Consider the following 57,671-nt stretch of genomic DNA (forward strand, 5'->3'; position numbering starts at 1 on the left):
TCGTCGGGGACTCGCCGTCGAACGCGACCGTGCAGACCATCATGGGCGGCGCCGCGCTGCAGGCCGTGGTCCCCGAGGACGCCGAGGGCACCGGCTCCTTCCGGTACTCCGTGTCCGACGGCCGCGGGGGGACCGCGGAGGCCTCGGTGTCGCTGCGCGTCTCGCCGTGGGGGGAGAACGCCCCGCCGGAGCAGACGGGCGACCCCGTGGTCCGGGTGGAGCAGGGCGGGACGGCGTCGATCAAGGTGCTGCCGTACTTCAAGGACCCGGACGGCGACGACCTGTACCTCGCGTCGGCGGCCGCGACGGTCGCGGGCGACGACGTGCGCTCGCGCCCCGACGGCACGGTCGAGCTGCGCGACGGCGGCGGCTCGACGGGCCGCAAGATCGTCGGGGTCACCGTGGCGGACGGTCAGGGCGGCGTGTTCGAGGGCAAGCTGCTGGTCGACGTGGTGCCCGGTCCGCAGCCGCCGGTCGCGGTGAGCGACCACGTGGTGGTGCCGGCGGGGCAGCCGGTGACGGTGGAGCCGCTGCGCAACGACACCGACCCGAACGGGGACGAGCTGCGCCTGGCGTCGGTCTCGGAGTCGGCCCCGGCGCAGATCACGCCGAACTACGACGCGGGCACGTTCACGTTCCTCTCGATGGAGCCGCGCTCCTACGACCTGACGTACCAGGTGACCGACGGCCCGAACGCGACCACGGGCCTCGTCCGGGTCGACGTCCTGCCGCCCTCCGCGGCCGAGGGCGCCCCGATCGTCGTCACCGACACGGCCCTGCTGCCCACCGGCGGCTCGACCCTGGTCGACGTGCTCGCCAACGACACCGACCCGGCGGGCGGCGTCCTGGTGGTCCAGTCGGTCTCGGTCCCGGCGGACGCGGGCGTCTCCGTGGCCGTCCTGGGGCACCAGATGCTCCGCGTCACGGAGCTGCGGCGGCTCGACGGCCCCGTCAGCATCGCCTACACGGTGTCGAACGGCACGGAGTCGGCCGTGGGCGAGGTGCGGGTGGTGCCGGTGCCGGCGCCGACGCGGCTGCAGCCGCCGAACGCGGTCGCGGACGAGGTGACCGTGCATGCGGGGGACGTGGTGACGGTCCCGGTGCTGAAGAACGACACGCACCCGGACGGGTTGGAGCTGTTCCTGCAGCCCGAGCTGGAGCAGGACGTGGACCCGGCGCTGGGGGAGGCGTTCGTGTCGGAGGACACGCTGCGGTTCAAGGCGGGCTCGGAGGCGGGCACGGCGTACGCGATCTACCGGGTGCGGGACGTCAACGGGCAGGAGGACTCGGCCCAGGTCACGATCCGGATCCGTGACGGCGAGGACAACGCCCCGCCGCAGCCGCGCGAGATCGAGGCCCGGGTGCTGTCCGGTTCCAGCGTGCGCATCGCGGTGCCGCTGGACGGCATCGACCCCGACGGCGACTCCGTCCAGGTGACGGGGGTGGCGGCGCCGCCCGCGAAGGGCTCGGCGAGCGTCGTCGAGGGCTTCCTCGAGTACGCGGCCTCCAAGAACGCGACGGGCCTCGACACCTTCACGTACACGGTCCTGGACGCCCGCGGGGCGACGGCGACCGGGACCGTGCGGGTGGGGATCGCGCGGCCGGGCGAGAGCAACCAGTCGCCGGTCGCGGTGGACGACGAGGTGACGGTGCGCCCGGGGCGCACGGTCTCGGTCGCGGCGCTGGCCAACGACACCGACCCCGACGGGGACCAGGTCGGGCTGGTCCCGGGCGGGATCGAGGACACCCACGACCTGGACGCCGAGGTCGTGGCCGACCGCATCGTGCTGACCTCGCCCGACCAGGACGGCTCGTACACGTTCTACTACCAGATCCAGGACACCTACGGCGCCCGCGCGACCGGCGCGGTCACCGTGAACGTCTCGGCCAACGCGCCCCTGCTGCCCCCGGTCGCGCGCGACGACACCGTGCCCGTGGAGGACATCCTGGGCAAGACCGAGGTCACCGTCCCCGTCCTGGACAACGACGAGGACCCCGACGGCGCCGCGAGCGAGCTCACCGTCACCACCGACGCGAGCACCGCGAGCGTCACCCCCGACGGCGAGCTCACCGTCACCCTCACCGAGGGTCGCCAGGTCATCACCTACACGGCGACCGACATCGACGGCCTGACCGCCAAGGCCTTCGTCAAGGTCCCCGGCCTCACCGACCAGAAGCCCACGCTGCGGCCGGGCACGCAGCTCGAGGTGCTGGCGGGGGAGTCGCTCCCGATCGACCTCACCGAGCACGTGCTCGTCGTGGAGGGCCGCTCCCCGCGCCTGACCACCGAGGACAAGGTCAAGGTCACCGAGGGGGACCGGCAGGTCCCGTCCGTGACCGAGATCGTCTACACGCCCGACGCGGACTACACCGGCCCGGCGTCGGTGTCGTTCGAGGTGACGGACGGGTCGGGCCCGGACGACCCGGAGGGCCGGACGAACGTCCTGACGATCCCCGTCCAGGTGCTCCCGCCGGAGAATTTGCCGCCCGAGCTGTCGACCCCGACGCTCGACGTCGCGGCGGGCGAGGAGGCCTCGATCGACCTCGCGCGCTTCGCGACCGACCCCGACGGCGACCCCCTGACCTTCAAGGCCACCGGCCAGGCGCAGGGCGTGACCGTGTCCGTCGAGGGCACCACGCTGCGCGCCCAGGCGACCCCGGACGTGCCCAAGGGCTCGGTCGTGCAGGTCCCGATCACCGTCACCGACGGCGAGCACCCCCCGGTCGAGGGCACCGCGACCCTGACCGTCGTGGCCTCCACCCGGCCCTTGGCCCGCGCCAACCCCGACACCGTCGACGACGCCCACCAGGGCAAGGTCACCACCGTGCCCGTCCTCGCCAACGACTCCAACCCGTTCCCCGACCGGCCGCTGACCCTCGTCGACGCCGTGGTGGAGACGGGGCAGGGCACCGCCTCCGTCTCGGGCGACCAGGTCTCGGTCACCCCGCGCGACGACTTCGTCGGGGTCATGGTCGTCCGGTACCGGATCCAGGACGCGACGAAGGACCCCGACCGCGAGGTCGAGGGCCGCGTCCAGCTCAAGGTCCTGGGCAAGCCCGAGGCGCCCGCGACCCCGCAGGTCGTCGAGGTCCGCTCCAAGACGGTCGTGCTCACCTGGGACCCGCCGAACAACAACGGCGCCGACATCACCGGCTACACCGTGCGCTCCCAGAACGGCTACACCAAGGAGTGCGGCACCACCACCTGCACCCTCGACGGGCTGACCAACAACGTCGAGTACACCTTCACCGTCTACGCGACCAACGCCGTCGGCGACGGCCCCGCCTCCCCGGCCTCCGCCGTCGCCCGACCCGACGAGAAGCCCGACCCGCCCGCCGCACCCCGCCTCGAGTTCGGCGACAAGTCCCTCACCGTCACCTGGACCAACAAGACCTACACCGACCGCTCGCCGATCCAGGCCGTCAACCTCGAGATCTCGCCCGCGCCGCCGGGCGGCGCCGTGCAGAAGACGGCCCTGACCGGGACGTCGGTGACGTGGGACGGCCTGCAGAACGGCGTCGCGTACAAGGTGCGCGCCCAGGCCGTGAACCTCGCCCCTGACCCCTCGGACTGGGGCGACTACTCGGCCGCCGAGACGCCGGCGGGCAAGCCGGCGGCTCCCGCCAAGCCGGCGGTGCGGCGCACGTCGATCGGCGACACGTCGCAGATGCAGGTCTCCTGGGGCGCCCCGGACGGCAACGGCGCCCCGATCACGCGGTACACGATCGAGGCGCTGCGGGGCGGGAGCGTCGTGCAGACCTCGACCGCCGCCGGCGGCGCGACGTCCGCGACGGTCGGCGTCCCGGCGGACACGACGGGCTACGCGTTCCGGGTGCGCGCGCACAACAAGGCGACGGACAAGCTCGGCGACGCCGAGTTCTCGCCGGCGTCGGACCCGGTGCGCGCGTTCGCGAAGCCGGGCGCGGTGTCGAACCTCAGCGCCGACGCGAACGGCACGGACGGCCAGATCCAGCTGTCGTTCGGCGCCGCGTCGGGCAACGGCGTGCGGGCCGACGAGATCTCCTACCAGTACGACGCCGGCGGCGGCTGGCAGACGCTCGGCGCGAACAAGGTCGTCGACGGGCTGTCGAACGGCAAGCCGTACCGGATCGCGGTGCGCGCCGTCGCGGGGGTCGACGGCGCGCGCGAGCCTGGCGCTGCGGCGACGGCGAACGAGGAGTCGCCCTACGGGCCCATCCCGGCGCCGGTCGTCTCGATGAACGGCGGCGACCGCTCGATCACGTACAGCTGGTCGACCGCGGGCAACGGGCGCGGGTACTCCGTGCAGGTGCGCGGCGCGGTCCAGTCCACCCAGAAGGAAGGCTCCGGGAGCCTCTCGGTCGGCTACTCCGAGACGCGCGAGATCTGCGTCCGGGTCACCCCGACGGAGGGCGCCCCGAAGGAGACGTGCAGGTCGGCGACGTCCGACAAGAAGCCCGAGCCCGTCCTCACGGTGAGCAAGGGGAGCAACCACAAGCTCCCCGACGGGAAGTGGCCGGGCGAGTGCGGGCACTCGTCGTGCGCCGAGCTCTACCTCACCATCAAGGACGGCCCGGCCAACACCTCGTTCCGGGTGACGTGCTATGGCGGCGGTTCGCAGATCGGGTCCGGCAACTACAGCCGCGACGCCCAGGGCCGCGCCCTGCAGACGGACGGGAACGGGAACTACTCCGGCGGCCAGCAGTGCGTCTACGGCCAGCCGGGCGGCTCGGCGCGGATCGAGACGACCATCGGGAGCACGAACACCATGACGTGGTACTAGCGCGGCCCGCGCCCCACCTCGGACAGCACAGCGAACGGAAGCGACGAATGACCACCATGACCCCCGAGCAGGCCACCTGGTTCGCTCAGACCTTCGACCGCCTCGTCGGCAACGTGGGCCAGGCCGTCCTGGGCAAGGCGCACGTCGTGCGCCTGACCCTGACGTGCATGCTCTCCGAGGGGCACATCCTCCTCGAGGACGCGCCCGGCACCGGCAAGACCTCGCTCGCGCGCGCGCTCGCCGCGAGCGTCCAGGGCACGAACAACCGCATCCAGTTCACCCCGGACCTCCTGCCGTCCGACGTCACGGGCGTGACGATCTACGACCAGAAGACGGGGAAGTTCGAGTTCCACCCGGGTCCGATCTTCGCGTCCATCGTCCTCGCGGACGAGATCAACCGCGCCTCGCCCAAGACGCAGTCCGCGCTCCTCGAGGTCATGGAGGAGGGCCGGGTCACGGTCGACGGCGTCGGTCACGAGGTCGGCCGCCCGTTCATGGTCATCGCGACGCAGAACCCCATCGAGCAGGCCGGGACGTACCGCCTGCCCGAGGCGCAGCTCGACCGCTTCCTCATGAAGGCGTCGATCGGCTACCCGGACCACGCCTCGACGGTCGAGATCCTCTCGGGCGCGTCCGTCCGCGACCGGAGCAAGACGCTCCAGCCGCTCATCACGACGCAGGCCGTCACGGAGATGGCCGAGCTCGGCGCGCGCGTGCACGTCGACGGCGCGGTGCTCGAGTACGTCTCCCGGCTCGCCGAGGAGACGCGCAACGCGCCCGAGGTGCGCGTCGGCGTCTCCGTCCGTGGTGCGCTCGCCCTCGTGCGCTGCGCGAAGGTGTGGGCCGCCGCGCACGGGCGCAACTACGTCCTGCCGGACGACGTCAAGGAGCTGGCGCAGCCGGCGTGGGCGCACCGCCTCGTGCTCGACCCCGAGGCGGAGTTCGCGGGCGCGACGAACGAGGCCGTGCTCGGCCGCCTGCTCGCCGACGTCGCGGCGCCGCAGGAGCGCCGCAGCGCCTGACGCGACCGGCGTCCCGCACGCCGGCCGCACGCCGTCCCGCCGCCGGCAGACCGACGGCCCGCACCGACCGAGAGCTCATGCCATGAACGCCACCTCCGGCCCGACGAGCGGGCGCCCCAGCGCCCGCTCCGGCCGCACCGCCAGCGGCGGCCGCCCGGGCGCACCCCGCGCGGGGTCCGCCCTCGCCGGGCTGCTCCGCCCCCTGGCCGCACCCCTCGCGCGGGTCACCGCGCCGGTCGGGCGCGCGCTCGCGCCCGCCGCGCGGACGGTCCGGCCCGTGACGTCCGCCGTCAGCCCGTTCGGCTGGGCTGCGCTCGTCGTCACGGTCGCGGCCTGGTGGGCCGGGCTCGCGCTGTCGTGGCTCGAGCTGCTCGTCGTGGCGGTCCTGCTCACGGTCGCGCTGCTCGCGGCCGTCGCGTTCGTGCTCGGGCGCTTCCGGTACGCCGTCGTGCTCGACCTCGCGCAGCAGCGCGTGACGGTGGGGGACCGTGCGGTGGGCCGGCTCGACGTCCGCAACGACTCCGCCCGTCCGCTGCTCCCGTCGGTCATGGAGCTGCCCGTGGGGCAGGGCATGGCGACGTTCCCCGTGCCGCGCCTGCGCCCGCAGGGGAGCCACGAGGAGATCTTCACCGTGCCGACCCACCGGCGGTCGGTCATCTCCGTCGGCCCGGTGCGCTCCGTGCGGGCCGACCCGCTCGGGCTCCTGCGGCGCGAGGTCGTGTGGACCGAGCCCGAGGAGCTCTTCGTCCACCCGCGCGTCAAGAACCTGTCCGGCTCGTCGACCGGGTTCCTCAAGGACCTCGAGGGCCGCGTGACCACCGACATCTCGAACTCCGACGTGTCGTTCCACGCGCTGCGCGACTACGTGCCCGGCGACGACCGGCGCCACATCCACTGGAAGACGACGGCCCGCACGGGCCAGCTCATGGTGCGCCAGTTCGAGGAGACGCGGCGCTCGCACCTCGCGGTGCTGCTCTCGACGCGGGCCGAGGACTACGCGCACGACGACGAGTTCGAGCTCGCCGTGAGCGCGTGCGGGTCGCTCGGGCTCCAGGCGATCAAGGAGGACCGCGGCGTCACGGTCCTCGTCAACGACGGCAACCTGCGCGGCGACCACCGCACGCGCCTCCTCGACGACCTCGCGCGCGTGGAGACGCAGTCGCAGCGCACGTCGCTCGTCGACGTCGCGCGCGTCGCGGGCCTGACGATCACCGACGCGTCGGTGGTGGCGTTCATCGTCGGGAGCCGGGTCACCCCGACGGAGCTCCGTGCGGCGTCGGCGCGCCTGCCGCAGGACGTGCGCGTCATGGCGATCCAGTGCGTGCCCGGCGCGTCCCTCAGCCGGCACGCGATCGCGGAGCTCGTCGTCCTCACCATCGGCGAGCTCGGCGAGCTCCCCCTCGCCCTGCGGAGGCTGAACGACTGATGAGCGCTCCCAGCACCACGACGCGCGGCTCGCGCCGCGCCACGCCGGTCGGCACGCCGGCGCCCTCGTCCGGCACGTCGCAGCGGAACACGACCCGGCTGCGGGGCGCCGACACCCCGCGGGCCCTCACGGCGCTCGGCGCCGTCGACGCGCTCGCGCTCGTCCTCGTCCTCGGCGCCACGGTCGTCGGGTTCGGCCCCGTCTGGGGCTCCTCGGGCTACCTGCTCCCCGCCGCGGGGGGCGCCGTCGTCGGCCTCGCGGTCGCGTGGCTCGGGGCCTGGCGGCGCTGGGCGGCCTACACCGTGCTCCCGGTCGCGGTCCTCGCCTACCTCCTCCTGGGCGGTCTGCTCGCCCTGCCCGCCGACGCGATCGGCGGCGCGCTCCCGTCGCTCGCGACGATCGCCGACCTCGCGCGCGGGGCGGTGACGGGCTGGAAGGAGTTCGTCACGACCGTCCCGCCGCTGCACTCGTTCCCGCACCTCGCCGTCGTCCCGTACCTCCTCATGCTCGTCACGGGGCTCCTCGCGGGCACGATCGCGTGGCGCGCGCGCCGTGCCGCGTGGGCGCTCGTGCCGGTGGCCGTCGCGTTCGTGGCGGTCATCCTGCTCGGGACGGTCATCGCGGCGTACCCGGTGGCGCAAGGCCTCGTGCTCGGCGGCGTCGGCCTGCTCTGGGCGGGGTGGCGCGTCACCGCCGCGCGGCTCGGCGCGCACCAGATCACGACGGAGGCGAGCCGCGCCGCGACGCGGCGCCTGTGGTGGCACCGCGTGCGCACGGGCGCGGCGATGCTCGTCGTCGGGGGCGTCGCGGCGGCGTTCGCGGCCCCCGCGCTCCTGCCCGACGACCCGCGCACCGTCCTGCGCGAGACGGTCGTCCCGCCGCTCGACCTGCACCAGTACGTCAGCCCGCTCACGGCGTTCCGCAAGTACGCGAAGGACATGCGCGAGGACGAGCTGTTCACCGTGCGGGGCCTGCCCCCGGGCGCGAAGGTCCGCCTCGCCGCGCTCGACACCTACAACGGCGTCGTCTACGACGTCTCGAGCGGGCTGCCCGGCTCGGGCGTCTACACGCGCGCGGGCCAGGAGATCGCGACGGTCGCGCCCGGCACGCCGACGCGCCTCGACGTCCAGGTCGGCGACTACACCGGGGTGTGGGTGCCCGACGTCGGCCGGCTCGCGGGCATCACCTACACCGGCGAGCGGGCGCGCGAGCTCGCCGACACGACGTACTACAACGGCACGACCGGCACGGCGCTGTCGACCGCCGGGCTGCGCCCGGGCGACACCTACACGCTCGACGCGCTCGTCACGGCCGAGCCCACCGAGGACGACCTCCGCGCGGGGGCGATCGACCAGTCGGTGCAGGTCCCCACACCGCCGAAGGGCGTGCTGCCCGCGTCGCTCGCGGGCAAGGCCGCGCAGTTCATGGGCGAGGAGACCGAGCCCGTCGACCAGCTCTACGCGCTGCGTGACGGCCTCGTCGCGAGCGGCATCTTCTCGAGCGGGCTGGACACGCAGCCGCCGTCGCGGCCGGGCCACTCGGCGGAGCGCATCGACACGCTGCTCGCCGACGAGGAGATGGTGGGCGACGACGAGCAGTTCGCCGTCGCGCTCGCGCTCATGGCCAACCAGGCCGGCATCCCGGCTCGCGTCGTGATGGGCTTCTACCCCGACCTGGACAAGAACCCGCTCGAGCCGGGCGAGCCGTACACGGCGACCGGGACCGACGTGCACGCGTGGGCCGAGGTGCCGTTCGTCGGCCACGGCTGGGTGCCGATCACGGCGATCCCGGACGAGGACAACAAGATCCAGCCGGAGCCGAAGAGCCTCCAGGTGCCCAAGCCCCCGATCCTCGAGGACCCGGAGCCGCCGGAGGAGCCCGCCGAGGCCGAGGCCGGGAAGATCGACGACGAGGAGAAGGAGAAGGCCGACAGCGACGGGTTCGACTGGGGGCAGGCCGTCCTCATCGGCGTCGCCGTGGTCGTGCCGCTCGCGCTGCTCGCGCTCCCGGTCGTGCTCGTGCTCGCCTACAAGGCGCGACGCCGGGCCCGGCGCCGCACCGCGGAACGGCCCGTCGACCGCGTGAGCGGCGGCTGGCGCGAGGTGCTCGACACCGCGACCGACCTCGGGACGCCTGTCCCCGCCGGCTCGACCCGCCGCGAGGGCGCGGGGGTGCTCGCGCAGGCGTACGGCGCGACGGCGACGATCCCGCTCGCGCACCGCGCGGACGCGACCGTCTTCGGCACCGGGGAGCCGACGGAGCAGGAGATCGAGGCGTTCTGGGCGGACGTCGACTCCGTCGTCGGAGGGCTACGCTCCTCCGTGAACCGTCGCGCCCGGGTGCGTGCCGCGCTCTCGCTGCGGTCCGTGCGCGCGGGCGGCGGTTCCGCGGGCCTGCGCCGGTGGCTGCCCGGCCGCCGCGCCGGCGCGCGGGGTGGCGCGGTGCCCCCGGCGGCAGGGTCGTCGTCGGGGCCGTCGAGACGACAGGGAGACGAGTCATGAGCGACGTGACGTGCCCCGCCTGCGGGTCCGCGCAGTCCCCGGGGGCCGCGTTCTGCGCGGTGTGCGGTCAGCCGTTCCCGCGGACGGGCCGGCCCGTCGCCGCGCCGTCGGCGGGGCCGGTCGGCGGCGTCCAGGCCGTCGCGGGCCGCGGTGGGCCGGACCTGCCGTACGCCGCCGTGGCGCACTCGGCGCCGGACACGACGACCGAGCCCGAGGTCTACGCGGCGACGCAGAAGGCCTTCGTCCCGGTCTCGGCCGGGGCGTCGCCGTCGTCCCTCGCCGCCGCGCCCTTCGCCGGGACCGGCCGCCGCTTCCTCGCGTACCTCGTGGACGCGGCGGTGCCGGCCGTCGTCGCTCTCGTCGTCCTCGTGGCGGGTCTCGCGGTCGTGGGCGCGCCGCTCGGCAGCGTGCAGACGGTGACCCAGGAGGAGGCCGCCGCGCTGCTCGGCAAGATCCTCGTGGTCTACGTCGTGGCCGCGGTGCTCGCGCTCGCGTGGTGGGTCGGCGTCTGGTTCTGGGAGGGGTCGACGGGCAAGACGCTCGGCAACCTCGCGACCGGCATCCGCACGGTGGACGCGGGCACGCGCGGGCCGGTCGGGTTCGGGCGCGCGGCGCTGCGCTGGATCATCGTGGGCGTCGTGCCGCTGGGCGGGATCCTCGTCGTGCTGCTCAGCCCGCGCTTCGACTCCACCGGCCGGTCGCAGGGCTGGCACGACAAGGCGGGCCGGTCGCTCGTGCTCGACGTGCGCGGCGTCGCCCCCACGTCCTCGGGGTACGACGGCGTCGCCTCGCTCGTGGCGGGCGGCCCCGCCGGGGCGTACGGCGCCCCGGCCGCCCCCGGCGCGTACTCCGCCGCCCCGGGCGGCCACCCGGCGTCGTACCCGGCGCCCGACGTCGGGCGCCCGCCCGCGCCGTCGGCCGCGACCCCCGCCGCGTCGTTCGCGCCGCCGCCGTCTCCCGCCTCGTCGGCCCGCCCGGGCGAGGCGTCCGGGGCGGTGCCGGCCGCGCCCGTGCCGGACCCCTGGGCCTTCCCGTCCACGCCCGCGCCCACCGAGGGCGGTCTCATCACGGGCGTCCCCGGCGTCGGGAGCGGAGCGTCCGCCCCGCCGCCCGCCGCGCCCCCGCCGGCCGCGGTGCCCGCGCCCGCGCCCGTGCCGACACCCGCCCCTGCGGCTGCTGCGCGGTCCGCCGCCCCGCCGGCAGGCCCCGAGGCCGCCGAGCCCGAGTGGGACAGCACCCGGATGTCCGCGCGCGACGTGCGCGCGATGGAGCCCGCGCCCGACGTGGCCGTCGTCATCGAGCTCGAGTCGGGGGAGCGGCGCACCGTCGACCGCCCGACCCTCGTGGGCCGCAACCCCCAGGCGCCCGACGACGGACCCTGGACCCTCGTCGCCCTCGACGACCCGACGCGCTCCGTCTCCAAGACGCACGCCGAGCTGCGCGTCGACCCGAGCGGCCTGTGGCTCACCGACCGCGGCTCGACGAACGGCACCGTCGTGTCGGTGCCCGGAGCCCCGCCCCGCGTCGCCGAGCCGGGGACGCGCGTGCGCGTCCCCGTCGGCGCGACCATCCACGTGGGCGACCGTCGCCTCGTCGTCCACCCGGGAGTCTCGTGACCACCGACCAGCCCGCCGAGGTGCACCTGGCCTGGGGCGCGGCGTCGCACCGCGGCGCCCGCCGCCTCCTCAACGAGGACCGCTTCCTCGCCGCGCGCTCCGTCTTCTTCGTCGCCGACGGCATGGGCGGGCACGAGGCGGGCGAGGTCGCGAGCGCGACGGCCGTCGAGGCCCTGCGCCCGCTCTCCGACCTCGAGGTGGTCACGCCCGAGGAGGTGCGGACCCGGATCGCGGTCGCGCAGGAGAACGTGCAGGCGATCGTCACCGAGCCGGGCCGCGGCGCCGGCACGACCGTCACGGGCGTCGTCGTCTCCGAGCAGGACGGCAACCCGTACTGGCTCGTCGTGAACGTCGGCGACTCGCGCACCTACCACCTGGCGGGGGGCCGCCTGGAGCAGGTGAGCGTCGACCACTCCGAGGTGCAGGAGATGGTCGACGCCGGTCTCCTCACCCCGACCGAGGCGCTCACGCACCCGCGGCGCCACGTCGTCACGCGTGCGCTCGGCTCGCGCAACGCTCCGCAGGCCGACTTCTGGTACCTGCCCATCGAGCGGCACGACCGCGTGCTCGTCTGCTCCGACGGCCTCACCGGCGAGCTGTCCGACGAGCGGATCGCGGAGGTCCTGCTCGCCACGCCGGACCCGCAGGCCGCGGCCGAGCGGCTGGTCCACGAGGCCATCGCCGCCGGTGGCCGGGATAACATCACAGTCGTCGTCGTCGACGCGACGGGCGTGTCCGACGACACGAGCGGCGGGAGCACGACGCCGCGGGACCAGGTGGCGGCGCCGGGTCCGGTCGTCGACGAGGACACGCTGCCCAGGGATGTTCGTCTGCAGATCGGGGGTCTGACGTGACGCTGCGCTACGTCACCGGAACGGCACGCACCGTGGTGCGCGGCGGCGCGGTCGTCGTGCTGCCCGCACCGGTGGAGCCCTCGCTCGTCGAGCAGGTGTGGGACCAGCTCGGCACGGACGCGGGCGTCGTCGAGGTCCTCCAGGTCCTCACGGGTGCGTTCGGCTCGAGCCTGCGCACCGTGCCGCCGTTCGTCGTCGCGGTCGTCACCGGCCGCCGCGTCCACGTGGCCGCGCGCGGCCGCCTCTCCGTCACGCTCGAGCTCGACGGCGGCGAGCGCGTCCAGGTCGAGGGCGAGGGCGTCACCACCTGGTCGGAGCGGGTGCTGGACGACGTCGTCGAGCTGCTCGTCCAGGCGGACGCGGGCGCGGTGCCCGTCGAGCCCGCACCGCCCGGCGGACCGCTCCTCGGGGACGCGCTCTCCGTGCCGCTGGAGTCGGGCGTGGTGCTCGCCTCCGCGGTCGCGTGGCCGCTCGTCGAGCGCCCCGAGCAGCCCGTCGCGTCGGGCGGCGAGGACCTCGGCTCCGACCCCGGGCCGGACGACGACCGGCTCGCCGCCTCGGAGGCGAGCGTCCCCGAGGACGGAGCGTCGCAGCCCGGTCCGGGTGCGCGCCACGCCGCCGCGGAGACCGCGACGCTCGCCGAGGCGCCCGCGGTGCCGTCGGCGACGACGGTCCTCGGCGGTCTCGGGGCGACGCTCCGGCTCCCGGAGGAGACGATCGCGCCGCAGCCCGACGCCGTCGAGCCGTCGCCCGTCGTGGAGCCGGTCGCGCCGGTCTCCGAGGCGCCCCCGGAGGAGGACGACGACTACGCCCACCTGTGGGGCTCCACCATCCTGCGGACGGTCGAGGACGCCGCGGTCCGGTCCGCGGAGGACGAGGAGACGGACGAGGCCGACGAGCCCGCGCCGTCGGCCACGGTGCCGCCCGTCCCGGCCGTCCCCGCCCCGCCGGCGGACGAGGCGCCCGTGCCCGCCCCGCCGCCCGCGCCGGACGGCCTCATCGCGGGCGTCCCGCGCGAGTGGACGGGCGCCACGCCCGCCGCCGCGCACCGGGCGGCGACCGTCACGCCCGACGACGAGCCCGCGCCCGTCGCCGGGCTCGACCACGACGGCCACACCGTGCTCTCGTCGGCGATCGCCGACCTGCGCGCGGCGGCCCAGGAGCCCGCGGTCGAGGATGCGCCCGTGCCGCCCCCGGTCCCGTCCTTCAGCCCGCCGCCCGCACCGGGGCAGCAGCAGATCCTCGCGCGCACGTGCCCCGAGGGGCACGCGAACCCGCCGTCGCGCGACACGTGCGCCGTGTGCGACGCGCCGCTCGACGGCGACGCCGAGCTCGCCGTGCGCCCGCCGCTGGGCCGGGTCGTGGTCTCCACGGGTCAGACGCTCGAGCTCGACCGGCCCGTCGTCGTGGGCCGTCGCCCGCGCTCGCCGCGCACGCAGGCCGCGGAGCTCCCGCGCCTCGTCACGGTGCCGAGCCCGCAGCAGGACATCTCGCGCTCGCACCTGGAGATCACGCTCGAGGGCTGGCACGTGCTCGTCAGCGACATGGCGACGACGAACGGGACCACGCTCCTGCGGGGCGGCCAGCCGCCGCGGCGCCTGCACCCCTCCGAGCCGGTCCTCGTCGTCGACGGCGACGTCGCCGACCTGGGCGACGGCGTGACCCTGCGGTTCGAGGGGATCCGGTGAGCAGCAAGCGCGCACCGTCCCCACCGCCGGAGATCCGCGGTTTCGAGTACGTCTCGCTCATCGGCTCGGGCGGGTTCTCGGACGTCTTCCTGTACCAGCAGCAGCGCCCGCGCCGCCGCGTCGCGGTGAAGGTGCTGCTGCACGAGTGGTCGAGCCACTCGCAGCGCGCGGCGTTCGACGCCGAGGCCGACCTCATGGCGACGCTCTCGACGCACCCGTCGATCGTCACGATGTACGAGGCGGACATCGCGGACGACGGCCGCCCGTACCTCGCGATGGAGTACTGCTCGCGGCCCAACCTCGGCGCGCGCTACCGCACCGAGCGGCTCCCCGTCGCGGAGGCGCTGCGCACGGCCGTCCAGATCGCCGGTGCCGTCGAGACGGCGCACCGCGCCGGGATCCTGCACCGCGACATCAAGCCCGCGAACATCCTCGTCACCGAGTACGGGCACCCCGCGCTCACGGACTTCGGCATCTCGTCCACGGTCGACGACGCGGCACGCGCCGAGGGCATGTCGATCCCGTGGTCCCCGCCGGAGTCGTTCGCGGAGCCCCCGCGCAGCGGCATCGCGACGGACGTCTGGGCGCTCGCCGCGACGACGTACACGCTGCTCGCCGGGCGCACGCCGTTCGAGGTGCCCGGCGGGTCGAACTCGAGCGCGAACCTCATCTCGCGCATCGAGGGCTCGCCCCTGCCGCCCACGGGCCGCACCGACGTCCCGGCCTCGCTCGAGCGCGTGCTCGCGACGGCGATGGCGAAGAACCCGGCGTCGCGCTACCCGACGGTCCTCGCGTTCGCGCGCGCCCTCCAGCAGGTCCAGAACGAGCTGTCGTACGCGGTGACGCCGATCGACCTGCTCGACGACTCGGGCCACGTCCAGGAGGAGGAGCCGGACGACGACGCCGGGACGCGCCTGCGCCAGGTCGTCTCGATCGACCCGTCCGGGACCGGGACGTCCGCGGGGCCCGTGGCGCCCGGCCGCCCGACGCAGCCGACGACCCCGCTGCACACCGCCCCGCCCGGTGCGTGGCCGGGACAGACCGTCGCCCCGGGCACCGCGCCCGGGCAGGCGGCGCCGTACCGCCCCCAGGTGCCGTACGCGCCCGCCGCGTGGGACCAGGGGCCGGCCGCGGGCACGTCCGGCACGGTGCCGACGACCGCCGTCGGGCAGGGCGGCGCGCCCGTCGCGGAGCTCACGGACCCCTCGCGGCTGTACCCCGGCCCGCGGCGTCCCGGTGGCTGGGGGACCCCGCCCGTCGAGGACACCGTGCACCGGACCGCCGGGCCGGACCAGGCGCCCGACGACGCGTCCCCGCAGGAGCAGCGCTCCGGCCGCGGCGCGCTCTGGGCGACGGTCGCGGGCGTCGTCGGCGTCGCGGTCGCCGTCGGGGGCTTCTTCCTCCTGCGGCCCGACGCGACGCCGGACGACACGGAGACCACCGCGGGCGGCGAGAGCTCGGCCGCGCCCGACGACGACTTCGTCCCGTCCGACAACCTCGGCGACCTCGTGCCCCCGGTGAACGACCTCGTCGGCACCTACGACCCGGCGCGCGAGGTCGCGACGTTCACGTGGGCCTACGACTCGGACAAGGCGCTCGAGGACGACTCCTTCTGGTGGCGCAAGATCGACCCGATCGAGGAGACGCCGTTCAAGGAGAACTTCGACAAGACGTCGGTCGAGCTCCGGGCCAAGCCCGGCGAGCAGGTCTGCGTCGAGGTCATCGTCGACCGGGACGGCAAGGTCTCGGCCTCGCCGCAGAAGGCGTGCGTCACGGGGGAGGCGGCATGAGCGAGCTGGCGGTCGAGTTCTGCGGCGAGTGGTTCCGCCCGTCCACCGACGGCGACCCGTTCGACATCGGGCGCGACGGGGACCTCGCGATCGAGGACAACCCGTACCTGCACCGGCGCTTCCTGCGCATCGCGCACGAGGGCGGCATCTGGTGGCTCGCCAACGTGGGGTCGCTCATCTCCGCGACGGTGTGCGACTCCGGCGGCGGCGTCCAGTCGTGGCTCTCCCCGGGCAACCGCCTGCCGATCGTCTTCCCGACGACGTCGATCGTGTTCACCGCGGGGCCGACGACGTACGAGATCACCGCGCAGCTGCGCGGCGCGCCCTACCAGGAGATCCGCTCGGAGGACCCGGAGGCGGGCGGCGCGACGACGATCGGCATGATCACGTTCACGACGAGCCAGAAGCAGCTCATCGTGGCGCTCGCCGAGCCGATGCTGCGGCGCGACGGCACGGGCCTGTCGGAGATCCCGTCGTCCGCCGCGGCGGCGGCCCGGCTCGGCTGGGCGACGACGCGCTTCAACCGCAAGCTCGACAACGTGTGCGACAAGCTCGACCGGATCGGCGTCAAGGGCCTGCGCGGCGGGCCCGGCGCGCTCGCGACGAACCGTCGGGCGCGCCTCGTCGAGTACGCCGTGGCGTCGCGCCTCGTGACGGCGGCCGACCTGCCCCTGCTCGACCTGACCGACGACGGCTGAGCCGACCCGCTCCTGCGAGCGCGCGCCGCGCGTTCCGGTCGGTCGCGCCCGTCGACCGCTCGCCGTCCGCCGCTGACCACCCGGACCCGAACGAGGAACTCCCGTGCGAATCAAGCTCACGCTGCACCGCCCCGACGCCAGCACGACGAACGTCGCCGTCACGGCCGACGCGACGGCGTCGGTGCGCGACGTCGCCGAGGCGCTGTTCGCGGGCGACCCGACGCGCGCGGGCACCGCCGTGCCGGACCGGCTCACGCTGCAGGTCGGTACGTCGCCGTCGGGCAGCGGCCAGGGCCGCGTGCTGTCGCCGACGAGCGACCTCGTCGAGGCGGGCCTGCGGTCCGGCTCGACCGTCTCGATCGTGCGGGTGTCCGAGCAGTTCGACTCGCCGGGCCAGGACCGCGGGGCCGCCGTCGCCGTGCTGCGCGTGCTCGAGGGCCCGGACGCGGGGCGCGAGTTCTCGCTGCCCGTCGGCACGAGCTACCTCGGGCGCGACCGCAACATGGACATCCGCCTGAGCGACCCGCAGGTGTCGAAGCGGCACGCGCGCATCACGGTCGGCGAGACGATCGAGATCACGGACACGAACTCCGCGAACGGCCTGGTCATGGGCGGCCAGCGGATGCTGCGCTCGACGCTCACGTCCGCGGACACCGTGACGATCGGCTCGACCGTGGTCTCGGTCGTCGCGCTGCACCGCACGACGAGCCTCGCGCCGACGAGCCCGGTCGTGGAGTTCAACCGGTCCCCGCGCGTCGTGGCCCGCTTCGGCGAGCGCAAGCTGCGCGCGCCCAAGCCGCCGCAGCCGCCCGAGCCGCAGCGGTTCCCCTACCTCGCGATGGTCGCGCCGCTCCTCATGGGCGTGATCCTCTACTCCGTCACGCGCAACGTCCTGTCGATCGTCTTCATCGGGCTCAGCCCGATCCTCATGCTCGGCAACTACCTCGACCAGAAGGTGCAGGCGCGGCGCAAGCTCAAGGCGCAGCGCGAGCAGTTCGAGGCCGCCGTCGTCGCGATGCGCGACACGATCGACCGCACGCACGCGGTCGAGCGCGCGGTGCGGCTCTCCGAGGCGCCCTCGGTGGCCGACACGGTCGACGCGGTGCGGCGCCTCGGCGGCCTGCTGTGGACGCACCGCCCGGAGCACGACGCGTTCCTCTCCGTCCGGATCGGTCTGGGCTCCGCGCCCGCGCGCACGCAGCTCGAGCAGCCGAACGAGAACAACACGCTGCCGGAGTACTGGAACGAGCTCGAGAAGCTGCACGCGCAGTGCGCCACGATCTCCGGCGTCCCGGTCGTCGCGCGGCTGCGGACCGACGGCGCGCTCGGGGTCGCGGGGGCGGGCGCCGCGGTCGACGCCGTCGCGCGCGGCGTGCTGGTCCAGCTCGCGGGCCTGCACTCGCCGTCGGAGCTCGTGCTCGCGGCCGTGACGTCGCAGCGCTCGCGCGCGGACTGGGAGTGGCTCGAGTGGCTCCCGCACACCGGGTCGGCCCACAGCCCGCTGGGCGGCGAGCACCTCGCCGACAACCCGGGGGCCGCGCAGTCGCTCCTGTCCCGGCTCGAGGACCTCGTCGAGCTGCGCGGCGCCGACCTCGGCACGCACGCCGAGCTGCGCGGGCCGATCGACCCCGAGGAGGGGGAGGACACCCCCAAGCCGGTCCTGCCGACCGTCGTGGTGCTCGTCGAGGACGACGCCCCGGTCGACCGCTCGCGTCTCACGCGCCTCGTCGAGCGCGGCGCGGACGCGGGCGTGCACGTCGTGTGGGTCGCGCCGTCCGTCGAGCAGCTCCCGGCCGCGTGCCGCACGTTCGTGCTCGTGGACACCGTCGACACCGCCGACACCCCGGGCGGCTCCGCCGGCGCGACGAGCGGCGAGGTCCGCGTCGGGCGCCTGACCTTCCCCGTCGCGTGCGAGACGGTGGACCTCGCGACGGCGCACGAGGTCGCGCGCATCCTGGCCCCGGTGGTCGACGTCGGCGCGCCCGTCGACGACGACTCGGACCTCCCGCGCTCGGTCTCCTACCTCGCGCTCGCGGGCACGGCGCTCGCGGAGGACCCGAGCCGGCTCATCGACGCGTGGCGCGAGAACGGGTCGCTCACGCCGCGCGACGGCTCCCCGCCGGTACGGCGCTCGGCGCCGACCAACCTGCGCGGGCTCGTCGGCCACTCCGGCACGGAGCCCCTGTACCTCGACCTGCGCACGCAGGGCCCGCACGCGCTCGTGGGCGGGACGACGGGTGCGGGCAAGTCCGAGTTCCTCCAGTCCTGGGTGCTCGGCATGGCCGCCGCGCACAGCCCGGACCGCGTGACGTTCCTGTTCGTCGACTACAAGGGCGGCGCCGCGTTCGCGGACTGCGTGAACCTGCCGCACACCGTCGGGCTCGTCACGGACCTCTCGCCCCACCTCGTGCGCCGCGCGCTCACGTCGCTGCGGGCCGAGCTGCGCTACCGCGAGCACCTGCTCAACCGGAAGAAGGCCAAGGACCTCGCGTCCCTCGAGCGCACGGGCGACCCGGACGCGCCGCCGAGCCTGCTCATCGTCGTCGACGAGTTCGCGGCCCTGGTCAACGAGGTCCCCGAGTTCGTGGACGGCGTCGTGGACGTCGCCCAGCGCGGCCGGTCCCTCGGGCTGCACCTCATCCTCGCCACGCAGCGTCCCGCGGGCGTCATCAAGGACAACCTGCGCGCCAACACGAACCTGCGCGTCGCGCTGCGCATGGCCGACGAGGACGACTCGACGGACATCCTCGGCATCCCCATGGCCGCGCACTTCGACCCGTCGATCCCGGGCCGCGGCGCCGTGAAGACCGGCCCCGGCCGGATCACGCCGTTCCAGACCGGCTACGCCGGCGGATGGACGACGTCGCGCCCCGAGCGTCCCCGGATCGACGTGCAGGAGATGTCGTTCGGCACCGGGGTGCGCTGGGAGCTCCCGGAGCCCGAGGTCGAGGAGGTCACGGACCCAGGCCCCAACGACATCGCGCGCGTCGTCGCGACGATCTCGCGGGCCGCGACCGAGGCCGCCGTCCCGATGCCGCGCAAGCCGTGGCTCGCCGAGCTCGCGCCGACGTACGACCTCGCGCGCCTGCCCAACCCGCGCACGGACACGATGCTGCTGCTCGGCGTGGAGGACGACCCGAAGTCGCAGGCCCAGCCGACGGTGTTCTACGAGCCCGACCGCGACGGCAACATGGCGATCTACGGCACGGGAGGCTCGGGCAAGAGCGCGACGCTGCGGACGATCGCGGTCTCGGCCGCCATCACCGCGCGCGGCGGCCCCGTCCAGGTGTACGCGATCGACGCGGGCGCGAGCGGCCTGCGGATGCTCGAGGACCTGCCGCACGTCGGCGCCGTCATCTCGGGCGACGACGAGGAGCGCGTCCAGCGCCTGCTGCGCACCCTGCGCGACCTCGTGGACGAGCGGTCCGCCCGCTACGCCGCCGTCCGCGCGGGCAGCCTCGACGAGTACCGCCGGCTCGCCGGCGCGCCCGACGAGCCGCGCATCCTGCTCCTGGTCGACGGCATCGGCGCGTTCCGCGAGTCGTACGAGTTCCGGCCCGCGCACGCGTTCCCCGTGTGGGGCGCGTTCACGGCCGTCGCGACCGACGGGCGCCAGGTCGGCGTCCACGTCGTCGTCGCGGGCGACCGCGCGGCGTCGGTCCCGACGTCGCTCGGCTCGACGATCCAGAAGCGGCTCGTGCTGCGCCTCGCGAGCGAGGACGACTACCTGACGCTCGGCGTCCCGAAGGACGTGCTGTCGCTGACGTCCCCGCCCGGGCGCGGCGTCCTCGACGAGAACGAGGTCCAGGTCGCGGTGCTCGGTGGCGACCCGAACGTCGCGCTCCAGGCGCGCGAGCTCGGCAAGCTCCGCGACGCGATGACGCGGCTCGGCATCCCGCAGGCGCCGGGCGTCGAGCGGCTGCCGGACGGCTTCGCGCTCGAGTCGCTGCCCGAGGTCACGGGCGGGCGCCCCACGATCGGCCTCGACGACCTCGACATCGCGCCCGTGGGGCTCCCCGCGCGCGGCACGTTCATGCTCTCCGGCCCTCCCGGGGGCGGCCGCACGACGGCGCTCGTCACCATCGCGCAGGCCGTGCGCCGGGCGCGCGCGGGCCGGGTCGTGTACCTCTCGCCGCGCCGCACGAGCATCTCGGCGCTCGACGCGTGGGACACCGTCGCGACGTCGCCCGAGGAGGTCGTGACGCTCCTCGAGACGCTCACCCAGGCGATCGAGGGCGGGTCGCTGCGCCCGGGCACGCTCACGGTGCTGGTCGAGTCGGTGACCGAGTTCACCGGCACCCCGGCCGAGCAGCCGCTCGTCGCGTTCGTGCGGGCCGCCACGCGGGCCGAGCAGCTCGTCGTGGGCGAGGCGGAGTCCTCGACGTGGGGCCAGGCGTGGGCGATCGCGCAGCCGTTCAAGGCGGGCCGCACCGGCCTGCTCCTGACGCCCGGCGACCTCGACGGCGACACGCTGCTCGGGACGGGGCTGGGCCGCATCCGCCGCGCGGACTTCCCGCCGGGACGCGGCTTCCTCGTGGTCTCGGGCAGGGCGCGCAAGCTGCACGTCGCGCTCCCGCGGTAGCGACGTGACGACCACGGGCACCTCATGGGGACACCTCCCCATCGACGGCGCTCGTGGGCCGATGGTTGAGTACTGCCATCGACAACGGGACGACGTCCACGCAGGGTGGGGGTCGAGACACAGAAGGAGAACACCATGGCTGGTGGCATGTGGGGCGCGAACGTCGAGGAGCTCCGTGGGCTCGGTCAGACGCTGCAGCAGAAGGCGGACGAGATCCGGACGACGATGCAGAACCTGAACTCCCAGATCCAGAGCGTGCCGTGGGAGGGCCCCGACGCCCAGCAGTTCAAGGGCAGCGACTGGCCGGCCGCGCAGACGCAGCTGAACAACGTCGCGCAGACGCTGACGGACGCGGGCCAGAAGGCCACGCAGAACGCGCAGCAGCAGGAGCAGGCTTCGAACAGCTGATCCGGCTGAGCTCCGCCGAGGGCGCGGGACCCCGAGAGGGTCCCGCGCCCTCGGCGTACGCACGCCCGGCGTCGGGTGCGAGACTGCTGACGCGCCCCGTGGCGCCCACCCCCGACGAGAGGACCTGACGCATGACCGAGCTGCGCTACCCGAGCGACGACTTCCCCGCGCCCGTGGGGGTGCGCGTGGTCGCGCCGGAGAGGTGGGTCCCGCTCCCGCACGTGGGCCTGCCGCTCGCGCTCGGCCGCGAGGTCGAGCCGGGGGAGTTCAACCCGAACGTCATCGTCACGGTGTCGCGGATCCGGGCGGAGCAGACGCTCGAGGACGCGCACGCCGAGGTGCTCCGCAAGCTCCGGCCGATGCCGCGCCTGCGCGAGCTCGACGGCGGCGAGGTGGACGTCGACGGCCTGCCGGGGCGCTGGCTGGAGGCGTCGTTCAAGGGGGGCGGGGGCACGGTCCTCGTGCAGGCGGTGCGCACCGTCGTGGTCCCGCGCGGCCCCGTGGCCGACCTCGTGCAGACGACGGGGACGTGCACGCTGACGCAGCACCCGTGGGCCGCGGCGGAGATCCGCGCGGTCCAGGAGAGCCTCTGCGTCGACCGCTGACCCCCGGCGTTACATTCGCCCGGACCGCAAGACGGGGTATCCAGCAGGCGAGACCGGTGTCAGGCTGGTCACGGAGGAGAGGGTCCGAGTGAGGCAACCCTCACCCCAGTCGTACAATCGAGAGGTCTCCTGCGGCCGGTACCCACCGGTCGACGCGGAACGGCCCGTCGGCCGCGCGGGAGAGACCCCCGTCCTCGACCGGAAGGCGCCCTGTCCTGTGAGCAGCATCCGTCCACTGCGCGTCGCGATCGTCGGCGCTGGTCCCGCCGGGATCTACGCCGCGGACATCCTGTCCAAGACCGACCTCGACGTGAGCATCGACCTGTTCGAGCGCCTGCCCGCGCCGTTCGGGCTCGTGCGCTACGGCGTCGCGCCGGACCACCCGCGCATCAAGCAGATCATCGTCGCGCTCCACAAGGTGCTGAGCCGCGGCGACATCCGCCTGCTCGCGAACGTGGACTACGGCGTCGACCTCAAGCTGGACGACCTGCGCCAGTACTACGACGCGGTGATCTTCTCGACCGGCTCGATCCGTGACGCGGCGCTCCCGATCGAGGGCATCGACCTCCCGGGCTCCTACGGCGCGGCGGACTTCGTGTCCTGGTACGACGGCCACCCCGACGTCCCGCGCACGTGGCCGCTCGAGGCCCAGCAGGTCGCGGTCCTCGGTGCCGGCAACGTCGCGCTCGACGTCGCGCGCGTGCTCGCCAAGCACGCGGACGACCTGCTGCCGACCGAGGTCCCGCAGAACGTCTACGAGGCGCTCAAGGCGTCGCCGGTCACCGACGTGCACGTCTTCGCGCGCCGCGGCCCGGCGCAGGCCAAGTTCTCGCCGCTCGAGCTGCGCGAGCTGGGCCACGTCCCGGACGTCGACGTCATCGTCTACCCGGAGGACTTCGAGTTCGACGAGGGCTCGATGGCCGCCATCAGCTCCTCGAACCAGACGAAGCAGGTCGTCAAGACCCTCACCGACTGGACGCTCAAGGACCCGAGCGAGAACACGGCGTCGCGCCGCCTGCACCTGCACTTCCTCCACGCGCCGTCGGCCGTCCTCGGCGACGGCAAGGTCGAGGCGCTGCGGACCGAGCGCACGCGTCTCAACGGCGACGGCACGGTGTCCGGGACGGGCGAGTTCCACGAGTGGCCCGTCCAGGCCGTGTACCGCGCGGTCGGCTACTTCGGCTCGCCGCTCCCGGAGATCCCCTTCGACGAGCTCAAGGGCGTCATCCCCAACCGCGAGGGCCGCGTCGTCGACATCGACGGCGAGCACCTCCCCGGCGTCTACGCGACGGGCTGGATCAAGCGCGGTCCCGTGGGCCTCATCGGGCACACGAAGTCCGACGCGTCCGAGACCGTCCGGCACCTCGTCGAGGACGTCACGGGCGCGGGCGACGGCGGCGACGTCGCGGCGGCCGACCTCACGGCGGGCCGCGTCGCGCCGCTCGGCGAGCCCGAGGCCGTCCTGGACTTCCTGCGCGAGCGCGGCGTCGACCCGATCGAGTGGTCGGGCTGGGAGCTCCTGGACGCGTACGAGCGCTCGCTCGGCGAGCCGCACGGGCGCGAGCGCATCAAGGTCGTGCCGCGCGAGGACATGATCCGCGTCGCGCGCGGCCAGTCGCAGGCCGGCTGACCCGGCCCCGGCCGCACGCCCGACGGCGCCCCACCCGCACCCGGGTGGGGCGCCGTCGTCGTCCCGGGCGTGGTCCGGGACCTCCCTCGTCGCGGGTGCCCGACGCCGTCGCCCCGCCCGGGAACGGGACGGTCGCCTCGGGCGTTCATCCAGGTGGGCGTCGGCAGGGTCGGCGCCCGTCGGGCGCCCGGCACACCGCGCGGGCGGGCCCGGGGCGCGGAAGGGAGCACAGCGTGGGGCGTCAGCACTTCAACGGTCTCAAGACGGCGGGCCTGTTCGGCGTCATGTGGGCCATCGTCCTGGGCCTGTGGGCCCTGTTCGGCGCGCGCGCGAACCTGCTGTGGGTGTTCGTCGGCATCGGCCTCGTCACGACGTTCTACGGCTACTGGAACTCCGACAAGATCGCGATCCGCGCGATGCACGCGCGCCCGGTGAGCGAGCTCGAGCAGCCCGCCATGTACCGGATCGTGCGCGAGCTCTCGACCGAGGCGCGCCAGCCGATGCCGCGCCTGTACGTCTCGCCCACCCAGGCGCCCAACGCGTTCGCGACGGGTCGCAACCCGAAGAACGCCGCCGTGTGCTGCACCGAGGGCATCCTGCGCCTGCTCGACGAGCGCGAGCTGCGCGGCGTCCTCGGGCACGAGCTCATGCACGTGTACAACCGCGACATCCTCACGTCGTCGGTCGCCGGCGCGCTCGCCGGGGTCATCACGTCGCTCGCGCAGTTCCTGCTGATCTTCGGCGGCGACCGCGACCGCGGCGGCAACCCGCTCGCGGCGATCGCCATGGTGGTCCTCGCGCCGATCGCGGCGATGCTCGTGCAGCTCGCGATCTCGCGCACGCGCGAGTACGACGCGGACGAGGACGGCGCGAAGCTCACCGGGGACCCCCTCGCGCTCGCGTCCGCGCTGCGCAAGCTCGACGCCGGGACGCAGCGCGCCCCGCTGCCGCAGAACCGCGACCTCGTCGACGTCTCGCACCTCATGATCGCCAACCCGTTCCGCGGCGCGGGCGTCGGCAAGATGTTCGCGACCCACCCGCCGATGGCGGAGCGCATCAAGCGCCTCGAGGCGATGGCCGGCCACGGCCCGGGCTACGGCGGCATCACGTACCACTGACCGGCCCGCACCGGAGTGCAGGGCCTGGAGCGCGGTGGCCGCGCTCAGCGGGCCGTCGTCCTCCTCGGCGCGCCGCGCAGGGCCTCGACGGCGTCGAGCAGGACGCGCGCGACGCCGTCGTCGTCGTTCGAGACCGTGCGGTCGGTCGCCGCCGCGAGCACGTCGGGGTGCGCGTTCGCGACCGCGAACGAGCGCCCTGCCCAGCGCAGCATGGGCAGGTCGTTGGGCATGTCGCCGAACGCCCAGACGTCGCGTGGCTCGACACCGAGGCGCGCGCACCAGCGCGCGAGCGCGGCGTCCTTGGTGACCGTCGGGGCGAGCAGCTCGGCGAGCCCTGCCGCGCCGGAGTAGGCGAGGTGGGCGCGGTCCCCGACGGCGTCGCGCACGCGCGCGAAGAACGTCTCCTGCGCCGTCGTCTGCCCGTCCGCGACGACGACCGGCTGCGTCGCGGGGGCGTCCTCGACGGGCACGGCGGGGTCGCGCGCGAGGATCTTGCCGACGGGCTGCCGTCCCGCGTCGCCCGGCGCGTCGTCGTGGCCGAGCGTCGTCTCGACCACGGCGACGACGTCGGCGTCGTCGTCCGGCGTGGAGCGGAAGCCCGGGTCGAACGTCGGGCCGTCGACGCGCTCGAACGCGAGGGCGACGCCCGGGACGGCGGCCCGCAGGTCTTCGACGAGCGTCGAGGCCTCGCTGTCCGTGAAGCCGCACACGTCGAGCGGGCTCGCGGTCGCGAGGTCCCAGACGGCGGCCCCGCCGAGGCAGATGACGTGCCCGTGCCCGCCCACGACGTCGGCCAGCGCGCCGAGCCAGCGCGGCGGCCGGGCGGTGACGAACACCACCTCGACGCCCGCGTGCTCGGCCGCGCGCAGGGCGGAGCGGGTGCGCTCCGAGACGGTGCCGTCGGAGCGCAGGAGCGTGCCGTCGAGGTCGGTCGCGACGACGCGCGGGAGCCCGCTCGACGACGCGGCGGGACGGCCCGGCGCGACCGGGCGCGGGCCGCCGTCGGGCAGGGTCACGGTGGGCTACCGGTAGTTCGTGAACTGCAGCGCGACGTCGAGGTCGGCGCCCTTGAGCAGCGCGATGACGGTCTGGAGGTCGTCGCGCGACTTGCTCGTCACGCGCACCTCGTCGCCCGTGATCTGGGTCTTCACGGCCTTGGGGCCCTCGTCGCGGATGATCTTGGTGATCTTCTTCGCGTTCTCGCTCGACAGGCCCTCCTTGAGGGTCGCGACGAGGCGGTACTCCTTGCCCGACGCCTTGGGCTCCTTGTCGCCCGTGTCGAGGGACTTGAGCGAGATGCCGCGCTTGATGAGCTTGGTCTCGAACACGTCGAGGATCGCGAGCACGCGCTCGGCCGAGTTGGCGACCATGACGATCGTCTCGCCGCTCCAGGCGATCGACGCGCCGACGTTGCGGAAGTCGTAGCGCTGCGAGACCTCCTTGGCGGCCTGGTTCAGCGCGTTGTCGACCTCCTGGCGGTCGACCTTGCTGACGATGTCGAACGACGAGTCGGCCATGGGTGGTCCTCTCTCGGGCCGGGAACGGTGCTGGGTCCCACCGTAGTCGAGCGTGCTCAGCGGCGGGCCGCGAGGCGCGTCGCGCGGGCGGTGCGCAGACCGTCGACCGACAGCACGACGAGCGCGAGCCAGACGAGCCCGAAGCCCGCCCACCGCGTCGGCGACATGGGCTCGTGGAACACGAGCAGGCCGAACAGGAACTGCAGCGCGGGGCCCAGGTACTGCAGGAGGCCGACGACGCTCAGCGGCAGCCGCCGGGCGGCCGCGCTGAACAGCAGCAGCGGCAGGGCCGTGACGATCCCGGCGGAGGCGAGCAGCAGCGCGTGCCCGACGCCCTCGGTGCCGAACGTGCCGGCTCCCGTGGCTCCCAGCCACCCGAGGTAGACGAGCGCGACGGGCGTGAGCACCGCCGTCTCGACGGCGAGCCCCGGGAGCGCCTCGACGGTGCGGCCCACCCGGTTCTTCACCAGGCCGTAGAGGCCGAACGAGCCGGCGAGGACGAGCGCGATCCACGGCAGTCCGCCGGTACCGGTGCTGATGACGACGACGGCGGCCGCGCCGACGCCGACCGCGACCCACTGCGCGGGCCGCAGCCGCTCGCGCAGGACGGCCACGGCGAGGAGCACGGTGACGAGCGGGTTGATGAAGTACCCGAGCGCGGCGTCCAGCACGTGGCCGGAGAGGACGCCGTACACGTAGACCGTCCAGTTCGTCACGATGAGGACGGCGGCGACGGCGAGCGTCCCGAGCGTCCGGGGTGACCGGAGGGCGGCGACGAAGCCCCCGAGCTGGCGCGTCGCGGCGAGCAGCACGAGGCAGAAGAGCAGGCTCCACACGACGCGGTGGGCGATGATCTCGAGCGGTGCGGCCGGCTCCAGGAGCGGGAAGTAGAGGGGCATCGCGCCCCAGAGGAAGAACGCGCCGGCACCGAGCAGCAGGCCCCAGCGGTCCGTCGGGGCGGGTGCGCCGCGGTCCGTGCCCGACGGCGCGGGTGCCGCGGCGTCGGACGGTGCGGCGGGGACGGACGGGGCGTCGGGGGGCGCGGGCGTCCCGGTGCCGGGGAGGTGGTCCGGCGCGGGGGAGGGGTGGGTCACCGCACCACTGTACGGAGGGGCGCCCACACGCGGATTTCGCACCTGGTCCGCTCGGGCTGTATCGTTGGCTCGCCCGCACGGCAGGGGCTGCACCTGGTGCAGCGTCCACCGGCGAGCGACAACTCCACACGGCAGGTTGCCCGAGCGGCCAAAGGGATCTGACTGTAAATCAGACGGCTCAGCCTTCGGGGGTTCGAATCCCTCACCTGCCACCGGAGCGACGGGGCGTCACCCACGGGTGGCGCCCCGTCGTCGTGCCGGTCCGGTGCGTGGGGCGTGCCCCGCGAGCGCGTCGCCGGGCAGGGTCCGACGGCCCGGAAACGGCGGAACGACGCCGATTTCTCTCGGCGCCATGTTCCGTGTAGAGTTTTCCGCGCTGCCCCGATAGCTCAGTCGGCAGAGCGTCTCCATGGTAAGGAGAAGGTCAAGGGTTCGATTCCCTTTCGGGGCTCTGTGGTGACGCGGGGTCGTCTTGCTGGAATACTGCAAGGCGACCTCGCGTTCAGTCACGCGGCGGGGTAGCTCAGATGGTTAGAGCGCACGACTCATAATCGTGAGGTCGCGGGTTCGATCCCCGCCTCCGCTACCACTTTCGACAACCTCGTACGGCGGCCGGCGTCGTGCGACCTGCACAGCACATGCGCCCTCCGGAGGCGCGAGAGGTGGCTCACTACCGTGGCAAGCAAGAGCGCTGACGTTCGCCCCAAGATCACGCTGGCCTGCGTGGACTGCAAGGAGCGCAACTACATCACGAAGAAGAACCGTCGCAACGACCCGGACCGCCTGGAGCTCGCGAAGTTCTGCCCGCGCTGCGGCAAGCACACCGCGCACCGCGAGACCCGCTGAGCCTCCGGCTCCGCGCCCGCGACCCGCAGTGAGCGTCAACCTGGCCTATGTCGGCCGCGAGTACCCGGCCAACGCGCCGTACTCGGTGGGGCGCGAGAAGCTGCGCGAGTTCGCGGGCGCCGTCGGCGCCACCCACCCCGTGCACCACGACCTCGTGGCGGCGCGGGGTGCTGGCTATCCGGACCTCGTCGCACCTCCGACCTTCGCGGTCGTCGTCGCCCAGCGGGCGGAGGGGCAGCTCATCGAGGACCCGGAGGCGGGCATCGACTTCTCGCGCGTCGTCCACGCGGACGAGCGCTTCACGCACCACCGGCCGATCGTCGCGGGCGACGAGCTCGTGACCGTGCTGCACGTGGACTCGATCGTCGAGCGAGCCGGCCTCGCGATGGTCACCACGCGCTGCGAGATCGCGGCCCTGTCCGACGCCGGCGCCGAGCCGGTCGCGACCGTCACCTCGACCCTCGCCGTCCGCGGGGAGGGCGCATGAGCACCGACGTCACCCGTCCCGTCCTCGCCGACCTCTCCGTCGGCGACGTGATCGGCACGCGCACGGTCGAGGTCGACCGCGCCCGCCTCGTGCGGTACGCCGGTGCGAGCGGCGACTTCAACCCCATCCACTGGAACGACGCGTTCGCGGCCGAGGTTGGCCTGCCGGGCGTCATCGCGCACGGCATGTTCACCATGGGGGCCGCCGTCGCGCTGGTGGAGGACTGGGCCGGTGACCCGGGCGCGGTCGTCGACTACCAGACGCGCTTCACCCGCCCCGTGCCCGTGCCCAACCCGGGCGTCGCGACGCTCGAGGTGACGGGCACCGTCGGCGCGATCGACGACGAGGCGGGCACCGTCCGCGTCGACCTCACGGTCACGTTCGAGGGCGCGCGCGTGCTCGGCAAGACGCAGGCCGTCGTCCGCCTCTGACCCGCGGTCGCCCGGGGCGACCACGCGCTCCTGACGCCACGAGGGCGCCGCACCCGGCCGGGTGCGGCGCCCTCGTCGTCTCGAGGACTCAGCAGGTCTTCCAGCAGTCGGGGCCGCCGCTCGCCGGGGGCGGCCCGGCGACCTCTCCCTCGTCGAGATACGTGGTGTGCAGCACGACGTGCTGCAGTGCGGCGGCGCCGTCGCCGTCCGACCCCGCGGTCGGGGCGTCGGCGGTGGGCTCGGAGCCGGACGTGCCGAGATCGACGTCGAAGGTGAGCTCGAGGAGCCGGTGCTCCGCCGTGTCGTAGACGAGCCGCACGATCCGGTTGCTCTGGTCCTGGCCGACCCATTCGAGGCCCTCCCCGGTACGCCCCTGCGTGTCCTGGACGGCGCCGAGCGGGGTGCTGGCCGCCAGCCCGGTGAGCGTCGCCCAGAGCCCGTCGCGCACGGCGGGCGAGGTGGGGCCGCTGTGCAACAGGTTCCACGTCTTCTGGGCGAGCGCGTCCTCGTTCACGGTCCCGACCTCCGCCCGGACGCTGTCGCGCAGGAGCGCGTCGAGCTCCGCCGGGTCCGTCGGGAGCGTGGCGAGCTCGTCCCAGCCGAGCCGGACGTGCTCCCCGTCGATGACGAGCGACCCGAACGTCGAGCCGGGCGAGGGTTCCATGGCGTCGTCCCCCTCGAAGGCTCGGTACGAGTCGCCCTCCGGATCACGCGCGGTCCAGTACGTGATGCCCTGCGAGCGCTCCTCGGTCCGTCCGTCGCTGGTCGTCTCCGTGCTGGTCGTCAGGGTGCGGACGCGCCAGTACGGCCCGTCGGCCGGGCCGTTGCCCTGCGGCCTCCCGTCGGGGACCGGCGCCGCGGCGTCGCCGCCGCTCGCCGGAGCGATCTGCGACGGGTGCGTGGGACTGGGCTCCGACCAGTAGGACGCCGCACCCACCCCGCCGGCGACGACCGCGAGCGCGCACAGGCCCGAGACCACGGTGCGGCGCCGTCGTCGGCTGCGGCGGGCCGTCGGGAGCACGCGGTCGGTGTCGACGTCGATGCGGGGGGCGAGCGTGTCGACCCGTGCGCGCAGCGCGCGCACGAACGTCTCGTCGTCGGTCGGAAGGGTGCCGGTCATGGCTGCCTCCTGTCGGTCCGGTCGGTGGGGCGGTGGTGCGGCGCGCCGGCGGTGCCGAGGACGGAGCGGAGCTGTCCGAGCCCGCGGGACGCCGTGGACTTCACGGTGCCGACGGAGACGCCGAGGTCGTCGGCGACCTCCCTCTCGCTCAGCCCGACGAGGTGGCGCAGCACGACGACCCGGCGCTGGCGGGCCGTGAGCGTCGCGAGCGCGCGGACGAGGGCGTCCCGCTCGGCGTGCTGGTCGGCCCGGGCGTCGCTCGCCGTCTCGGGTAGGTCGGGCGGAGCGACGAGCACCTCCCGTCGTCGGCGGCGCCACGTGTCGACCCGCAGATTGGCGAGGGTGCGGCGGGCGTACGCGTAGGGATCGCGCTCACGGGCCGTGCGCCAGTGCAGGTACGTGCGGGTCAGGGCCTGCTGGACGAGCTCGTCGGCCAGGTGCGCGTCGCCGCACAGCAGCCACGCGGTGCGCGCGAGCCGGGGAGCGGCGCTCGCCATGAAGTCGCTGAACTCCTGCTCGTGCGACGTGACCACCCGGACGACGGGGAGCAGGGCGTCGGGTGGTGGGCTCTCGTCGGGCTGGTCGTCGGCCGAGAGGGCGATCGCGTTCACGGTCATGACTGTCACACGCGCGAGGGCTCCCGAAGGTTGAGTCTCCGGCGTGCGATGCGGCGCACCGGGTTCGATACGTCTCGCCTCGGCACACCCCTTTCGCCGTGAGAGCGCTCCCACTATGGTGGGTCGCGCCACTCACGACGTCGAAGGAGACGCTCATGACCCAGCTCGACGGCCGCTCTGGACGGCCCGACCTCACCGCGCACGACCCCGGTCCCGCTCGCGGCGTCGACCGCCGCACCGTCCTCGCCCTCGGTGGCGCGCTCGCGCTCGCGGGGCTGACCGCGACCCCGGCGGCGGCCCGCTCGGGTGCGACCCTGCCTGCGGCGACGGGCGCCGTCGGGCGGACGGCCGGCGTCCCGGCGCGGGGCCGCGCGGCGTCGGTCCAGCGCGCGCACGGCTTCCTCGCCGCGGCGACCGACGCCTACCCCGAGGTGAACCCCGGCCCGCGGCTCGCGCAGTCCTACGCCGACCAGCTCGGGCTGTTCTCCACCGCGTTCGTCTACGACAACGCCCTCGCGATCCTCGCGACGCTCACCGCGGGGCACCGCCACCTCGACCGCGCGCGGGCGCTCGGCGACGGGCTCGTGTTCGCGCTCGAGCACGACCCCGACCACGACGACGGCCGGCTCCGGCAGGCGTACAACGTCGGTCCCTACACGTTCTACGACGGCACGCCGCAGGAGCACGGGCTCGTGCTCCCCGACGGGACGGCGAACGTCGGGTGGCAGTTCGGCTTCCTCGGGACGGCGGTCGGGGACATGGCCTGGCCGGGCATCGCCCTGCTGCACCTGCACGCCGTGACGCGCGAGCGACGCTACCTCGACGCCGCCCGGCGGATCGGCGAGTGGATCGTCGCGCACACGTGGTCGCAGGCGCCCCTCGGCGGGTTCTCGTTCGGCGTGGACGGCGGCAACGCCCCGATCCCGAACGGCTCGACCGAGCACAACGTCGACTGCGTCGCGTTCTTCCGCCAGCTCGGGTCCGTGACGCGCGACCGGCGCTGGAGCCGTGCCGCCGAGCACGCGCGCGCGTTCGTCGACCGCATGTGGGAGCCCGACGGCGGCTACCTCTACACCGGCACGAACGACGGCACCGAGATCAACCGGGACCCGCTCCCGCTCGACCCGCAGACGTGGGGCTGGCTCGCGCTGCGCGAGCGGCGCTACGCCCGTGCCCTGGACTGGGCGGACGACGCGCTGGCCGCGCGCGACGTCGCGGGCGAGGGGGTGTCGCAGCTCCCCGCGGGCACGGTCGTCGAGGGCGTGACGTTCTCGAGCGCGAGCCTCACGTCGACGGCCTCGTACAACGACCTGCCGGTGCACCCGCAGGGCGTGTGGCTGGAGGGGACGGCGCAGCTCGCGTCGGCGCTCGCGGACCGCGGGGCGAGCGGGCGGGGGAGCCGCGACGACCGGCGGCGGGGGCGCCGGGGCTGCGAGCGGGACGACGACCGGGTCCGCGCCGAGGGCCTGCTGCGGGAGGTCCAGGGCGTGCAGGAGGGCGTCGGCGCCGGTCAGACGGTCGGGGGCGCGCCGCTGCCCGAGCGCGCGGGCGTCGTCGCGGCGTCGAGCCTGCTCGACTCGGGGTTCGGGTTCGGGTACTTCCAGGTCCAGCACGTCGGCGCGACGTCGTGGTACCTGCTCGCCGCGGCGCGCGCGAACCCGCTCCAGCCGGGCCGGCTGGGCTGACGCGCGGGCTCAGGTGGTGGGGGCGGGGCCCGTCGTCGTCCCCACCACCAGCTCGACGTCGAGCTCGACCGTGGTGGGCGCCTCGCCCGCGAGCTGGCGGATGACGGCCAGCCCCAGCTCGGCGCCCTTGCGCGCGAGCGGCTGGTGCACGCTCGTCAGCACGTCGGGGGCCAGCCACGGGAGGTCGAGCCCGTCGAAGCCCGCGACCGAGACGTCGTCGGGCACGCGCAGCCCGAGCTCGCGCGCGGCGAGCAGCGCGCCCGCGGCGAGGAGGTCGGAGTGGGCGATGACGGCGGTCGGCCGGGTCGCGGGGTCGGCCGGCTCGGTCGTCCCGTCGGCCGCGGGGCGGCCGAGCAGGGCGAGCGTGGCGGAGCGGCCGTGCTCGACGAGCGAGGCCTCGGTCTCCCAGCTCGCGACCGGCTCGACGACGTCGCGCACGCCCGCGAGGCGGTTGGCCGTCGGGGTGCGGTCCACCTGCGCGAGCCGCGCGGCGTCGAGCGGTCCGCTGCGGTCGGACGTGTCGAGGGGGAGCGAGACCTCGGCGATGCGCGTGTGCCCGAGCTCGACCAGGTGCCGCACGGCGTCCGCGGTGCCCGCGCGGTCGTGGATGAGGACGAGCGGGGCGCCCTCGACGGGGCGGCCCTCGCCGACGACGACGGGCACGCCGCGCCGCTGGAGCGCGGCGAGCGTCGCGTCGTCCGTGCCGACGCCCCACACGAGCACCGCGACGTCCATGGCCGCGCTCTCGACGAGCGGGTCGACGGCGCGTGCGGGGTCGTCGGACGGGATGCCGGGGATGAGCAGCACACCGAGGCCGTTCTCGCCCAGGGTCGAGACGAGGCCGTCGAGCACCTGGACGGCGACGGGGTCGCGGAACGCGCGGCGCAGCTGGTCGCCGACGACGACCCCGACGACGCCCGACCGGCCCGAGCGGAGCTGGCGGCCCAGCGGGTTCGGTCCGGTGTACCCGAGCTCCTTCGCGGCGTCGAGCACGCGCGCGCGGGTCTCCGGGGTGATCGGCCCGGCGCCGGAGAACGCGAGGGAGGCCGTCGAGACGGAGACCCCCGCGAGCTCGGCGACCTTGGCGAGCGTGGGCCGGTGAGCCGGCGCGGCGGGCGCCGCGGGCTCCCGGTTCCCGGGGGTGTCGCTCATCACGCTCCCTGCCTCCCGCGGGCGCGGGATTCTCGATTGACGCGCGGCCAGCGTACCCGCACACTGGTGACCATGCCTCGAATCGATTCGAAGCGCACTCTCGTCCGTCGGATCGAATCGATTCGAGGAGGTGCTGCGCAGTTCTCGTCCGGCCCCGAGTCCGACGCCCGCGCCCTGGCCAGGGCCCGATGGGTGCTCCTCGGGGTGTTCGCGCTCAACGGCGTCATGATGTCGAGCTGGCTCGCGCGCCTCCCCTCCGTGCGCGACGCGCTCGGCCTGGGCCCCGCAGACCTGGGCGTCGTGCTCCTCGCGGGCGCCGTCGGCGCGCTCCTCACGGTCACCGCGGCCGGGCCCTTCGTCACGCGGTTCGGCGGCCGGGTCGCGTTCGCCGTCTCGGCGGGCCTGTTCGGCGTGGCGTTCCTCCTGCTCGGGCTCGGCCCCGCCACCGGGTCGGTCGCGCTCCTCGCCGTGGGCATCTTCGTCAACGGCATGGCGTTCTCGCTCGGCAACGTGCCGATGAACGTGGAGAGCGCGGGCATCGAGCGGCGCGTCGGGCGCACGATCCTGCCCCAGTTCCACGCCGCGTTCTCCGTCGGCGCCGTCGTGGGCTCGCTGGTCGGCGCGGCGTGCGCGCACGCCGAGGTGCCCGTCGTCGTGCAGTTCGTCGCGACCGGGGTCGTCGCCACGGTGTGGCGGCTCGCCGCGATCCCCGCCACGGTCCACGACACCCTCCCGACGCGGACCCCCGCCCGCGGCACCGCGGCGCCGGCCCCGGTCGACGCGCTCGGCGACGCCGTCGTCGACGTCGAGACGGCGGGTCTGCGCGCGCGCCTCGCCCGTCGCGGTGCCCGGCTCGGCGCCGCGCTGTCGGCGTGGCGCGAGCCGCGCACGCTGCTCATCGGGCTCGTCATCCTCTCGGCCGCGCTCTCCGAGGGCTCCGCCAACGACTGGCTGTCCCTCGCCGTCGTGGACGGGTTCGCCCAGACCGAGGCCGTCGGCGCGGTCGTCTTCGGCACGTTCGTCGCCGCCATGACCGTCATGCGCCTCGCGGGCACGCGCCTCATCGACCGGTTCGGCCGCGTCACCGTGCTCCGCGCGTCGGGCGTCGCGTCGATCGCCGGTCTCGTGCTCTTCGGGTTCGCACCGACGCTCCCGCTCGCGGCCGTCGGGGTCGTCCTGTGGGGCTTCGGCGCCGCGCTCGCGGTGCCCGTCGGGATCGCCGCGGCGTCCGACGAGCCCCTGCGGGCCGCGAGCCGTGTCTCGGTCGTGTCGGCGTTCTCCTCGATGGCGTCGCTCGCCGCGCCGCCGCTCCTCGGCCTCGCCGCCGAGGCGATGGGCGCGCGCCACGCGCTCGTCCTCATCGTCGCCGCGATGGTTCTCAGCGTCCTCCTCGCGCGCCAGGTGGCGCCCCTGGGCACCGCCGCTGCCCGCGCGGCGCGCCCGGCGCGCGGCACCGACGACGCCGCACCCGTCGCGGTGCAGGATGGTCCGGTGGACGTCCTGACCCCCGGCGCGCACGGCGCCCCGGACGCCGTGGGCGCCCCCGCCCCGGCCGACGGCGCCCGTCGCCGCCGCCCGTGGCGCAGCGTCCGCGCGGGCGCCTCCGCCACCGCCCACCGGGCCGCGTCCCGCCGCCCCCGCACCCGCCCGTCGCACCGCCGCGAGGAGACCTCCGCATGACCACCGCCCGACCCGACCGCCGCGTCGTCGCCCTCGCCACCTGGTCCGTCTTCGCGGTCTTCTTCCTCAACGGGTTCAACTTCGCGACGTGGGCCTCCCGCCTGCCCGCGGTGCGGGACTCGCTCGGCTTCACCGAGGCGCAGATGGGCCTCCTGCTGCTCTTCATGGCGGTGGGGTCGCTGCTCGCGCTGCCGCTGTCCGGGATGGTCGTCCAGCGGCTCGGCGCCTCGAAGGCCGTGACGGTCTTCGCCGTGACCAACGTCGTCGGGCTCGTCACCGCGGTCACGGGCGTCGCGACGGGGGAGGACGTCGTCGTGCGCGTCGGGCTGTTCCTCGCCGGGATCGGCACCGGCGTGTGGGACGCCGCGATGAACCTCGAGGGCGCCGCCGTCGAGCAGCGGCTCGGCAAGGCGATCATGCCGCGCTTCCACGCCGGGTTCTCGTTCGGCACCATGGCCGGCGCCGGCGTCGGTGCGCTCATGGCCGCGCTCCACGTGCCGGTCCAGGCGCACCTCACGGCCGCCGTCGTGCTGAGCCTCGTCGGCGTCCTGTGGTGCGTGCGGTTCTTCCTCCCCGCGGGCAAGGTGGACCACGCGGTCGCCGAGACCGTCGAGGACGCCGCCGGTGCCGACCCCGCCGCAGCGGCCGGGAGCGGGGCCTCGCACGGCACGGGCAAGGACGAGCGCGGGGCCCTCAGCGCGTGGACCGAGCCGCGCACCCTCCTCATCGGGCTCGTCGTGCTCGCGGCCGCGCTCACCGAGGGCGCCGCGAACGACTGGGTGAGCCTCGCCGTCGTCGACGGGTTCGGCACGTCCGACGCGATGGGCGCCGTCGGGCTCGCCGTGTTCCTCACCGCCATGACCGGGATGCGCCTGCTCGGGACGGGCCTGCTCGACCGCTACGGCCGCGTCGCCGTCCTGCGCCTGGGCGCCGCGCTCGCGCTGCTCGGTCTGCTCGTGTTCACGCTGTCCCCGAACCTCTGGGTCGCGCTCGTCGGCGTCGTCGCGTGGGGCATGGGTGCGGCGCTCGGGTTCCCCGTGGGGATGAGCGCCGCGTCCGACGACCCCGCGCGCGCCGCCGTGCGCGTGAGCGTCGTCGCGACGATCGGGTACTCCGCGTTCTTCATGGGGCCGCCGCTCATCGGGTTCCTCGCCGAGCACGTCGGCTACCGCGGGGCGCTCCTCGTGATCGCCGTGCCCGTCGTCGTCGGCCTGCTGGTCGTCGGCGCTACGCGCCCGCTCCCCACGGCCGCCGGTGCCGCGGGCCAGCAGGCCGCCCAGGGCGCGGACCGCGCGGGGCGCGCCGACTGACGGGGAACCCGAACTACGCTGGACGGGTGACCTGCGAACCTGCCGCCCCCGTGGACCGTGACCTGCCCGAGATCGTCGGGACCGCCCCGGGGCTGCGTCCCGAGGCCGTCGGGACGCCGTCGCTCGCCGAGCTGACGACGCTGCGCGTGGGCGGGCCGGCGGACCGGTACGTCGAGGCGCACAGCGAGGCGGAGCTGCTGGAGATCGTCCGGGCCGCCGACGAGGCGGGGGAGCCGCTCCTCGTGGTCGGCGGAGGCTCCAACCTGCTCGTCGGCGACGAGGGCTTCGGCGGCGTCGTCGTGCGCGACCTGCGGCGCGGCATCACCGTCGACGCGGAGGACTCGTGCGGGGGCGCGAGCTTCCACGCCCCGGCGGGCCAGGACTGGGACGAGCTCGTGGCGCGCGCGGTCGCGGAGGAGTGGGTCGGGGTCGAGGCGCTGTCGGGCATCCCCGGCACCGTGGGCGCGGCGCCGGTCCAGAACATCGGCGCGTACGGGCAGGACGTCGCGGGCGTGGTCTCGACCGTGCGGGTCTGGGACCGCGCGCGCTCGCGGGTGCGCACGCTCGCCCTGGGCGAGCTGGCGTTCGGCTACCGGACGTCGCTGCTCAAGCGCAGCATGCACGTGGACGCCGGCGCCGGGTCCGACGACGACGGCCCCTGGTACCCGTCGCCCCGCTACGTCGTGCTCGACGTGGGCTTCCAGGCGCGGCTCGGGTCGTTGTCGGCGCCGGTCGCGTACCCCGAGCTGGCACGCACGCTCGGGGTCCAGGTCGGGGACCGCGCGCCGAGCGCGGACGTGCGCGCCGCGGTGCTCTCCCTGCGCGCGCGCAAGGGCATGCTGCTCGACGGCGTCGGCCCCGACGTCGACCCCGCGGCGGGGCCCGACCACGACCGCTGGAGCGCCGGGTCGTTCTTCACGAACCCCGTCGTCCCTGCCGAGCAGGCGGACCTGCTCCCGGCCGAGGCCCCGCGGTACCCGGTCCGCGCGGCGACCCCGACCCGGACCACCGGCCCGAGCCTCGGCGAGATCGACCCGACGCTCGTGAAGACGTCGGCCGCGTGGCTCATCGAGCACGCGGGCTTCACCAAGGGGTTCGGCGTGCACGGCCCGTCGAGCCTCGCGCGGCTGTCGACGAAGCACACGCTCGCGCTGACGAACCGCGGCGGGGCGAGCGCGGAGGACGTCGTCGAGCTCGCGCGCGCGGTGCGCGACGGCGTCGTGGAGGCGTTCGGCGTCGAGCTCGTGCCGGAGCCGGTGCTCGTCGGCGTCGCGCTCTGACCCGCCCGTCGCTGAGTGCATGATCTCGTCGCGTTCGGACCCCGCCGCCGCGACGAAGTCATGCACTCAGCGCACCGGGGGCTCGGCTCAGTAGACGAGGACGGTGGTGCCGGGGTCGGCGCGCCAGGTGTCCCAGAGCCAGTTCATGGCCGAGTTCGCGACGCGGACGCACCCGTGCGACGCGGGCCACGGCGGGATCGACCCCGAGCCGTGCACCGCGATCCCGCCGGTGAAGAACTTGGGGCGCCACATGTCGCCGAGCTCGAGACTGGACGAGTGGTTCCCGTCGACCTGCCGGCCTACCTGGAACGTGCCGCGCGGCGTGCTCGCGCGGTAGGTGCGCCCCTTCGCCTCGTACGACTCGCCGTTCCCGGACGACGCGTTGACCACCGTGACGACGCGACCGTCCTCGACGGCGAGCAGGAGCTGACGGTCGAGGTCGATCTCGACGACCTTGCCCGACCCGCTGCGCGGCTGCGGCGTGACGCCCTCGTCGAGCGCGGCCTGGGTCGCGGGCCCGACGACGCCGTCGCGCGAGAGGCCCGCCGCCTTCTGCAGGGCCCACACGGCCTGCTGGGTGCCGCCGCCGAAGTCGCCGTCGGGCGCGCCGATGAAGTAGCCGAGGTCGGCGAGGCGCTGCTGGAGGGCGACCACCCGCTCGCCGGTCGCCCCGCGCGCGAGCTCGACCGGCTCCGGCGGGGCCTCGGGCGTCGGCGTGGGCGTGGGCTCGGCGGCCGGCGGCGGCGTGCTGGGCTCGGGCGTCTCGGTGGGCGTCGGGTCGGGCTCGGGCGTCTCGGTGGGGGTGGGCTCCGGCGCCGTGGTGGGCGCGGACGGGCTCGGGCTCGTCGGCGCCGGCGAGGTCGGGCTCTCGGAGGCCGACGGCGTCCGCCCGGGCTCCATGTCCGGCAGGCCCGCCTGGCAGCCCGCGAGCGCCAGCGCGGCGGCGAGCGCGGGCACGACGGCGCGCGCGACCGCCCGCCGGACAGGCCCGTGACGGCGCGGTGCCGCCGTCGGTCGCGCGCCGGTCGCGGGCGCGCTCGCCGTCGCGGGCGAGCGGACGGTTCCCTGCTCCACCTGGTCCCCCTTCGTCTGCCGCGGCGTCGCCGCGATGGTCCATCATGCGCCGTCCGCCGCGCCCGGTCGGACGACGGCGCCGGTTTCTCGGCGGATCGTGACCCGGTCGTGACGCACGGTCTGTGGCGCCGGTCGGTGCCCGGTCCGTGCCGGAGGTCAGTGCGGCGCGCCCCGGTCCGGGCGGTGCGCGTCGAGCAGCGCGCCGCGCAGGACGTCGACGATCGCGTCGTCCGACAGCCCGGCCTCGCGGCCGGCGCGCACGAGCTCGTGCGCGGCGTGGCGCGCGGCGACGTCCGTGGGGGAGACGCCGTCGGCGACGACCGTCCCGGCCCGACGACGCGTCGTGACGACCCCGGCCGCCTCGAGCTCCCGGTACGCGCGCGCCACCGTCCCGGGGGCGAGACCGAGGTCGGTCGCGAGCGCGCGGATCGTGGGCAGGCGGTCCCCGACGCGCAGCCGCCCGGCCGCGACGTGCGCGACGACCTGGCTCCGGATCTGCTCGTACGGGGCGAGGCCGGTGCGCAGGTCGATCTCGACGCGCAGCTCACCCATCGCGACGCCCGTGCCCCGCGGACGCCGGGGCGGCGACCTCAGCGTCGGGGTCCGGGGCGGGACGCGCGCCGACGGCGACCGCCACGAGGGCGATCACGACGGCGACGACCACGAGCACGACCGCTCCGGGGTAGCCCGCCCGGGCGGCGGCGTTCGCGCCGTAGGCGAGCGTGCCGGCCGCGGTGAGTCCGAGCGCGAGCTGGGTGCCGCGCAGGACCCGGTGCGCGGACGCGCGACGCAGCGCGAGGTCCCACCCGGGCTCGACGCGCGGGACGGCGGGGCGGCGCGCGACCAGCCGGAGCACGCCCTCCGCGCCGGCCACGAGCAGCACGGCGCCGGCCGCGAGCCAGGCGCCGTAGAACCACCCGGGGTAGGGGCTGGTCGTCGACGTGACGTCGCCCAGCACGCGCGTCACGGACCGCCCGTCCGACCCGGCGGTGAGGCCGCCGACCGCGGTGAGCACGAGCACGAGGGCACCGAGGGCCCAGGTGAGGCGGCGCAGGCCGCGCGGCGCGACGTCGGACACCGTGCGCGGGCGCAGCGTGGCCGCCCGGACCGCCGTGCGCTGGCGCGGCCAGGTGCGCTCGCCGACGGCGTGCGCCCCGAGGAACGCCAGGCCGACGAGCGCGGGGGAGAGCCCCACGAGCACGCCCTCCGCGAGGCCGCCGACGGCGGTCGTCACGGCCTGCACGAGGACGGCGCCCACGAGCGCGGCGGCGGTCGCCGCAGCGACGCCGACGGTCGTCGCGTGCCGTCGGGCGGCGCGGCGCACCGGGTCCCCGTCCGCGAGCCCGTGCAGGGCGGGCGCCGGCTCGCGGGTCAGCGCGCGCACAGCGAGCACCACGAGGGCGCCGACGCCCGCGAGCGCGGCGAGGGCGACGACGCTCCACAGCAGGTCGTATCCGGCGGGGAGGAACAGCTCGACCCCGTCCGGCTCCTCGGAGACACTTTGTATCAACACATCGATACATTCCCACGGACCCGCCCGCGGGTCAAGGGTGGCCGGGCGGCCCGGTGCGGACTCGATGAGAGGACTCTCATCGCGCTCTCACCCCCGTTCCACGCGCGCACGGTGCCCTGGGCGCATGACGATCGCCCCCGCCGTCCCCGACCAGCGCGCCTGGCTCGACCTGCTCACCGGTCCCGACGCGGGCGGCCTCCTCGACGCGGCGCTCGGGGCCGACGGCGCCGCGCTCGGCACGTGGCGCGTGCACCAGGTGCACGCGCGCCCCGGCGCGGAGGTCACCGTCGGGTACGACGTCGTCGCGCGCCGCACGCTCCCGACCCGGCCCGGCGGGGCGGTCTCGACCGTCGACGCGACCGCGTACCTGCTCGCCACGACGGCACCCCTGCCGCCCCACGCCGTCGGGCCGGGCGTCGCGCGCCTGGAGGACGGGCCGCGCGTCGTGCACGTGTGGCGGCACCCGGCCGACCCGGCGCTGCCCGCGCTCGCCGCGGCGTGCGACGCACCCGGGCTCACGCGCCGCCTGGACGACGCGGGCGTGCTCGCCCCGGGCGAGGCCGTCGAGTCGGTGACGATGGTCGCCTACCGGCCGCTGCGGCGCGCGGTGCTCCGCGCCCGGACGCCCTCCCGCACGCTCTACGTCAAGGTCGTCCGGCCCGGCCGGGCGCGCGCGCTCGCGCGCCGCCACGACCTCCTCCAGGACGGGGCCGTGCGCGCCCCCCGGTGCCTCGTCCGGGACGACGACGGCCTCGTGGCCCTCGAGGAGGCGCGCGGGCCGTCGCTCGCGCAGCACCTCGCGGTATCGGGACCGGAAGCGCAGCCCGAGGCGATCGACCCGCACGAGCTGCTCCGTGCGCTCGACGCGCTGCCGGAGCGCGCGACGACGCTGCGCCGTCGGCCCGCGTGGGCGGAGCGCGTGGAGCACTACGCGACGTCGGCGCTCGCGGTCCACGGTCTCGACGCCGAGCGGGTGCGGCACGTGGCGCGCGGCGTCGGGGACGCGGTCGCGACGCGCGACCCGGGCCCCGTCGTGGCGACGCACGGCGACTTCTACGAGGCGAACGTCCTGCTCGCCGCGGGCCCGGACGCCGTCGACGTCCCGGGGGCGACGGCCCGGCCGCGTGTGGCCGCGCTGCTCGACGTGGACACGCTCGGGCCGGGCCACCGCGTGGACGACCTCGCGTGCCTCGTCGGGCACCTCGCCGTCCTGCCCGCGCTCGCGCCGACCGTGTACGGGGGCGTGGGCGGGCTCGTCGAGCGGTGCCTCGCGGTGTTCGGGACCGCCGTCGACCCGGTGGGGCTGCGCGCCCGGGCCGCGGGCGTCGTGCTGTCCCTCGTGCCGGGCGCGGGCTCGCGCGAGCTCGCGGAGGCCTGGCTCGCGGTCGCCGACGGGCTGCTGCCGGTTCCTGAGAGCACTCTCATGACGACCTCCTCGGTGTCTCACGCGTGAGCGGGAGGCTCGAGACCTGCACGGCCGAGGGGTCGTGCGCACCATCGGACGAAGGAGAAGCACCATGAAGGCACGCAGCGCATGGATCGTCACCGGGGCGCTCGGCGCGGTCGGTCTCGGGGCCACGATGGCCGCCGCCCAGGGCGCGCTCGACGCCCCCGACGAGGCGGTCGTCTCCCCGTCGGTCGAGGTGACGACGTCCGACGCCGCGACGGCCGCGGCGACCGCGTCGGCCACCCCGAGCCCGACGGACGTCCAGAACGGGACGTCGATCACGACGGTCACCGCGGGCTCCGCGAACACGTCCGCGTCGCCCACGACGGCGGCCTCCGCCGTGACGAGCCAGACGGCGAACACCGCCAACACCGCCCCGACGGCCGACACCGCGGGCACCGCGCAGACGGCGAGCACGCCGGCCAGCCCGGTAACCCCGCCGTCGCCGCAGTCCGCGACCTGACCGGGCCCGGGCCTCGCCGCCCGCGCCCGCACGACGCCCGTCCCGGCCTCCGGGGCGGGCGTCGTCGTCGGTTCAGGAGCGCCGCGGCGCGTCCGCGAGGCGGTAGCCCATCCCGCGCACGGTGACGAAGTGCTCCGCGCCGAGCTTGTTGCGCAGGTACCGCACGTACACGTCGACGACGTTGGAGCCGGGGTCGAAGTCGTAACCCCACACGCGCGAGAGGAGCTGCTCGCGGCTGAGGACCTGGCCGGGGTTTCGCAGGAACGCCTCGGCGAGCGCGAACTCGCGCGCGGAGAGGTCGACCTCGCGGTCGGACGTCCGGGCCCGCCGCGTGCGCAGGTCCAGGCTCAGCGCACCGTGCGTGAGCACCGTGACCTCGCCCGCGGGCTCGCTGCGCAGCCGGAGCCGGATGCGCGCGAGGAGCTCCTCGAAGCGGAACGGCTTGGCCATGTAGTCGTCGGCGCCGCCCTCGAGCCCGGCGACGGTGTCCGTGACCGACGTGCGCGCCGTGAGGATGATGACGGGGATCGCGTTCCCGGTCTCCCGCAGCCGGCGCAGCACGGTGAAGCCGTCCTGGTCCGGCAGGCCGAGGTCGAGCACGAGGAGCGCGAAGTCGCCGGTGCTCGCGAGGTCGAACGCCTCGCGGCCCGTCGCGACCGTGGTGCTCGCGTAGCCCGCGGCGCGCAGCCCCTTGGCCACGAACGACGCGATGCGGGTCTCGTCCTCGGCGACGAGGATCTGGCTCACCGGGTGGTCCTTCCGTCGGGGTCGGTGTCGTTCTCGGTGCTGCTCTGGGTGCCGTTGTCGGTGCCGGTCCGGGTGCGGGTCTCGGAGCCCGACCCGGGGTCGTTCGGCCGCGCGTCCGGCGTGTCCGGCGGCAGCTCGGGGGTCGCGGCGGACGGCGCCGTGGGTGCGGTCGGCGCGGTGGCCCCGTACGGGGCCGCGGCGTCGCCGGCCGGCCCGGCGGCCTGCCCGGGGACCGGCACGAGCGGCAGGTCGAGCGTGAACGTCGACCCGACGCCGGGCGTCGAGGCGACGTGGACGCGGCCGCCGTGGCCGTCGGCGATCGCGGCGACGATCGCGAGCCCCAGCCCGGCGCCCTCGGGGTGCGCCGCGCCGGGCGTGGTGGCCTGCGCGAACCGCTCGAAGATCCGTTCCTGCTGCTCGGGGGCGATCCCGACGCCCTCGTCGCGGACCCAGACGCGCACGCGCGCGCCGTCGTCGGACACGGCCGAGCCGAGCGCGACGGCCGACCCGGGCGCCGAGAACTTCACCGCGTTGGCCGCGAGCTGGAGGAGCGCCTGCGTGAGGCGCTGCGCGTCGGCCCGCACCGCGACGTCGGCGCGCGCGTCGACGAGCCACCGCCGGTCGCCGAGCGTGCGGACCTTGTCGTGGACGTCGTCGAGCAGCCGCCCGAGGTCGGTGTCGAGCGGGCGCACGAAGTCCGGGCGCCCGGCGGTCGCGAGCGTCACGAGGTCGTCCACGAGGCGGTTCATGCGGTCGAGCTCGTCGAGCGCGAGGTCGCGCGTCTCGGTCGCGTCGGTCGCGTCGTGGGGGTCCATGAGCTCGAGGTGGCCTCGCACCACGGTGAGGGGCGTGCGCAGCTCGTGCCCGACGTCGTCGATGAGCCGGCGCTGCGAGTCGAACGCGCCCTCGAGCCGGTCGAGCATGCCGTTCACGGTGCGGGACAGGTCGGAGAGGTCGTCGTTGCCCGTGACCGGGATCCGCGCGGAGAGGTCGGTCTCGCCGATGCGCTGCGCGGTGCGCGAGAGCGTGCGGATCGGGAGCAGGAGCCGGCCGGCCACGACCCAGCCGACGACGCCGATGAGCACGAGCGCGCCGAGCGCGACGACGGCGTACGTGCGGAAGACCTGGGCGAACTCGGCGTGCTCCGCCGAGCGGTCGTAGGCGAGGACGAGTGCCGCGGGCGGCCCGGCGCCGTCCGCCCCGGTCGCACGCACGGGCGCGACGAGCGCGCGGTAGTCCGCGGTCGCCGTCCCGACCGAGCGCAGCACCACGTGGTCGCCCGCCACGAGCGGCGACAGCGCGGCGACGAGCTCGGCGTCCTCCTCGAGGCGCAGGCGCACGTCCTGCTGCGACACGAGCGGCGTGCGACCCTCGCGCAGCCCGAGCACGCCCTCGTTCTGGGCGGGCACGGTGAGCTGGATCGACGCGACGACGACGTCCTCGGCGGACCGGAACGGCTCGCCCGTCACGGGGTTCACGCCGGAGCCCGCGATCCGCCGGAGCTCGTTCGCGCTCCGCACGAGGCTCTCGTCGATGCGCGCGTCGAGCTGGCCGCGCTGCAGGAACCACGCCGCGCCGCCCGCGAGGAGCAGCGCGAGGGCGGACAGGCCGAGGAACGCCGCGAGCATCCGGGTGCGGACCGTGAGCCCCGCGCCACGCGCCCGGCGCCTCACCCGTCGCCCCGGTCCGGGCCGTCGCGGTCGTCGTCCTGGTCGTCGGTCGTGTCGGCGTCCGGGTCGTCCCCCGAGTCGTCCTGGTCGTCGTCGCTCGACGGCGGGGCGGGCGTGACGCGGTCGTCGTCCGTGTCGTCGTCGTCACTGTCGCGGTCGGTCGGGCTGGGCGTCGGGGCCGGCGTCGTCGGGGTCGCGGCCGGGGGAGCGGGCGTCACGACGACGGCCACGCCGACGTCACGGTCCCGCGGCCGCGCGGCGAGCGCGCCCGCCGCGGCGGCGCCGGCGAGGACGAGCACGAGCGCCCCCACGAGCCACGCGACGGTCCGGCGAGTCATGGACCCAGTATCGGAGAGCCGGATGAGACGCACATGAGAGTTTGCGCGACGAGCCGGCACGACGCATGTATCTTGATGTCAAGATTGTTGACGTCTAGATACTGCGACAGGACGGAGCCGTCATGCCACGCGACTGGGACCCTGCCCTCTACCTCCGCCACGCCGACGAGCGCACGCGCCCGATGGCCGACCTCGTGGCGCGCGTCCCCGTCGACGCGCGCACGGTCGCCGACCTCGGGTCGGGCCCCGGCCACCTGACCCCCCTCCTGCACGCGCGCTGGCCCGACGCCGCGATCACCGGGATCGACGCGTCGCCGGCCATGGTGGCCGCGGCCCGGCGCGACGCGTCCGCGCCCTGGGTGCGGTACGAGCTCGCGGACGTGCGCTCGTGGGCGCCGCCCGCGCCCGCCGACGTCGTCGTGAGCAACGCGACGCTCCAGTGGGTGCCCGGCCACCTCGACCTGCTTCCCCGGCTCGCCGGCCACGTCGCCCCGGACGGCGCGCTCGCGTTCTCCGTCCCCGGCAACCACGACGCGCCGAGCCACCGGCTCCTGCGCGAGCTCGCTGCCCGACCCCCGTACGCGGCGCACGCCGCGGGCGTCGAGCGCCCCGCGGCGCACGACCCCGAGGTGTACCTCGACACGCTCACCACCCTCGGCTGGACCGTCGACGCCTGGGAGACGACGTACGTCCACGTGCTCCACGGCCCGGACCCCGTGCTGCGCTGGGTCTCCGCGACGGGCGCCCGCCCCGTGCTCCAGGCCCTCCCCGACGACCTGCGCGACGCGTTCGTCGCGCAGTACGCCGCCGCGCTGCGGGACGCGTACCCGGAGCGCGGCGCAGGCACGCTCCTGCCGTTCCGTCGCGTCTTCGTCGTCGCGACGCGCGCGTGACCGCTCTCGTCAGCCCGCCGATCTCCGGCGGCCAGCGCGCACGCGGGCGTCAGCCCGCCGTGAGCCAGTCGTCCACGCCCGCGAGCAGCCGTCGCTTGGTGCCCGACGACGCGCGGCTCGCCCGGATCGACGACCGCGCGAGGTCGGCGAGCTCCGTGTCGGAGAACCCGTGCTCGCGCCGCGCCGTCTCGTACTGCCCGACGAGCCGGGACCCGAACAGCAGCGGGTCGTCCGCGCCGAGCGCGACCTGCGCGCCCGCGTCGACGAGCGCGCCGAGCGGGACCTGCCCCGCCTCCTCGTAGACGCCGAGCGAGACGTTCGACGCCGGGCACACCTCGAGCGCGATCCCCCGGTCCACGACGTCGTCGAGGACGCGCCGGTCCTCCGCCGACCGCACCCCGTGGCCCAGGCGGTCCGGGACCAGCTCGCGCACGACCTCGTGCACGTGGCCGGGGCCCAGGAGCTCGCCGCCGTGGGGCACCGACGCGAGCCCCGCCCGTCGCGCGATCGCGAACGCGCGCGCGAACTCGGCCGTGTCGCCGCGCCGCTCGTCGTTGCTCAGGCCGAACCCCACGACCTCGCCCGCGCCCTCGCCCGCGTACTGCGCCGCGAGCCGCGCGAGGGTCCGCGCGTCGAGCGGGTGCCGCGTGCGCGACGCCGCGACGACCACCGCGACCTCCGTCCCCGTCGCGGCGCTCGCGGACCGGGCGGCGTCGAGCACGATCTCCACGGCCGGGGTGATGCCCCCGACGAACGGCGCGTACGACGTCGGGTCCACCTGGATCTCGAGCCGCCCCGACCCCTCCGCGGCGTCGTCCTGCGCCGCCTCGAGCACGATGCGCCGCATGTCGGCCTCGGACCGCACGCACGCGCGCGCCGCGTCGTACAGGCGCTGGAACCGGAACCAGCCGCGCTCGGTGGGCGGCAGGCGCAGCGGGTCGCCGTCGACGAGCGCGTGGGGGAGCCGCACGCCGTACTGCGCGGCGAGGTCGCGCAGCGTGTCGGGCCGCATGGACCCCGTGAAGTGCAGGTGCAGGTGGGCCTTCGGGAGCGTCGCCAGGTCTCGCACAGCGGGAGTCTGTCACGAGCGCCCGGCGCCCGCCGTCGGGCGCGGGACGACTGCGGCGCAGGTCCCGCCGCAGGTCGGGGTGCCGACGGCGCCCGCGCGCGTCACGCCCCGGGGAGGAACCCGCGCTGCATCGCGACCGTCACGGCGGCGGTGCGGTCGTCCACGCCGAGCTTGGCGAAGGCCCGCAGCAGGTGCGTCTTCACGGTCGCCTCGGCGATGAACAGCTCGCGCCCGACGGCCGCGTTCGACAGCCCGCGGGCCACGAGCCTCAGTACCTCGACCTCCCGGTCCGTGAGCCGCTCCGTCCCGCGCACCGACGTCACGAGCCGCGTCGCGACGCTCGGCGCCAGCACCGTCTGCCCCCGCGCCGCGGCGCGCACGCCCGCGACGAGCTCCTCGCGCGGCGTGTCCTTGAGCAGGTAGCCGGTGGCGCCCGCCTCGACGGCCCGCAGGATGTCGGCGTCCGTCTCGTACGTAGTGAGCACGACGACGCGCGGCCCCGCCGCCCCGCGCCCGCGGCCCGGTGCGCCGAGGATCGCCGCGGTCGCGCCCACGCCGTCGAGCACGGGCATCCGCAGGTCCATGAGCACGACGTCGGGCGCCAGCTCGCGCGCGAGCTCCACCGCCTGCGCGCCGTCGCCCGCCTCCCCGACCACCGCGAGGTCCGGCTCGGCGGCCAGCATGCCCACGATGCCCGAGCGCACGACCGGGTGGTCGTCGACCACGAGCACCCGCACCGCGCCGTCCCGGCCCGTCGTCCCCGTCACCGCACCGCTCCTCGCCTCGTCGGGGCTGTCCGGCCCGTGCCCACGCCCGTCGCGGGCAGCCGCACCGCGACGCGCGTGCCCCCGCCCGGCGCGGGCCCGACCTCGAGGCTGCCGCCCTCCGCGGCGACGCGCTCGCGCATGCCCCGCAGACCGTAGCCCTCGGCCGCGTCGTCGGGCAGCCCGCGACCGTCGTCGCACACCTCCAGGAGGGTCCCGTCCGCGTCGTGGCGCAGCCCGACCCGCACCGTGCCCGCCCCGGCGTGGCGCCGCACGTTCGTCAGCGCCTCCTGGGCCGAGCGCAGCAGCACGACTTCCTCGGCGCTCGACAGCCCCGGGACGTCGTCGGCCGCGAGGTCCGCATGCGTCCCCGTCTCCTCGGTGAAACGCGTCGCGAGGCGGCGCAACGCCTCCCCGAGCGTGCTGCCCTGCAACGGGGCCGGCGCGGAGGCCGCGACCAGCGCCCGGGCCTCGGCGAGGTTGTCGCGCGCCGTCGACTCGACGAGCGCGAGGCGCTCGCGCGCCGCGTCCGGGGCGCCCCGGTCCAGGTCGGCGCCCGCGGCCTGCGCGAGCATGACGACGCTCGTGAACCCCTGGGCGAGCGTGTCGTGGATCTCCTGGGCGACCCGCTCGCGCTCCGCGAGCACGCCCGCCTCGTGGTGCGAGCGCGCGAGCTCGGCCTGCGTCGCGCGCAGCGCGTCGACGAGGCGCGCGTGCCGCTCCGACTGCCGCATCGTGTGCGCCGTCCACAGCCCGAGGCTCAGCGCGAACGCGAGCGCGACGCCCATCTGCGGCGCGGCGCTCGCGAGCTCGTCGGGCTCGACGCGCCCCGTCGCCGGGTCGAACGCGAGGGCGAGCGCGGTGCCGGCCGCGAGCGCGACGCACAGCACGACCTGCGCCCAGAGGTGCTCCGAGAGCATCCAGATCTGCGTGAAGACGGCGAACAGCAGCAGCGTGCCGAGCGCGTCCTGCCCGACGACGACGAGCGTGCCCGCGATCGCGACGACGAGGTAGAGGTGCGCCGGCACCTGGGCGCGCGTGCGGGCCGCGCGCCGCCCCCACGCGAGGTAGGCCAGGACGATCGTCCCGAGCGCGGCGAGCGACACGAGGAGGGCCGTGCCGGCGACGCCTGCGGTGAGCAGCGCGAGCGCGCTGAGCACGACGATGACGTAGAACGCCACGTCCCACCAGCGCACGTCGCGCGCCCAGGTGCCGTCGAGCTGGGCCGTGGCCGTGGCCGTGGCCGTGGCCGCACCGTCCCCGGCCCCGTCCTCGATCCCGGCTCCGGCACCGGCCGCCGGGAGCCCGCCCGCGGGCGACGGCGGGTCAGCCGTCGTCACGGCGCCGCCACCGGAACGAGCGCGCGCCCACCACGAGCCCCAGCACCAGCCATGCGACCAGTACAGCAGCGGTCGCGCCGTGCTGCCACGACCCGGACGGCTCGAGCGCCGCGGCCTGCTCGGGGAGGAAGACCGAGCGCATCCCCTGGGCCATCCACTTGAGCGGGAACACCGAGGCGACGGTCTGCATCCACGCGGGCAGCGCGAAGAACGCGAAGAACACCCCGGAGATGAACTGCAGCACGAGCACGACGGGCGTGACGACCGCCGTCGCGGAGCGGCCCGAGCGCGGCAGCGACGAGAACGCGACGCCGCACACGGCGCCCGCGGCGCACCCGAGCACGAACACCCACGCGAACGTCGTGAGCCGGGTCGCGGCGTCGGGCATGTCCCAGGGCATCGGGACGTCGTACACGACGGCCGCGAGGAGCAGCAGGAGCGCCGTCTGCACGATCGAGGTCGCGAGGACCAGGCCCACCTTGCCGTAGAAGTACGCCGACGCGGGCAGCGGGGTCGCACGCAGGCGCTTGAGCGCGCCGTCGTCGCGCTCGACCGCGATCGAGATCGCGAGCGACTGGAAGCTCGTGAGCATGACGCCCGTCGCGATCATGCCCGGCAGGAAGTACTGCGCGAAGGGCACGGAGTAGCCCGCGTCACCCTGGTCCTGCCCGTCGAACACCGTCGCGAAGATCGCGAGCATGATGAGCGGGTACGTGAAGATGAAGACGACCGCGTCGCGCTCGCGGAAGAACCCGCGCAGCTCGGCGCGCGTGCGTTCGATGCCGAGGCGGGCGGGCCCGGGCAGGGCGGCGCGCGGGGCGCGCGTGGTCGGGGCGACGGTCACGGTCGGGCCTCCTCGGGGACGACGACGGTCGCGTCGTCGGGCGTGCGGGCCGCGGCGGGTGCGCCGGGCCGATGGGGGGCGGGCGCCGGGTCGCTCGACGCGACCGGCTCGCCGATGAGCTCGAGGTAGACGTCCTCGAGGCTCGGGCGCGTCACCTCGAGCCCGGGGACCTCGCCGTCGGGGTACTGCGCGGCGAGCGCCGCGACGACCGCGGTGGGGGAGTCCGTGCGCTCGGAGCGCCGGGTGCCGCCGTCGAGCCACCGCACGACGGGACGGCGCGCCTCCGCGCCGCCGAGGCGGTCGGGCGCGTCGAGCGCGACGACCTGCCCCGACCGCACGACGGCCGCGCGGTCGGCCAGGTAGGCCGCCTCGTCGAGGTAGTGCGTCGTGAGCAGGATCGTCGTGCCGTCCTCGCGCAGCGACCGGACGAGCGCCCAGAACGCGCGGCGGGCCTGGGGGTCGAACCCCGTCGTGGGCTCGTCGAGGAACAGCAGCTCCGGCCGGCCGACGATCCCCAGCGCGACGTCGAGCCGTCGGCGCTGCCCGCCGGAGAGCTGGCGCGTGCGCGTGCGGGCCTTCTCCCGCAGCCCGACGGCGTCGATCACCTCGTCGGGGTCCCGCGGCGTCGGGTAGAACGTCGCGAAGTGCCGGACGAGCTCGGCGACCGTGAGCTCGGCCTGGTCGCGCGAGTCCTGGAGGACGACGCCGAGGCGCGAGCGCCAGGCGCGGCCCGCGGTCTGGGGGTCCTCGCCGAGCACGCGGACCTCGCCCGCGTCCCGGCGGCGGAAGCCCTCGAGGATCTCGACCGTGGTGGTCTTCCCGGCGCCGTTGGGGCCGAGGACCGCGAAGATCTCGCCGCGCTCGACGCGCAGGTCGATGCCGTCGACGGCCTGCTTGGGCCCGTAGCGCTTGCGCAGGCCGCGCACGTCCACGGCCGGTCCGCTCTGCCCGGCGCCGGGGCCGGAGCCGGCGCCGCGGGGGCCGGCGGGGAGGGGTGTCGTCGTCATGGGACCAGCGTGTCGGCGCGAGCCCCCGGGCCGCGACGCCCGTTCGTCCGGACCTCGTGTCCACCGATCGGTGGACGGTGGTTCGACCAGGGGCGCCGCGTCGCGTACAGTGATCCCTCGGTGGTTGACGCCCGCCACGCTGGTCCGCGCCCGTGAGACGACTTTCGTCCAGGGAGCGGGGCCGCGCGGGGCGCCGTCGGCACGAAGGGTAGTGGCGCAATTGGTAGCGCAGCGGTCTCCAAAACCGCAGGTTGCAGGTTCGAGTCCTGTCTACCCTGCACGGCGTGGCTCTCGCGGGACCTTCCCGGGATCCGCGCGCGGCCCGGCACCGGGTCGCACCGAGGGTTCGAGCAGGTCCCGTACGTGAGCGATGGGGAAGATCGAGTGAGCGAATCGCCGTCAGAGGCCGTGGGTGCAGGCGGTGCACGCGCCGACGAGGTGAAGAAGAAGGGCGGTCCGTCCGCGGACAAGAAGCCCAACGTCTTCGCGCGCATCGCCCTGTTCGTGCGCCAGGTGGTCGCCGAGCTCCGCAAGGTCGTCACGCCGACGCGGTCCGAGCTCATCACCTACACGACGGTGGTCCTCGTCTTCGTGGTCGTGGTCATGGCGTTCGTGACCGTCCTCGACCTGGGGATCGGCCAGGCCGTCCGGTGGGTCTTCGGCTAGCGCACGACCTTCCCCGGCCAGGCCGGGTCAGCACGGCAGCCGGCGCCTCTCGGGGCGCCGTCGGCGCTTCCAGAAGAAGTCTTCGAGCAGTTCGTTGAGAAAGCAGGTTCGTTCGTGTCCCAGGAGTCGCTGGACCAGACGGAGAACGTCGACCCGACGCAGCCCGAGGGTGCCCAGGACGACGTCGACGAGACCACGGACGTCCCGGCGGTCGACGGAGCCGACGAGGCCCTCGACGCCGCTGACGAGGCCGACGACGACGCGACGGACGACGCCGCTGACGAGACCGACGACGCGGCGGACGACGACGAGCCGTCGGACGACGACGAGGCGGACGAGGTCCGCCCGGCCGACGAGGACGGCGACGTCATCGAGGACCCGGTCGCGGAGTTCAAGCGCACGCTGCGCTCGCAGCCGGGCGACTGGTACGTCATCCACTCCTACGCGGGCTACGAGAACCGTGTGAAGGCCAACCTGGAGAACCGCATCCAGAGCCTGAACATGGAGGACTACATCTTCCAGATCGAGGTCCCCATGGAGGAGGTGGCCGAGATCAAGAACGCGCAGAAGAAGATCGTCCGACGCGTGCGCATCCCCGGCTACGTCCTCGTCCGCATGGACCTCACCGACGAGTCGTGGGGCGCCGTGCGCCACACGCCCGGTGTCACCGGCTTCGTCGGGCACACCCACCAGCCGGTGCCGCTGACGCTCGACGAGGTCTTCTCGATGCTCGCGCCGATGCTCACCCCCGCCCCGGAGGCCGGCAAGCCCGCGCAGGCCGCGGCGAAGGCTCCCGTCGAGGTCGACTTCACGGTCGGCGAGTCGGTCACCGTCACGGACGGCCCGTTCGACACGCTGCCCGCCACGATCTCCGAGATCAACGTCGAGAACCAGAAGCTCAAGGTCCTCGTCTCCATCTTCGGCCGGGAGACCCCGGTCGAGCTGTCGTTCAACCAGGTCGCCAAGATCTGACGCGCGGGCGGCCCGAGCCGCCCCGCGTGAGCGCAGCACTGCAACCGGGTCATCGCCCACGGCGTCGGCCCACGAGAAGAAAGCCAGGGAAGAGTCATGCCTCCCAAGAAGAAGGTCTCCGGCCTCATCAAGCTCCAGATCCAGGCCGGTGCGGCGACGCCCGCGCCGCCGATCGGCCCCGCGCTCGGTCAGCACGGTGTGAACATCATGGAGTTCTGCAAGGCCTACAACGCGGCGACCGAGTCGCAGCGCGGCAACGTCATCCCCGTCGAGATCACGGTCTACGAGGACCGCTCGTTCACCTTCGTGACGAAGACCCCGCCGGCGGCGGAGCTCATCAAGAAGGCCGCGGGCGTGCAGAAGGGCTCGGCGACGCCGCACACCACCAAGGTCGCGAAGATCACCGCGGACCAGGTGCGCGAGATCGCCCAGACCAAGCTCGAGGACCTCAACGCGAACGACCTCGACGCCGCGTCGAAGATCATCGCCGGCACGGCCCGCTCGATGGGCATCACTGTCGAGGGCTGAGCAGAGCGAGCGCGGAGGTAGGACGAGCGCCAGCGAGTCCTGCCGGAGCGTGAGCGGCGCTCGGCCCGAGCAGACCATGCGTCGGGCCGAGCGTGGCAACATCGGAAGTGTCCGTCCACGACCGTGGGCGGCAGTGGCAGGGTCCGCGCGGACCCGCTGACCACGACTGCAGAAGGAGAAGCAGATGGCAACGCGCAGCAAGGCGTACCGCAACGCCGAGGAGAAGATCGACCGCGAGCGTCTCTACGCGCCGCTCGAGGCGATCCGTCTCGCCAAGGAGACGTCGACCGTGAAGTACGACGCGACCGTCGAGGTCGCGTTCCGCCTCGGTGTCGACCCGCGCAAGGCGGACCAGATGGTCCGTGGCACGGTCAACCTCCCCCACGGCACGGGCAAGACCGCCCGCGTCATCGTCTTCGCGAACGCGGCGAAGGCGGAGGAGGCCCGTGCGGCCGGTGCCGACGAGGTCGGCGGCGACGACCTGATCGAGAAGGTCGCCGGCGGGTACACCGACTTCGACGCCGCCGTGGCGACGCCGGACCTCATGGGCAAGGTCGGTCGTCTGGGCAAGGTGCTGGGCCCCCGTGGTCTCATGCCGAACCCGAAGACCGGCACCGTGACGATGGACGTGGCGAAGGCCGTGTCGGACATCAAGGGCGGCAAGATCGAGTTCCGTGTCGACAAGCACGGCAACCTGCACTTCATCATCGGCAAGGTCTCGTTCGACGAGAAGGCGCTCGTGGAGAACTACGCGGCGGCCCTCGAAGAGGTCCTGCGTCTCAAGCCGTCGTCCTCGAAGGGCCGGTACATCACCAAGGCCACGCTGACGACGACGATGGGCCCCGGCATCCCGCTGGACCAGTCCAAGACGACGAAGCTGCTCGAGGACGACGCCGCCTGACGGCAGTCCTCCCCGCGGACGGTCCTCCGTCCGCACCACGCACGACGGCGCGGCACCCGACCAGGGTGCCGCGCCGTCGTCGTCTCAGCAGGTCGCCCGAGGGTGCGCCGGCCGGGTCAGCAGGCGCCGAGGTCCTTCCAGACGCCCCACTGCCCGCTCTGCGCGGGGTTCTCGTTGGTGGTCCACCACTTGGCCTCGTAGGTGCGGCCCTGGTGGGAGACGCGGGCGCCACCGGTGTAGACGGCGGAGGCCGACCACGCGGTCGCGGTGCAGGTCCCGGGGTTGGTGGGGTTCGTCGGGTTGGTGGGGTTGGTCGGCTCGGTGGGGTTGGTCGGCTCCGTGGGCGTGGTCGGACCGCTCGCGAGGCGGCCGCCGATCACGGACGCGACCTGGTTGCCGTTGGTCTTGTCCCAGTTGATCGACCAGGTCATGACGCCGCCGATCTTGCCGTACGGCTTCGCGGGCTTGAAGGCGCCGCAGCCGGTGCCGACCTCGAGGCAGTCGACGGCCTTGACGACGTTCGCGAGCGGCTGGTAGCCGCCGCCCGCGGCGCGCGGCACGGCCGGGACGCCGATGCCCACCTGGTCGGGGCGCAGGCCCATCTCGAGCTGGATGCAGGTGAGCGCGGTGAGGAAGTCGACCGTGCCCTGCGAATAGACCTGCTGGTTGCAGCCCATCATCGAGCCGGAGTTGTAGTACTGGGTGTTGACGATCGTGAGGATGTCCTTGATCGCGAGGGTGAGCTGGTAGTACCCCATGCTCGTCGCCTGGTAGTCGATCGTCTGCGGCGCCATGGTGAGGATCAGGCTCGGACCGACCTTCGCCGCGAGCTGGTGGAGGGCGCTCGACATGTACGTGGCGTTGATGCCGTGCTCGAGGTCGATGTCGACGCCGTCGAACCCGTACTTCTGCATGAGCGCGTACGTGGTGTCGGCGAAGTTCTTCGCCTCGGTCGCGTTCGAGACGATGACGTTGCCCTTCTCCCCGCCCACGGAGATCACGACCTTGCGGCCCTGCGCCCGGATGGCCGCGACGTCGGCCTTGAACTGGGCCTCGGTGTAGCCGCCGAGCTCCGCGCTCGCGAGGTTGAACGTGATGCCGCCGGGGGTCCCGGCGAGGTTGTCCGCGAACGCGATCGCGACGAGGTTGTACGCCTGGGGGACCTCGGACAGGCGCATCGTCACGGAGCCGTTGTCGAAGTTGTGCCAGTAGCCGGTGAGCCACTGCGTGCTGCCCGACGGCGCGGCGGCGCTCACGGGAGCGGCGGGCGCGGCCGACGGCGCCGCGGCGGTCGCGGGCGCGGCGGCGAGCGCTCCGCCCGCGACGACGGTCGCCGCGGCGACGACGGAGGCGAGGGCGCGCAGCGCGCGCTCGGTGAGGCCGCGCGTGCGGCCGGGGAGGACTGTTCTCACGGAGGTGCTCCTCGTGCTCGGGCGGGGCGCGTCGTCGCGCCTCGCCGGTCCGCACCCGCGGTGTGGGTGCAGGGGTCGCTCCCGACGCTAGGCCCGGTGCCCGCCGCGCGGCATGAGGGATTCCCCGGAACTTCGGGCCCCGCGGTTACGGGAGAACTCGTACCCTCCGGGAGGCGTGGCGCCGCGCCGGGGGCAGCCGCCGTCGGGCCCTCACGGCGCGGTGCCGGGCCCGCCGTCGTGGGCCGGGCCGTGCCCCGGCAGGTGCCCCAGGACGGGCAGGTGGGACCCGTGCGGCACGGCGTGCCGCGCGGCGTCGGTCCCGCCGAGACCGAACGTCGCGACGGCGGCGACCACGACGGACACCGAGAAGAGCGCGACGAGCCGCGCCCCGGCGCGCGCCGGCGGGCCGTCGGCGGGGACGCGCGCCGGGCGGGCGAGGACGCACGCCGTCGCGACCCGCAGGGCGGCCGCGGCGGCCGCACCCGCGGAGAGCGGCACGCCGGACGCGACGGGCACGGCCACCCCGGCGACGGTCGCGACGAGGAGCAGGGCGATCCCGGCGCGCGGGACCGCCGTCGGGCGCCCGGGCCGCGGCCCGCGGGCGAGGAGCACGAGCGCGACGACGAGCTCCCCGGCCCCGGTGGCCAGCGCGAGCAGGCCGGACGGCGCCGGGAACGCGCCCCGGACGAGCCCGAGGTCGACGATCCCGGCGCCGAGCAGCGCGAGCGCGGCGCCGACGCGGCGGGTCGGGACGGGCGTCGTCATGCCGTGACGGCGCGGCCCGCGTCCTCGCGGTCCGCGGCGAGCCCGACGCCGAGGAGCAGCAGAGCGCTGGCGAGGTGCAGCACGTTGTCGGCGCCGTTGAGCGCGATGATGTTGGCGCCGGTGTCGACGAGGAACAGCCCCACCACGCCGACGAGGAGGTACACCGCGCCGATCGCGACGTTCGTGCCGCGCGCGGCCCGGACGCTGCGCGACGCGAGCAGCAGCGCCGCCCCGATGCCGAGGTGGACGATGTTGTGCAGGGGGTTCACCTCGAACAGCAGGAGGTTGCGGCCCTCGGTGGCGGCGAAGCCGACCCCCGACGTCACGACGAAGCCGGCGAGGCCGACCAGCAGGTAGACGGTGCCGAAGACGGCTGCGAGCAGGCGGTTCGGGGACGAGGTCATGGTGGTCTCCGCTCGGTGGTCGCGCGGCCTCTCCGCGCGTCGCCCCGGGTTCGGAGCGGTGCGTGATCCGGACGGGTCCGCCGGTGCGGGTCCCGGACAGGGATCGCTCCGGACGGAGCCGACCGCGATGTATCAGACGGGCGGTCCGCCCCTCTCGTCCGGGTGGAGGAGCGCCGACCAGACGCTCCCGCCCGTGTGCCGGAGGGACGAGATGCGACGCAACCGCACGAGCCGGGAGGGGTGTGACCAGTGACGATGGTTGTCGACCCCACCGGCCCGGCCGTAGAATCAGGCGCTTCCGGGGACCCCCCGCTGATGCCTGACCGGACGAGCGTGCCGAGGACAGTGCGCCCCATGACCAGAACGACCGACGAGGTGGCCGACACCGGCGAACCGGGCCTCAGCCTGGGGGACCGGGGTGCGTTCGCGCTCCTGGAGTACCGCGACGGCCGCCCGGAGGCGCTCGGTGACTTCGTCCGCGAGGCCTCCCCCCTCCTGTGGCACACGGTGCGCGCGCAGGGCGTCGAGCGCGAGCAGGCCGACGACCTCGTCCAGACGGTGTGGGTCGCGCTCGTGCGCAACGCGATGACCATCAAGGAACCGCACGCCGTCCTCAAGTGGCTGCTCATCACGGCCAAGCGCGCGGCCTGGGAGGCCGTGCGCAAGCACCGCGACGAGGCCCGACGGCGCACCGAGCTCCCGGACGACACCGACGAGGGCGTCCCCGAGCTCCCGTCGGGCGACCCGACGCCGGACGTCGAGGTGCTCCGCAACGAGCGCGACCGCTCCCTCTGGGCCGCGCTCGACCGGCTGCCGGAACGCTGCCGCCAGCTCCTGCACCTCGTGTCGCTCGCCGACCGTCCGGACTACAAGGCCATCTCGGCCGCCATCGGCATGCCCGTCGGGAGCATCGGCTCCACGCGGGGCCGCTGCC

49 protein-coding genes and 4 tRNA genes (1 of these 53 running past the window's edge) are annotated in these 57,671 nt (G+C 75.1%); 33 read left to right on the forward strand and 20 right to left on the reverse strand.

The window, feature by feature from the left end:
- Positions 1-29: 29 nt before the first annotated feature.
- The 14 genes from GWJ10_RS00005 (at position 30) to htpX (ending at position 24,701) form a co-directional block, all read left to right on the forward strand.
- A complete protein-coding gene (locus GWJ10_RS00005) occupies positions 30-4,763 on the forward strand; it encodes an Ig-like domain-containing protein (protein WP_241005602.1) in 4,734 nt (1,577 codons plus the stop codon).
- Positions 4,764-4,810: 47 nt separating this feature from the next.
- Entirely contained in the window at positions 4,811-5,785 is a 975-nt protein-coding gene (locus tag GWJ10_RS00010) for a MoxR family ATPase (protein ID WP_076405057.1), read from the forward strand.
- Positions 5,786-5,867: 82 nt separating this feature from the next.
- Positions 5,868-7,211 (forward strand): DUF58 domain-containing protein, encoded by a 1,344-nt coding sequence (locus GWJ10_RS00015; RefSeq protein ID WP_083711821.1) that lies wholly within the window; start codon positions 5,868-5,870, stop codon positions 7,209-7,211.
- Complete coding sequence (locus GWJ10_RS00020) at positions 7,211-9,712, forward strand: transglutaminase-like domain-containing protein (protein ID WP_163184444.1); 2,502 nt, start codon at positions 7,211-7,213, stop codon at positions 9,710-9,712. The genes GWJ10_RS00015 and GWJ10_RS00020 overlap by 1 nt, the downstream gene beginning before the upstream one ends.
- A complete protein-coding gene (locus GWJ10_RS00025) occupies positions 9,709-11,328 on the forward strand; it encodes an RDD family protein (protein ID WP_163184445.1) in 1,620 nt (539 codons plus the stop codon). Before GWJ10_RS00020 ends, GWJ10_RS00025 begins: the two co-directional genes overlap by 4 nt.
- Entirely contained in the window at positions 11,325-12,182 is an 858-nt protein-coding gene (locus GWJ10_RS00030; RefSeq protein ID WP_241005603.1) for a protein phosphatase 2C domain-containing protein, read from the forward strand. Before GWJ10_RS00025 ends, GWJ10_RS00030 begins: the two co-directional genes overlap by 4 nt.
- Positions 12,179-13,870, forward strand: a complete 1,692-nt coding sequence (locus tag GWJ10_RS00035; RefSeq protein ID WP_163184446.1) for an FHA domain-containing protein — start codon at positions 12,179-12,181, stop codon at positions 13,868-13,870. Before GWJ10_RS00030 ends, GWJ10_RS00035 begins: the two co-directional genes overlap by 4 nt.
- Positions 13,867-15,660: a serine/threonine-protein kinase gene (locus GWJ10_RS00040; protein WP_163184447.1), complete on the forward strand. Its 1,794-nt coding sequence runs from the start codon at positions 13,867-13,869 to the stop codon at positions 15,658-15,660. The genes GWJ10_RS00035 and GWJ10_RS00040 overlap by 4 nt, the downstream gene beginning before the upstream one ends.
- Entirely contained in the window at positions 15,657-16,358 is a 702-nt protein-coding gene (locus tag GWJ10_RS00045; protein WP_043654136.1) for a hypothetical protein, read from the forward strand. The genes GWJ10_RS00040 and GWJ10_RS00045 overlap by 4 nt, the downstream gene beginning before the upstream one ends.
- Before the next feature lie 103 nt (positions 16,359-16,461).
- Positions 16,462-20,940 (forward strand): FtsK/SpoIIIE domain-containing protein, encoded by a 4,479-nt coding sequence (locus GWJ10_RS00050; protein ID WP_061268516.1) that lies wholly within the window; start codon positions 16,462-16,464, stop codon positions 20,938-20,940.
- A 135-nt stretch (positions 20,941-21,075) separates the two neighbouring features.
- Entirely contained in the window at positions 21,076-21,348 is a 273-nt protein-coding gene (locus GWJ10_RS00055) for a hypothetical protein (protein WP_021482523.1), read from the forward strand.
- A 131-nt stretch (positions 21,349-21,479) separates the two neighbouring features.
- Positions 21,480-21,953 (forward strand): LpqN/LpqT family lipoprotein, encoded by a 474-nt coding sequence (locus GWJ10_RS00060; RefSeq protein ID WP_163184448.1) that lies wholly within the window; start codon positions 21,480-21,482, stop codon positions 21,951-21,953.
- A gap of 217 nt (positions 21,954-22,170) precedes the next feature.
- Entirely contained in the window at positions 22,171-23,583 is a 1,413-nt protein-coding gene (locus GWJ10_RS00065; protein ID WP_034653179.1) for an FAD-dependent oxidoreductase, read from the forward strand.
- Between the two features lie 233 nt (positions 23,584-23,816).
- Complete coding sequence (gene htpX / locus GWJ10_RS00070) at positions 23,817-24,701, forward strand: zinc metalloprotease HtpX (protein WP_021483666.1); 885 nt, start codon at positions 23,817-23,819, stop codon at positions 24,699-24,701.
- Positions 24,702-24,745: 44 nt separating this feature from the next.
- Here htpX and GWJ10_RS00075 read toward each other — a convergent pair whose 3' ends face one another.
- From GWJ10_RS00075 to rarD, 3 genes are read right to left on the reverse strand one after another with little or no spacing between them, the layout of a single operon-like run.
- Positions 24,746-25,717, reverse strand: coding sequence for an HAD family hydrolase (locus GWJ10_RS00075; RefSeq protein WP_346773802.1), 972 nt, complete (start codon positions 25,715-25,717; stop codon positions 24,746-24,748).
- A gap of 6 nt (positions 25,718-25,723) precedes the next feature.
- Entirely contained in the window at positions 25,724-26,218 is a 495-nt protein-coding gene (locus tag GWJ10_RS00080) for a YajQ family cyclic di-GMP-binding protein (RefSeq protein ID WP_043654125.1), read from the reverse strand.
- A 56-nt stretch (positions 26,219-26,274) separates the two neighbouring features.
- Positions 26,275-27,312: an EamA family transporter RarD gene (gene rarD, locus GWJ10_RS00085; RefSeq protein ID WP_163184449.1), complete on the reverse strand. Its 1,038-nt coding sequence runs from the start codon at positions 27,310-27,312 to the stop codon at positions 26,275-26,277.
- A gap of 130 nt (positions 27,313-27,442) precedes the next feature.
- Here rarD and GWJ10_RS00090 point away from each other — a divergent pair.
- The 6 genes from GWJ10_RS00090 to GWJ10_RS00115 all read left to right on the forward strand — a co-directional run bounded on the left by GWJ10_RS00090 (position 27,443) and on the right by GWJ10_RS00115 (position 29,076).
- Positions 27,443-27,524, forward strand: a tRNA-Tyr gene (locus GWJ10_RS00090).
- A 166-nt stretch (positions 27,525-27,690) separates the two neighbouring features.
- A tRNA-Thr gene (locus GWJ10_RS00095) sits at positions 27,691-27,763 on the forward strand.
- Positions 27,764-27,824: 61 nt separating this feature from the next.
- Positions 27,825-27,901: transfer RNA gene (locus GWJ10_RS00100), tRNA-Met, on the forward strand.
- A gap of 86 nt (positions 27,902-27,987) precedes the next feature.
- A complete protein-coding gene (gene rpmG / locus GWJ10_RS00105; protein ID WP_021482899.1) occupies positions 27,988-28,158 on the forward strand; it encodes a 50S ribosomal protein L33 in 171 nt (56 codons plus the stop codon).
- Between the two features lie 28 nt (positions 28,159-28,186).
- The gene (locus GWJ10_RS00110) at positions 28,187-28,645 is read left to right on the forward strand and encodes a MaoC family dehydratase N-terminal domain-containing protein (RefSeq protein ID WP_076405063.1); all 459 of its coding nucleotides are present in this window, start codon (positions 28,187-28,189) and stop codon (positions 28,643-28,645) included.
- On the forward strand, positions 28,642-29,076 hold the full coding sequence (locus GWJ10_RS00115; RefSeq protein ID WP_163184450.1) for a MaoC family dehydratase: 435 nt from the start codon (positions 28,642-28,644) through the stop codon (positions 29,074-29,076). Before GWJ10_RS00110 ends, GWJ10_RS00115 begins: the two co-directional genes overlap by 4 nt.
- An 88-nt stretch (positions 29,077-29,164) precedes the next feature.
- Here the strand turns inward: GWJ10_RS00115 and GWJ10_RS00120 are convergent, their stop codons facing one another.
- Complete coding sequence (locus tag GWJ10_RS00120) at positions 29,165-30,196, reverse strand: hypothetical protein (RefSeq protein WP_061268513.1); 1,032 nt, start codon at positions 30,194-30,196, stop codon at positions 29,165-29,167.
- The gene (locus tag GWJ10_RS00125; protein WP_255181242.1) at positions 30,193-30,729 is read right to left on the reverse strand and encodes a SigE family RNA polymerase sigma factor; all 537 of its coding nucleotides are present in this window, start codon (positions 30,727-30,729) and stop codon (positions 30,193-30,195) included. The genes GWJ10_RS00120 and GWJ10_RS00125 overlap by 4 nt, the downstream gene beginning before the upstream one ends.
- Before the next feature lie 239 nt (positions 30,730-30,968).
- On the opposite strand from GWJ10_RS00125, the gene GWJ10_RS00130 reads away from it, so the two are divergent.
- Complete coding sequence (locus GWJ10_RS00130; RefSeq protein ID WP_163184451.1) at positions 30,969-32,498, forward strand: Tat pathway signal sequence domain protein; 1,530 nt, start codon at positions 30,969-30,971, stop codon at positions 32,496-32,498.
- A 9-nt stretch (positions 32,499-32,507) separates the two neighbouring features.
- On the opposite strand, the gene GWJ10_RS00135 is transcribed toward GWJ10_RS00130, so the two are convergent.
- Positions 32,508-33,650: a LacI family DNA-binding transcriptional regulator gene (locus GWJ10_RS00135; RefSeq protein WP_061268511.1), complete on the reverse strand. Its 1,143-nt coding sequence runs from the start codon at positions 33,648-33,650 to the stop codon at positions 32,508-32,510.
- A gap of 192 nt (positions 33,651-33,842) precedes the next feature.
- On the opposite strand from GWJ10_RS00135, the gene GWJ10_RS00140 reads away from it, so the two are divergent.
- The 3 genes from GWJ10_RS00140 (at position 33,843) to GWJ10_RS00150 (ending at position 37,920) form a co-directional block, all read left to right on the forward strand.
- Complete coding sequence (locus tag GWJ10_RS00140; protein ID WP_241005604.1) at positions 33,843-35,330, forward strand: MFS transporter; 1,488 nt, start codon at positions 33,843-33,845, stop codon at positions 35,328-35,330.
- Positions 35,327-36,640: an MFS transporter gene (locus GWJ10_RS00145; protein ID WP_163184453.1), complete on the forward strand. Its 1,314-nt coding sequence runs from the start codon at positions 35,327-35,329 to the stop codon at positions 36,638-36,640. The genes GWJ10_RS00140 and GWJ10_RS00145 overlap by 4 nt, the downstream gene beginning before the upstream one ends.
- Before the next feature lie 92 nt (positions 36,641-36,732).
- A complete protein-coding gene (locus tag GWJ10_RS00150; RefSeq protein WP_163184805.1) occupies positions 36,733-37,920 on the forward strand; it encodes a UDP-N-acetylmuramate dehydrogenase in 1,188 nt (395 codons plus the stop codon).
- Between the two features lie 87 nt (positions 37,921-38,007).
- Here the strand turns inward: GWJ10_RS00150 and GWJ10_RS00155 are convergent, their stop codons facing one another.
- The 3 genes from GWJ10_RS00155 to GWJ10_RS00165 form a co-directional block, all read right to left on the reverse strand.
- A complete protein-coding gene (locus GWJ10_RS00155; protein ID WP_241005605.1) occupies positions 38,008-38,994 on the reverse strand; it encodes a L,D-transpeptidase family protein in 987 nt (328 codons plus the stop codon).
- Positions 38,995-39,150: 156 nt separating this feature from the next.
- Positions 39,151-39,546, reverse strand: coding sequence for a GntR family transcriptional regulator (locus GWJ10_RS00160; protein WP_163184454.1), 396 nt, complete (start codon positions 39,544-39,546; stop codon positions 39,151-39,153).
- Complete coding sequence (locus tag GWJ10_RS00165; protein ID WP_163184455.1) at positions 39,539-40,504, reverse strand: hypothetical protein; 966 nt, start codon at positions 40,502-40,504, stop codon at positions 39,539-39,541. Before GWJ10_RS00165 ends, GWJ10_RS00160 begins: the two co-directional genes overlap by 8 nt.
- Before the next feature lie 127 nt (positions 40,505-40,631).
- Here GWJ10_RS00165 and GWJ10_RS00170 point away from each other — a divergent pair, with 127 nt between their 5' ends.
- A complete protein-coding gene (locus GWJ10_RS00170; protein ID WP_163184456.1) occupies positions 40,632-41,960 on the forward strand; it encodes an aminoglycoside phosphotransferase family protein in 1,329 nt (442 codons plus the stop codon).
- Between the two features lie 64 nt (positions 41,961-42,024).
- Complete coding sequence (locus GWJ10_RS00175; protein ID WP_009861934.1) at positions 42,025-42,417, forward strand: hypothetical protein; 393 nt, start codon at positions 42,025-42,027, stop codon at positions 42,415-42,417.
- A 72-nt stretch (positions 42,418-42,489) separates the two neighbouring features.
- Here the strand turns inward: GWJ10_RS00175 and GWJ10_RS00180 are convergent, their stop codons facing one another.
- The 3 genes from GWJ10_RS00180 to GWJ10_RS00190 are packed head-to-tail and all read right to left on the reverse strand — an operon-like array spanning position 42,490 to position 45,172.
- Positions 42,490-43,164 carry a response regulator transcription factor gene (locus tag GWJ10_RS00180; RefSeq protein WP_061268507.1) on the reverse strand — a complete coding sequence of 225 codons (675 nt, stop codon included), beginning with the start codon at positions 43,162-43,164 and terminating at the stop codon, positions 42,490-42,492.
- The gene (locus tag GWJ10_RS00185) at positions 43,161-44,792 is read right to left on the reverse strand and encodes a HAMP domain-containing sensor histidine kinase (protein ID WP_085388841.1); all 1,632 of its coding nucleotides are present in this window, start codon (positions 44,790-44,792) and stop codon (positions 43,161-43,163) included. The genes GWJ10_RS00180 and GWJ10_RS00185 overlap by 4 nt, the downstream gene beginning before the upstream one ends.
- Positions 44,793-44,833: 41 nt before the next feature.
- Positions 44,834-45,172, reverse strand: a complete 339-nt coding sequence (locus tag GWJ10_RS00190) for a hypothetical protein (protein WP_163184457.1) — start codon at positions 45,170-45,172, stop codon at positions 44,834-44,836.
- Positions 45,173-45,294: 122 nt separating this feature from the next.
- Here GWJ10_RS00190 and GWJ10_RS00195 point away from each other — a divergent pair, with 122 nt between their 5' ends.
- Complete coding sequence (locus tag GWJ10_RS00195; RefSeq protein ID WP_163184458.1) at positions 45,295-46,065, forward strand: methyltransferase domain-containing protein; 771 nt, start codon at positions 45,295-45,297, stop codon at positions 46,063-46,065.
- A 49-nt stretch (positions 46,066-46,114) separates the two neighbouring features.
- Here the strand turns inward: GWJ10_RS00195 and GWJ10_RS00200 are convergent, their stop codons facing one another.
- The 5 genes from GWJ10_RS00200 to GWJ10_RS00220 all read right to left on the reverse strand — a co-directional run bounded on the left by GWJ10_RS00200 (position 46,115) and on the right by GWJ10_RS00220 (position 51,089).
- Entirely contained in the window at positions 46,115-47,134 is a 1,020-nt protein-coding gene (locus GWJ10_RS00200; RefSeq protein ID WP_163184459.1) for an adenosine deaminase, read from the reverse strand.
- A gap of 101 nt (positions 47,135-47,235) precedes the next feature.
- On the reverse strand, positions 47,236-47,901 hold the full coding sequence (locus GWJ10_RS00205) for a response regulator transcription factor (protein ID WP_082774644.1): 666 nt from the start codon (positions 47,899-47,901) through the stop codon (positions 47,236-47,238).
- A complete protein-coding gene (locus GWJ10_RS00210) occupies positions 47,898-49,238 on the reverse strand; it encodes a sensor histidine kinase (RefSeq protein WP_241005606.1) in 1,341 nt (446 codons plus the stop codon). Before GWJ10_RS00210 ends, GWJ10_RS00205 begins: the two co-directional genes overlap by 4 nt.
- On the reverse strand, positions 49,225-50,082 hold the full coding sequence (locus GWJ10_RS00215) for an ABC transporter permease (protein ID WP_163184460.1): 858 nt from the start codon (positions 50,080-50,082) through the stop codon (positions 49,225-49,227). Before GWJ10_RS00215 ends, GWJ10_RS00210 begins: the two co-directional genes overlap by 14 nt.
- Positions 50,079-51,089 carry an ABC transporter ATP-binding protein gene (locus GWJ10_RS00220; protein WP_163184461.1) on the reverse strand — a complete coding sequence of 337 codons (1,011 nt, stop codon included), beginning with the start codon at positions 51,087-51,089 and terminating at the stop codon, positions 50,079-50,081. Before GWJ10_RS00220 ends, GWJ10_RS00215 begins: the two co-directional genes overlap by 4 nt.
- 205 nt (positions 51,090-51,294) lie before the next feature.
- Between GWJ10_RS00220 and GWJ10_RS00225 the strand changes: the two genes are divergently transcribed.
- The 5 genes from GWJ10_RS00225 (at position 51,295) to rplA (ending at position 54,156) form a co-directional block, all read left to right on the forward strand.
- A tRNA-Trp gene (locus tag GWJ10_RS00225) sits at positions 51,295-51,367 on the forward strand.
- A 160-nt stretch (positions 51,368-51,527) separates the two neighbouring features.
- The gene (gene secE, locus GWJ10_RS00230; RefSeq protein WP_034653782.1) at positions 51,528-51,755 is read left to right on the forward strand and encodes a preprotein translocase subunit SecE; all 228 of its coding nucleotides are present in this window, start codon (positions 51,528-51,530) and stop codon (positions 51,753-51,755) included.
- A 114-nt stretch (positions 51,756-51,869) separates the two neighbouring features.
- The gene (gene nusG / locus GWJ10_RS00235; RefSeq protein ID WP_034653779.1) at positions 51,870-52,727 is read left to right on the forward strand and encodes a transcription termination/antitermination protein NusG; all 858 of its coding nucleotides are present in this window, start codon (positions 51,870-51,872) and stop codon (positions 52,725-52,727) included.
- Between the two features lie 96 nt (positions 52,728-52,823).
- Positions 52,824-53,255: a 50S ribosomal protein L11 gene (rplK, locus tag GWJ10_RS00240; RefSeq protein ID WP_021482529.1), complete on the forward strand. Its 432-nt coding sequence runs from the start codon at positions 52,824-52,826 to the stop codon at positions 53,253-53,255.
- 184 nt (positions 53,256-53,439) lie between these two features.
- Entirely contained in the window at positions 53,440-54,156 is a 717-nt protein-coding gene (gene rplA, locus GWJ10_RS00245; RefSeq protein ID WP_034653773.1) for a 50S ribosomal protein L1, read from the forward strand.
- Positions 54,157-54,272: 116 nt separating this feature from the next.
- Here rplA and GWJ10_RS00250 read toward each other — a convergent pair whose 3' ends face one another.
- The 3 genes from GWJ10_RS00250 to GWJ10_RS00260 all read right to left on the reverse strand — a co-directional run bounded on the left by GWJ10_RS00250 (position 54,273) and on the right by GWJ10_RS00260 (position 56,737).
- A complete protein-coding gene (locus GWJ10_RS00250; RefSeq protein ID WP_206158296.1) occupies positions 54,273-55,568 on the reverse strand; it encodes a glycosyl hydrolase family 18 protein in 1,296 nt (431 codons plus the stop codon).
- Between the two features lie 210 nt (positions 55,569-55,778).
- Positions 55,779-56,333: a hypothetical protein gene (locus tag GWJ10_RS00255; RefSeq protein WP_076405082.1), complete on the reverse strand. Its 555-nt coding sequence runs from the start codon at positions 56,331-56,333 to the stop codon at positions 55,779-55,781.
- The gene (locus tag GWJ10_RS00260) at positions 56,330-56,737 is read right to left on the reverse strand and encodes a DUF4383 domain-containing protein (RefSeq protein ID WP_021483202.1); all 408 of its coding nucleotides are present in this window, start codon (positions 56,735-56,737) and stop codon (positions 56,330-56,332) included. The genes GWJ10_RS00255 and GWJ10_RS00260 overlap by 4 nt, the downstream gene beginning before the upstream one ends.
- Before the next feature lie 354 nt (positions 56,738-57,091).
- On the opposite strand from GWJ10_RS00260, the gene GWJ10_RS00265 reads away from it, so the two are divergent.
- Positions 57,092-57,671: the 5' portion of a sigma-70 family RNA polymerase sigma factor gene (locus tag GWJ10_RS00265; protein WP_034653623.1), read on the forward strand. The gene runs 56 nt beyond the window's last position; only the first 580 of its 636 coding nucleotides appear in the window; it begins with the start codon at positions 57,092-57,094; its stop codon lies off the right edge, out of view.

It is taken from the genome of Cellulosimicrobium sp. SL-1 (assembly GCF_011033075.1).
Lineage (GTDB): Bacteria > Actinomycetota > Actinomycetes > Actinomycetales > Cellulomonadaceae > Cellulosimicrobium > Cellulosimicrobium funkei.

Bases quoted from the DNA above. Each gene is read 5' to 3' on its own strand.
- GWJ10_RS00010 (WP_076405057.1), top strand. From the start codon at position 4,811: ATGACCACCATGACCCCCGAGCAGGCCACCTGGTTCGCTCAGACCTTC.
- GWJ10_RS00015 (WP_083711821.1), top strand. From the start codon at position 5,868: ATGAACGCCACCTCCGGCCCGACGAGCGGGCGCCCCAGCGCCCGCTCC.
- GWJ10_RS00020 (WP_163184444.1), top strand. From the start codon at position 7,211: ATGAGCGCTCCCAGCACCACGACGCGCGGCTCGCGCCGCGCCACGCCG.
- GWJ10_RS00025 (WP_163184445.1), top strand. From the start codon at position 9,709: ATGAGCGACGTGACGTGCCCCGCCTGCGGGTCCGCGCAGTCCCCGGGG.
- GWJ10_RS00045 (WP_043654136.1), top strand. From the start codon at position 15,657: ATGAGCGAGCTGGCGGTCGAGTTCTGCGGCGAGTGGTTCCGCCCGTCC.
- GWJ10_RS00055 (WP_021482523.1), top strand. From the start codon at position 21,076: ATGGCTGGTGGCATGTGGGGCGCGAACGTCGAGGAGCTCCGTGGGCTC.
- GWJ10_RS00060 (WP_163184448.1), top strand. From the start codon at position 21,480: ATGACCGAGCTGCGCTACCCGAGCGACGACTTCCCCGCGCCCGTGGGG.
- GWJ10_RS00080 (WP_043654125.1), bottom strand. From the start codon at position 26,218: ATGGCCGACTCGTCGTTCGACATCGTCAGCAAGGTCGACCGCCAGGAG.
- GWJ10_RS00115 (WP_163184450.1), top strand. From the start codon at position 28,642: ATGAGCACCGACGTCACCCGTCCCGTCCTCGCCGACCTCTCCGTCGGC.
- GWJ10_RS00120 (WP_061268513.1), bottom strand. From the start codon at position 30,196: ATGACCGGCACCCTTCCGACCGACGACGAGACGTTCGTGCGCGCGCTG.
- GWJ10_RS00130 (WP_163184451.1), top strand. From the start codon at position 30,969: ATGACCCAGCTCGACGGCCGCTCTGGACGGCCCGACCTCACCGCGCAC.
- GWJ10_RS00135 (WP_061268511.1), bottom strand. From the start codon at position 33,650: ATGAGCGACACCCCCGGGAACCGGGAGCCCGCGGCGCCCGCCGCGCCG.
- GWJ10_RS00145 (WP_163184453.1), top strand. From the start codon at position 35,327: ATGACCACCGCCCGACCCGACCGCCGCGTCGTCGCCCTCGCCACCTGG.
- GWJ10_RS00160 (WP_163184454.1), bottom strand. From the start codon at position 39,546: ATGGGTGAGCTGCGCGTCGAGATCGACCTGCGCACCGGCCTCGCCCCG.
- GWJ10_RS00170 (WP_163184456.1), top strand. From the start codon at position 40,632: ATGACGATCGCCCCCGCCGTCCCCGACCAGCGCGCCTGGCTCGACCTG.
- GWJ10_RS00175 (WP_009861934.1), top strand. From the start codon at position 42,025: ATGAAGGCACGCAGCGCATGGATCGTCACCGGGGCGCTCGGCGCGGTC.
- GWJ10_RS00185 (WP_085388841.1), bottom strand. From the start codon at position 44,792: ATGCTCGCGGCGTTCCTCGGCCTGTCCGCCCTCGCGCTGCTCCTCGCG.
- GWJ10_RS00190 (WP_163184457.1), bottom strand. From the start codon at position 45,172: ATGACTCGCCGGACCGTCGCGTGGCTCGTGGGGGCGCTCGTGCTCGTC.
- GWJ10_RS00195 (WP_163184458.1), top strand. From the start codon at position 45,295: ATGCCACGCGACTGGGACCCTGCCCTCTACCTCCGCCACGCCGACGAG.
- GWJ10_RS00220 (WP_163184461.1), bottom strand. From the start codon at position 51,089: ATGACGACGACACCCCTCCCCGCCGGCCCCCGCGGCGCCGGCTCCGGC.
- rplK (WP_021482529.1), top strand. From the start codon at position 52,824: ATGCCTCCCAAGAAGAAGGTCTCCGGCCTCATCAAGCTCCAGATCCAG.
- rplA (WP_034653773.1), top strand. From the start codon at position 53,440: ATGGCAACGCGCAGCAAGGCGTACCGCAACGCCGAGGAGAAGATCGAC.
- GWJ10_RS00255 (WP_076405082.1), bottom strand. From the start codon at position 56,333: ATGACGACGCCCGTCCCGACCCGCCGCGTCGGCGCCGCGCTCGCGCTG.
- GWJ10_RS00260 (WP_021483202.1), bottom strand. From the start codon at position 56,737: ATGACCTCGTCCCCGAACCGCCTGCTCGCAGCCGTCTTCGGCACCGTC.